Source organism: Aliiroseovarius marinus (assembly GCF_050881025.1).
In the GTDB taxonomy this organism is placed as follows: Bacteria; Pseudomonadota; Alphaproteobacteria; order Rhodobacterales; family Rhodobacteraceae; genus Aliiroseovarius; species Aliiroseovarius marinus_A.
On the sequence record NZ_JBNNXQ010000001.1, the window covers coordinates 960,313 to 1,017,383 of the forward strand.

The window sequence follows — 57,071 nt, forward strand, 5'->3', positions numbered from 1 at the left end:
AAAACACCTCTCGCATGTGCGCGAGGGGCATCAGACACTGAGCTAAAGTCGAACATGAGACACCTCATGATTGTTTCAACTTCACTCCACCACACCTTGTAGTTGTTAACACATTTTAAGGCGGACACAAAGGGTTTTCCCCTCCTGAACAGATGGAGGGGGGCACTTATTTCGGTGAACTAGGCCGGATCAATCGTGGCAACTGGCGACAAGTTCAAAAGGGGGAGGGTCAGACTTGGCTCCAAACCAATCACGGCGAGAAGTTTGTCTACACTGGTCGAGGGAAACGGCCCCTCAGAGTAGGGGGTCCAGATGGTCAGCTTCATCTGCGCGCGTCCGGCGGCAACCAGATCGGCATCCGGTGCATGCGCGGGGGCCACAAGAGGTTGCGAGGCCAGCGTTGGGAAATCTTCGCTGGCCAGCAACGATGCAAGCGCAAATCGGTTCCCATCCCCATCTTCCCACCGGCTGTCACGGAAGGTGTAAATATCTGCCTCTGAGTTTCCTACGCAAAGCGCCAGTTGATTGGCGTCTGCGATATGGGCTTCTGGGCAAGCGATGGTGATGCGAAGGCTCATGTCGAAACTCCCATTTTTGTGGCCATCCAGCTTTCCAGCTCTGCCAGCTCAAAGGCTGTCGGCTGCGTGCTGCCTGCACTCCAAACCTGTAGGCCAAAAAGCTTGAATGCGCCTGGGATCGAAGCGGTAACCGCGCCCAAACCCACGCGAAGCGGCTGGTTGGGCACGGATTGAGAAGTCAGATTCTGGGATGTGTTCAAGACAACATTCCCGTCCAGCCGTGCTTCGATATTCCCGCTGGTGGCCAGAACCGTGATGACATGAGGTGTGTGCCCGCCCCAGGTGGTTCCGGCCAAATTTGTGGCTGATACGCCCTCATCGGACAGGCGGCTATAGTATTGAAATCGATCAATGCCTGGGCGGATACCGGCTGAAATACCATTGGTCGGGCTTTTGCTGATTTCAGCCAGATTGACCCGCGAAGATCCTGTCGCGGTGATCATTTGGTAGCCGATGACCATTGTCACCGGGTTCGCAACATCCAAAACCGGCGCAGAGACAAGAGTGTCGTCTACCCCATCGGTTTCCAGCCAATGCAAAGTGCCGTCAGTGCGATAGGTTGGACGCGCAGCGCTGGTGGCCTGTGACAGGTCGATACCATTGTTGCTTTGGTCCTGAACCAGCCCGACGGGCTGCCCATCTGCGCTGACCGGGATGCCGCCACCGGCATCCTGATACAAAGATGACAGGTTGGATGGATCCAGAAAAACTGTTGGTGAAACGTCCAGCGGCGAAAACGGCGCCGGCCCGCTTGGCCCCGCCCGTCGCTGGGTCGCGACGGTGGGAATATCCAGCCCGAACCCCATCATCAGATCAACACGAAAGCGTGGATGCCGCTTGCCGTGGTTCCTGTCGCGGCCACCTGAGTGACCCCCACCGGAAGGATGGAGTTGTCGGCGACGGTGATGGTGCGGCTTTGCCCGGCCACGGTCGTGATCGCCAAAGCGCCGCCGGTTTCCACATAAAGCGCGACCGCCACATCAGGCAGGTCTACGGCGTCCGCAGGGGTGATCGGCGCAATATCGGTTGCGGGGCCGCGCAGGGATAGCGATCGGTTCTCGAAAGGGTTGCTCATTCTCAGCTCCTGACATGTAGCACTGTGCTTGCCGCCGGTTATTCGTACCGGTGGCGGGGACACAAAGCGTTCTAGGGTCAGGAGTTGAAAAAGAGTTAAGCCACGCGTGCGGGGGGTTAGAAATCGTTAACCATTTCTGCGGTGCCTTGTGAGGGCAAATCGCGACGTGGTCATTCGCTGAGTGCGCTGGATATGGTCTGCAGTCCATCCCACAATGTATCCAACGAGGGTTTGGAGTTTTTGGGGTTGCGATAGACGCGGATTTCCAGATCGGTACCAAGCCGACCGTCGACCACGCTCAACCGGCCATCGTCCAGTTCGTCCCGGATCAGGCTTTCTGGCAGCCACCCCATGCCAAACCCTTCAAGGATCATCGCCTTGACGCTGTTGGCCAGGGCGTTTTGGTTCACGACAAAGACTTTCTGAGGCTTGATCAACTGTTCGATCATACCGTCCTGAACGGACCGTAGTGCAGATACCGCGCCGTAGGACAAAAGCGGCACGGCCTCTTTTCCACCGGGTGAAAACCCAAATTCCGCGCTGCCCGTTTTGGTGCTGCGGGACACCGGCAGAAATCGATCATGCGCCAATGTCAGATGTTCAAAATTTGCCACTTCCAGAGGGCCAAGGAAATCCATTGATGGATGCCAATAGCTCAGGATGACATCGCAATAGCTTTGCTGAAGCGCACTGACGAACTGATCGGCCGCCCAGGATGTGGAGTTCAGATCCGTATCAATCCCGCCCTCGCTGGTCAAAGGCGTGATCAGGGTTCTGTAATGCGTCATGTAAAGCGACTGAGGGGCGGCGATGCGGATCACGTTCTCTCCTGCGGCATCCACAGTCTGACAACGTTCTATGGTTTCTTCATAGGTTCGCAGCATGATCCGGGCTTGCGACAAGAACACATCGCCTGCCGGGGTCAATGTCAGCGGCAGGGTTTCGCGGTTGATCAGGCGCACACCGATGTCGTTTTCAAGCGCGCGAATACGGCGCGAGAAAGCGGGTTGGCTCACATTTCGATCTTCTGCCGCCCGCGAGAAATTGCGACACGCCACCAAAGCCTCGAAGTCTTTCAGCCAGATTATATCCAACGGACCAGTTCGCCTTAAGGGCCGACTGCCTCGCTCTCCAACCGTCCTTCTTCAAGGGCGTGGCAGGCAACAATGCTGCCATCGGGCTGGTGAATGGCTTTCGGCTTTTCACTTTTGCATCTGCTGTTCGCGAAGACACAGCGGCTTTCGAACGGGCAGCCCTGAGGCAGATTGATCGGCGTCGGAATCTCGCCCTTCAGGCGGATATGATTGGGCCGATCGTCCTTCAGCTGCGGCACTGCGGACAGCAAGGCCCGAGTATAGGGATGTTTTGGCGACGAGAACAGAGTTGCCGTATCGGCAACCTCGCAGACCGTTCCCAGATAGAGCACCGCGACGCGGGTGCCGAAATGCTCAACCACGCTCAGATCGTGCGTGATGAAAAGATAGGTCAGCCCCCGGCTTTCCTTGGCTTCCAGCATCAGATTAAGCACCTGCGCCTGAATGGAAACGTCCAGTGCGCTGATTGGTTCATCCGCGATGATAAACTCTGGATCGACCGTCAGCGCGCGCGCAATGGCGATACGTTGGCGCTGGCCACCGGAAAACTCGTGTGCATAGCGTTTGGCCCAGCTTGGGTCGACACCGACAGACATCATAACCTCGGCCACCTTGTCGCGCACCTCGGCGGCCGAAAAGCCCGGATTGTGATGACGCACCGGTTCTTCCAAGGCCTGCAGAATGGTCATGCGCGGGTTCAATGACGCATAGGGGTTCTGAAAGATCATCTGGATCTTCTTGCGCAAGGGCAGCATCTGATTGCGCGTTCTGTTGTCGATCCGGGCGCCGTCATAAAAAATTTCGCCGGAACTGGGTGTCAGCAAGCCGGCTACCAACCGTGCGACGGTCGATTTTCCGCAGCCACTTTCGCCAACCACGCAAAGCGCTTCACCCCGTGCGACCTCTAGCGAGACATTGTTCACTGCATGCACCGATCTGGCCTCTCGCACAAACCGCCCACCTTTGAACTTGATGGTTTCCAGAAAGCCCTGATCCAGGTCGAAGCGTTTCTCTAGGTTTCTGATCTCAAGCAGCGGCGATTGCGCGTCGGTTGCGATATCCTTCATTTCAAAGCCTCCCGGCGGGCATTGCCTGATTGCAATCGTTGAACTTCATGGCAGGCGACCTCGACTTCACCGAAATGAGAAATTTCGGGGATACGTGACCGACACAGATCCGTGGCGTATTCGCAGCGCGGATTGAACGGGCACCCAACAGGGATGCTTGTCAGCGAAGGCATGTTGCCCGGAATTTGCTTCAGCCGGTGACCCGGCAGTGTTTGCTGTGGCAAAGCGTTGATCAGACCCTGAGTATAGGGGTGCTGCGGATCATTGATGATCTCGCGCGTGCGACCGGCTTCGATGATGCGGCCTGCATACATAACCAACGTGCGTTCGGTCATTTGGCTGACCACGCCAAGGTCATGCGTGATCAGGATCAAGCCAACCTGATTTGATTGGCACAATTCCAGCATCAGCTCCATGATGTCAGCCTGAATGGTGACATCCAGCGCAGTTGTGGGTTCATCTGCGATGATCAACTGCGGGTCCAGAAGCAGGGCGATCGCGATGATGATCCTTTGCCGCATGCCGCCTGACAGCTCGTGGGGGTACTGCTCCAACCGCTCTTCTGGTGACGGAATATAGACTTCGCGCAGTTTTACGATGGCGATCTGACGCGCCTCTTCTTTCGACAGTTTCCTGTGCGTACGAAGGGTTTCGATCATCTGTTGGCCGATGGTCAGGACCGGGTTCAGGGTCACCATTGGGTCCTGAAAAATCATGGCCATCCGGTTGCCGCGCAACTGCCGCAGCTGCGGGTCGGACATTTCGACAACATCATCGCCTTCGAACATGATGCTGCCGCTGTCGATATAACCGGGGCGGCTAAGCAGGTTCAAAAGCGCAAAACCGGTGATGGATTTGCCCGCACCACTTTCGCCGACAATGCCAAGGCGTTCGCCTTTTGCCAGGTCAAAAGAGATGCCATTCAGGGCGGTGACCGTCTGGTCGCGCATTGCGAATTTCACGGTCAGATCACGGACGGAAAGAAGGCTCATCACATCACCCCTTGTAAAGTTTCGGGTTCAGGACGTCGCGCATCCAGTCGCCCAGCAGGTTGATGACAAGCACCAGTACGACCAGAACAACGCCGGGAATGACAGTGATCCACCAGCTGCCCGAGAAGATGTAGTCGAAGCCTGACGAGATCAGCGAGCCTAGCGACGGCTGGCTTGGGGGCATGCCAAGACCAAGGAAGCTGAGAGAAGCCTCGGAAATGATGGCGTTGGCCACCTGAACGGTCGAGATGACAAAGATCGGCGATAGCGAGTTGGGCAGGATGTGGCGCACCATGATCCGCGCCGGGCCAAAGCCCAGAACGCGCGCACTGTCCACGTATTCCTTCTTCTTCTCTGCCAGCACAGTGGCGCGCACGGTACGCGCATATTGCGGCCATTCGGCCACGCCGATCACGGCAATCAGGAAGTAAACCGCATATTGGTTGAAAGTTTCGGACCCGAACATCGCCTGCGTGACAGCCAGAAAGATGATGGCAACCATCAGCGTCGAGAAGCTCAGTTGGATGTCGGCCAGTCGCATCAGAAGGCTGTCGACACGTCCGCCGACATAGCCCGCGATCAAACCAATCGAGATGCCCAAGAATGCCTGCAAAGCCACGGCGCAAACACCGATCAAAAGCGACAGGCGCGTGCCATAAAGGATCGTCGACCACAGGTCGCGCCCCTGATCGTCCGTCCCCAACGAGAAATCAGGCAGGGCGCCGGACACCCAGAACGGAGGATACTCGGAATTCATGATGTCGATGGATGCCGGATCATAGGGATCATAAGGCGCAATCAACGGTGCAAAGAAGGCTGCGACAGCAATGATCAGGAAGATCACCATGCTGACAATCGCGACGGGGTTTTTGCGAAAGCTGTACCCCATGTTGGAGTTCCACGCCTTCGACCAACGCGAGGGTTCGGCGGCTTGGGTGATGGTTTCCGTGTTCATGCGCCCATCCTCGCGATGTTTACAGTTGGGTTCACCAAGCCGTAAATCAGGTCAACAATCGTGTTGGTGACCACGAATATGAAGCCCACGACAATCAGATACGCAACGATCAGCGGAGTATCGACGCGGTTCACGGCCTCAAGGAACATGAACCCCATACCGGGCCACTGGAAAACGGTTTCGGTCAGGATCGTATAGGCGACCATGGTGCCAATTTGCACACCGCCCACGGTGATCACGGGCAGAAGCGTGTTCTTCAGCGCGTGCAGGAAGTAGATGCGCGAGGGTTTGATGCCCTTGGCTTTTGCAAATTTCACGTATTCAGACTGCAGCACTTCCATCATCTCGGACCGGATCAGGCGGATGAACAAGGGCAGCATGATCGACGCCAGCGCGAAAGAAGGCAGAATGATGTGCATCCAGCCATCTGCAGAGGCAAAGTTTGTCTCCCAATATCCCCACACATGAACCGTGTCACCGCGGCCATAGGATGGAAACCAGCCATATTCGACCGAGAAGACGAAAATCATCATGATTGCCGTCAGGAAAACGGGGATCGAGATGCCAATGATCGAGATTCCCATAATGATACGGCTGAGTATCGTGTTGGGCTTGATGGCGGTGTAAACGCCCAGCGGAACGGACAGGCCGACGATGATGAGTGTCGCGCCGATCACCAGCTCCAGCGTGGCGGGCAGTTTTTTCAGGATGACGTCCAGCGCAGGCTCTTTGAAGAAATAGGAGGTGCCCAGATCACCCTGCAACGCGTTGCCTGCAAAGCGCAGGTATTGCGTCATGAAGCTGTCATTCAGCCCCAGTTCGTCACGCAACTGTTGACGGGTTTCTTCAGATACGGACTGACCAACCAGTTCGCGCAAGGGGTCGCCCAGGTTGCCCTGAATGGCGAAGCCAATGACCGAGATGACGAACATCACTGCAATGGCCTGAAAAACTCGTTTTACGAGATAGGCAAACATCGTCCTGACCTTTGTAGGTTTGTTTGGTCACGCTTGCCGGGGCTTCTGGCGCTTGCACGGGATATCCCGGGGCTGGCGTGGAAATGATGTGTCCGGGCCGACACCAGCCGGCCCGGAAAATTATCTTCCTTACTGAACGACCAGGTCGCCGAAGTAGGGGAAGTTCAGGGCGTTGACGATGTCAGCCGAGTTCATGTTCGACTTCGAACCCCAAGCCAGGTTCTGCCAATGCAGCGGGATGAAGGCGGCTTCTTCGTACAGGATACCTTCCAGCTTCTGCAGCTGTGCAGCGCGTGCGGCCGGATCGGTTTCACTGTTCGACGCATTCATCAGGTCATCTGCCATCGTGTTGCAGTATGCGCCCGAGTTGTACTGACCGTTGCCGGTAGCTTCATCCGGGCATGCCGACAGGAACTGGTGGAAGTTCGCCGAATCTTCGGTATCTGCGTGCCAGCCGATCATCATCATGTCTGCAGCGCGCTCGTCGAACTTGGGCCAGTATTGGGCCTTTGGCATGGTCTGCAGGTCAACTTTGATGTTGATCTGCGACAGCATCGACGCAACAGCCTGTGCGATCTTGTCGTCGTTCACATAGCGGTTGTTCGGCGCCATCATGGTGATCGAGAAACCATCAGCATAACCAGCTTCAGCCATCAGAGCCTTGGCTTTTTCCAGATCGAAACGCGGTGTGATGGCCGGGTCGTGACCCAGGTAGCCAGCCGGCGATGCCTGTGCACCCACGGTGCCGAAACCACGCATGATGCGGTCTACGATACCAGCGTTGTTCACAGCATAGTCGATTGCCAGACGCACTTTCGGATCCTTGAAGGCCTCGACGCGGTTCTGGTTCATCTGGAAGGTGATGATACGTGTGCCAGCCATGGTGATCAGGTCAACACCGTCAGCATCGCCAACGCGTTTCAGATCGGTCGGCGGCACCGGTGCGATGAAGTCAACGTCACCCGACAGAAGCGCGGCCACACGGGTCGGGTCTTCTTTAATCGGCGTCAGGATGATTTTGTCGACGTTGCCAGCGGTTTCAGTGTCCCAGTAACCGTCAAAACGATCAAAGACCACTTTCACGCCCTGTTCACGTTCGGTCACGACAAACGGGCCAGTACCCGAGATGTTGCGCGAAGCGAAGCTGTCGCCGTGCTTGACGATTTCCGACTTGTCTTTGCCGTCATCAGTGGTGCCGGTATAATACGCGCTGTCCATCGGGAAGATGTAGGTCGCGGTGTGCAGTACCAGCGGATAGGGCTCGGCGGTCTTCAGGTCGAAGGTCATGTCATCGACAACTTCGACATCGGTGAAGGGCGCGAAGATACCCTTGAAGTCGTCGCTGGCTTTCAAGCGATCAAAAGTCCAGTCGACGTCTTTTGCGGTCAGCATGTTGCCAGAGTGGAACTTCACTCCGTTCTTCAGCTTGAAACGCATTGTGGTTGGGTCAATCTGCTCCCAGCTTTCAGCCAAACGGGCTTCGAACTGCAAATCTTTGGTCCAGCGTACCAGCGGGTCGAACACCATGTGCGACAGCTGAAGCGTGCCGCCCGAAAGCTGTTCATGCGGATCAAGCGAGACCGGGTCAGCGTCATAGGCCACGCGTACCGTGTTTTCAGCCAGTGCGGCCGACGACATGGTCGCCACGGCGGCAAATGCCGCGAGGCTACGGACAAACTTTGTCATTGAATTACTCCCCTGTGTTTGTGCCAAAGACGCTAGTCGCGGCTGGGGGTAAGGGGCAAATGCCGATAACGAATAGCGTATGCGCAGGGCGCATGATGCTGTTGCGGCATAATGAAATCAAAGTGTTAGGGTTATATTTGCCGGCCTTGCAACAGCCGGGGCAGGTCCCCGGTCAAGCCTGCAGCTTCGCGAATGAACCCGCGTCGCAACCCCGGAAGGGCGTTCACGATCCCCAACCCAATGTCACGCGTGGCGCGCAAAATCGGGTTGTCGTTTGAAAAGAGACGGTTTGTGGCTTCGGTTGCCGCGACCATCTGCGCCACGTCAAAGCGACGCCATTCCTGATACCGCTCCAACACGTCCAGACGTCCGATATCTTCACCGCGCCGGCGTGCCTGGGTCAGAACTTCTGCCAGCGCCGCCACATCTTTGAACCCCGCATTCAACCCCTGTCCGGCGATCGGGTGCATCCCATGTGCTGCATCTCCGACCAGTGCCAGCCGGTCAGCAATAAAGCTGTTCGCGATGGTCAGGTTCAAAGGATAGGTGAAGCGTTTCCCCGCAAGGCCGATGTCACCAAGGAAAGACCCAAAGCGCGGACGAAGCTCGTCCAGATAACCGGCATCATCCAACCCGTGAATGCGCGCCGCTTCTTCGTGGGTTTCTGTCCAGACGATCGAACACTGTCGGCCCGGCAGCGGCAGGATTGCCAGCGGCCCCGCCGGCATGAAGAACTGATGGGCCGCGCCATTGTGCGGCAGCGCGTGATCTATCGCACATACCAGCGAGGTTTGACCGTAGTCATGCCCATGCCGCCCGATACCCGCACGCTCTGCGGTGCCCGAGCGACGCCCGTCACATCCCACCACAAGACGCCCGGTCAGGCTTTTGCCCGATGCCAATGTCAGCGTCACACTGCCCGGCGCGACTTCCTGTGCGACGACGCTGTCCTGATCAATCAGCGTGACGTTCGGATGCGCTTCCACGGCAGACAGAAATGCCCGAGACAAAAAACGGTCCTCGACCATATAGCCCATCGGACCTTCATCAATCTCGGCGTGATCAAATTCCAGTATAAAGGGGCCGGGGCCTTCGCCAGGACGCCCGTCCGAGATGCGAATATCAAGAAGCGGTTGGGCATCTGCTGCGATCTGCGACCAGACGCCAAGTGCTGCCAGCAAACGTTGCGAGGCAAGCGCCAGCGCATATCCGCGCCCGTCGAAATCATCCCCGCCACGCGCACCTTTCGGCAAGGCATCGACCATTGTGACCTTAAAGCCTGTATCGCCCAAAGCCAGCGCAAGGGCCGGGCCGTTCAACCCGCCGCCTGCGATTAGAATATCAGCATCGAATTTCATGGCTCCTTTCTGAACTCTGCGGCGGGGATTGTCCATGCGCGCAGGTGTCGCTACCGTCCAAAGAAAAGAACCCGGGGGAGACGGCAATGCGCGACGAATGGTTGAAGATGAATATGGGCGATCTGGGGCGCGCCATTGGGGCGGGTGACATTGACCCACTTGATCTGACCCGGACCTATCTGGACGCGATCGAGGCGCATCCATTTGCAGACCGCATATATGCGCGTGTCACTGAAGGTCGCGCTCTGTCCGAAGCGCGCGCAGCCTCTGACCGTGCTCGCGCTGGCCAGCGTCTTGGCGTGCTTGATGGCGTACCGATCAGTTGGAAAGATCTGTTTGATACGGCGGGCGTCGCGACCGAGGCTGGATCGGCGCTATTAAAAGGGCGCGTGCCCGTTGAAGACGCAGAGGTTTTGCGCAACGCGACCGCTGCTGGTCTGGTTTGTCTTGGAAAAACGCATATGAGCGAATTGGCCTTCTCGGGATTGGGCCTCAATCCAGTCACGGCAACCAGCCCATGCGTGAACAATCACGCAGCGGTGTCCGGCGGCAGCTCTTCGGGGGCCGCGACCTCGGTCGCCTTTGGGCTTGCGGCCTGTGGCATCGGGTCGGATACCGGCGGGTCGGTGCGCATCCCGTCAGCGTGGAACGATCTCGTCGGGCTGAAAACCACTGCCGGGCGGGTGTCTTTGAAAGGTGTTGTGCCATTGGTGGCGCGGTTTGACACCGTGGGGCCGCTGTGCCGAACCGTGGAAGATGCCGCCCTGATGCTGGCGGCACTCGAAGGTGAGCAGGCCGTCGATCTTCGAGGAGCCCGGCTCAAAGGCGTGCGCCTATTGGTGCTGGAAAACGGGTTGCAGCATTGCCGCGACCAGCCGTTCGCCGGCTTTGACAGCGCCTTGGGGCGGCTGATGGATGGTGGCGCCGCGGTCACACACGCGCATTTGCCACATGTTGACGAGGCGCTGGCGCTTTCCGGTGTGCTCTTTACCACGGAAGCCTATGCCACATGGCGTGATGAAATCGATGCCCGGCCCGACCTGATGTATCCGGAAATACGCGATCGGTTCCGGGCGGGGGCACAGTTTTCCGGGGTGGAATTCGTTCAGGCGTGGCAGCGACTAAAGGCAATCCGAGAGGAATTTCACGCCCTGACCGCTGGGTATGACGCGGTTGTTCTGCCGTCTTCTCCGATCATGCCGCCCAATGTGGACCGGTTGCTCACTGACCATGATTACTATGTCGAAGAAAACCTCTGGGCGCTGCGCAACACCCGCATTGGCAACCTGATGGGGTCTTGCGGGTTGAGCTTGCCCACCGGCTTGCCGTCTGCCGGGATCATGCTTTTGGGCGCGCCAATGGGTGAAGAACGGCTGTTGCGTCTTGGTGCTGCGGCAGAGGCCGTGTTGTCCTAAAAGCCACAACTCCCCCCTCCAAGCGCTGATTTTTTCTGCGTTTTTCTGGACCCGCGCGATTTTGCGGGCTATCGTCAGGGGAAACGGGGCGCAATGATCCCGATATCTGAGGCAGTATAAAGACGTTACCATGACGTTTCCCGAGCGGTTTACCGGCTTGCCCGAATATGCATTTCCGCGTTTGCGGACCCTTCTCGACGCTCATGCGCCGGGCGGCGAGGTCATGCATATGACGATTGGCGAACCCAAGCATCCATTCCCTGAATGGGTGCCGCAGGTGCTTGCCGAAAACGCTGACGGCTTTGGGAAATACCCGCCAAATGATGGCGCTCCGGAGTTGCTTGATGCGATCTCCGGCTGGATCAAACGCCGCTACGATATTGAATTGCCCGCAGATCAGATCATGGCGCTGAACGGCACCCGCGAAGGTCTGTTCAATGCACTGATCGCGCTTTGCCCGGAACAGACGGCGCGCGGCGAAAAGCCCGTCGTTCTGATCCCAAACCCGTTTTATCAGGTCTATGCGGTCGCTGCAGTGACCGTGGGGGCCGAGCCTGTTTTCCTTCCCGCCACGGCCGAGACCAACTTCCTGCCCGACTATTCGCAGCTGTCGCCTGAGATTTTGAACCGGACAGAGGTCGCCTATATCTGCTCGCCCACCAACCCGCAGGGGGCCGTGGCGGATCGCGACTACTGGGCGAACCTGATTGCCTTGGCCGAGAAATACGATTTCAAGATTTTCGCGGATGAATGCTATTCCGAGATTTATCGCGATCTCCCCCCGCCCGGTGCTCTCGAGGTTGCGCGCGAAGGTGGCGCTGATCCTGACCGAGTAACGATTTTCCATTCGCTTTCGAAACGTTCGAACCTGCCGGGCTTGCGTTCTGGCTTTGTGGCGGGTGGACTTGCATCGATCCAGCGTACCCGTCAATTGCGGGCCTATGCCGGCGCCCCGCTGCCGCTGCCATTGCAACGCGTGGCTGAGCGGGCTTGGACGGACGAAGCGCATGTGGCCGAGAACCGAGCGCTCTATCAGGAAAAATACTCAATAGCGGACAAGGTTTTCGACGGCGTCGCAGGATACAGGCCCCCAGAGGCAGGCTTCTTTCTTTGGTTGCCCGTTGATGATGGCGAAGCGGCAGCCATGAAGCTTTGGACTAAGACCGGCGTGCGGGTTCTGCCCGGCGCTTATCTGTCGCGAGACGTGAATAACGAAAACCCCGGCAAGGGGTATATCCGGGTCGCCATGGTGGCCCCAAAACAAGAAATGCAGCGCGGGCTCATCCAGCTTCGCGACTGTCTCTATAAGTGAGGACGAGGTGGCATGGCGTATCAGGCAAAACAGCGAGACCCCATCTTTGACAGCAACACCCAAGCGGTGATCGAACGGCGCGGCAAAGAGCTTTTGGGCATCGGGCTGATCGTGTTGGGCATCATGGTTGCCTTGATGCTGGGCAGCTACTCTCCCGAAGATCCGGGCTGGATGTCTGCGACCGAAGCACCGGTGCAGAATGCGCTGGGGCGTGTGGGCGCCTATTTGGCATCTCCCTTGTCTGTCATCGCGGGCCTCGGGGCCTGGGCTTTGGCGCTGGTGCTGGTTGTCTGGGGTCTGCGTATGACCTTTCACATTGGGGAAGAACGTGCGCTGGGTCGGATCATTTTCGCCCCGATCGCGATTGCCATTTGTTCGGTCTATGCATCGACCTTGGTGCCCGGTGCTGGCTGGACCCACTCTTTCGGTCTTGGGGGTCTGTTTGGCGACACGGTTCTTGGCGCGCTTCTTGCGGGCTTGCCGTTCAGCGCAGGTGCCGGCTTGAAAATCATGTCGCTGATTTTTGCAGCTCTTAGCGTGGTTGTTCTTCTGTTCGCACTTGGTATGGACCGGTTCGAACTGCGCCGCATTGCGCAATTCCTCATGGTCGGTGTGATCATGTCCTATGCGGGGCTTATGACCCTGCTGGGTAAAAGCGCAAAAGGTGCTGCCATTGGCGCGGCCGCCACAGCGCGTCACGTTCAGGCCCGTCATGCCGCCCGCAAGGAAGACCGGCTGGCTGGCTATGAGGACGATGAAGACAATATTTTTGCCGAGGAGTTTTCGGCCCCGCCGCCCCTGCGCACCTCACGTGTCTTGCGTGCAGAACCGCCGGTCGAGGCCGCCGCTTCGCAGGCTCCACACGCGATGGCGCACCCTGATCCTCAACCCGCGCCGGCCCCGCAAAAACAAGGCCTTCTGGCCTCGCTTATCCGTCGCGCGCCCGAACCTGAACTGGTCGAGCAGCCGGTGTTTGAAGGGGAAGTCCCCGAAACGCTGGGCGGTGAAGACCGTATTCGCGCCAAGGTCGCTTCGGCCCTGAAAAACCGTGAACGCCAGGTCGCAATGGAGGCAGCGCCGCGCGAAGAGCCACCGTTGGAGCGCGCTGTCGCCCGTCACCGTCGCGGCCCGGACCCGATGATCCTGGAAACAGCACCCATGGCCGAACCGGAAATTGCGCCCTTTGGTCAAGAGCCAGCGCTTTCCGCCTCGCCTGTCGAAGCACCCATGGCATTTGCCGAGGATCAGGGTGATGATCTGGCTCATGATGACGACCTGATTGTCGAAGACCTGATGGCCCCCGAGGCGCAGCCCGAACCGCGCGTCTACACGCCACCGCAGGCCGGTTTTGTGAAACCCGCGAAGAAAGTCGTTCAGCACCCGCCCAAAAAGGCGATCCAGCCCTCGACCCGTGCCAAGGCCGAGGCCCAGCCGACATTGAAGTTTGATGAAAGCCATCCCGACTTTGAACTGCCTCCGTTGAGCCTTCTGACCAACCCGGTGGCGATCGAACGCCATCACCTGTCCGACGAGGCGCTGGAAGAAAATGCGCGCATGTTGGAAACCGTCTTGGATGACTACGGTGTGAAAGGCGAGATCGTGTCCGTGCGCCCCGGCCCCGTGGTCACCATGTATGAACTGGAACCGGCCCCCGGTTTGAAAGCCAGCCGCGTCATTGGTCTGGCCGACGACATCGCGCGCTCTATGTCGGCCCTGTCGGCCCGTGTGTCGACCGTGCCTGGTCGTTCGGTCATCGGCATCGAACTGCCCAATGAAAACCGCGAGAAAGTGGTCCTGCGCGAGATCCTTTCGGCCCGCGATTTCGGCGACGCCAACATGCGCCTGCCGCTGGCGCTGGGCAAGGATATCGGCGGTGACCCCATCGTGGCGAACCTCGCCAAGATGCCTCACCTCTTGATCGCAGGCACCACCGGTTCGGGTAAATCTGTGGCGATCAACACGATGATCCTGTCGCTGCTTTATCGCCTTACCCCGGAAGAATGCCGGATGATCATGATCGATCCGAAAATGCTGGAGCTTTCCGTTTACGACGGCATTCCGCACCTTCTGTCGCCTGTTGTGACCGACCCGAAAAAAGCCGTTGTGGCTTTGAAATGGGTGGTGGGCGAGATGGAAGACCGCTATCGCAAGATGTCCAAGATGGGCGTGCGCAACATTGAAGGCTATAACAGCCGTGTGGCCGACACGATTGCACGCGGCGAGATGTTCGAACGCACCGTGCAGACCGGTTTTGACGACGACACTGGTGAGCCGATCTTTGAAAGCGAGGAATTCGCGCCCGAGAAACTGCCCTATATCGTGGTGGTGGTCGACGAGATGGCCGACCTGATGATGGTAGCAGGCAAGGAAATCGAGGCCTGCATCCAGCGTCTGGCGCAGATGGCGCGTGCTTCGGGCATCCATATCATCATGGCCACGCAGCGCCCGTCGGTCGACGTGATCACCGGCACGATCAAGGCGAACTTCCCGACCCGGATTTCCTTCCAGGTTACCTCGAAAGTCGACAGCCGCACCATTCTGGGCGAGCAGGGCGCCGAGCAGCTTCTGGGCATGGGCGACATGCTTTACATGGCAGGCGGCGCGCGCATCACCCGTGTGCATGGCCCCTTCGTCTCGGATGAAGAGGTCGAAGAGATCGTGACCTATCTGAAAAGCTTCGGCCCACCCGACTATGTAGGCGGCGTGGTGGAAGGCCCCGCGGATGACAAGGCCGACAATATCGACGCCGTCCTTGGTTTGAATACTGGCGGCAATACCGGCGGAGAGGATGCGCTCTACGATCAGGCCGTGGCGATTGTCGCGAAGGATCGCAAGTGTTCGACCTCGTATATCCAGCGCAAACTAGGCATCGGCTACAACAAAGCCGCGCGTCTGGTTGAGCAGATGGAAGACGAGGGGCTTGTGTCTGCCTCGAACCATGTCGGCAAACGCGAAATTCTGCTTCCCGAGCAGCAATAGAGACTTCGGACAACGATCCGGGCAGCGCCGACCCCATGCGGGCCGGCGCCAATCTTCAACGATAAATCGAGGCAAACCAATGATCCAACGACGTCACACGACCGACCGCATGAGCCAGAGCGTCACCCATAAAGAGGTCGTCTATCTTGCTGGTCAGGTCGGTAATCCCGGCGACAGCGTGGCAGACCAGACCCGCGAATGTCTGGCCCGTGTTGAAAAACTTCTGGACGAGGCAGGCTCGTCCACCCAGCACATGTTGCAGGCCGTGATCTGGCTGTCCGACATGAAGGATTTCGCCGAGATGAACGAGGTTTGGGACGCTTGGGTTCCCAAAGGTCACGCCCCGGCGCGTGCAACAGGGTCCGCAGACCTTGCGACACCTGAATTAAAGGTCGAAGTGATCGTAACAGCCGCAGTTGCCAAGTAATACCCTGCGCGTGTTATCGCCTATCACCGGCTGTTCGGGCTTATCATCCCCATATCAAACGGGATAAGATAAGCCCGAGCAGTTAAGGTAGGACATATGACCCTTTTGCGTACGACCATCGCCGCGCTGGTGCTTGCGGCAACACCTTTGGCCGCCACGGCCGAGAAGCTTTCTCTGAACAAGATCTCGAATTATTTGAACCGGCTGACGACGGCGAAATCGCCTTTCACCCAGATCAATGATGACGGGACCATTTCAACCGGTACAATCTATTTGAAACGCCCCGGACGCGCGCGGTTCGAATACAATCCTCCAATGGATGCCCTGGTGGTTGCCGGTGGTTCGCAAGTGGCAATCTTTGATGGAAAGTCCAACACGGGCCCGCAGCAATACCCGCTGAAGCGCACGCCGCTGAACCTGATCCTTGCCAAGAACGTGAATCTTGGTCGGGCGAAAATGGTTGTGGGTCACAGCTATGACGGCACGGCGACCACTGTGAAAGCGCGGGACCCCGAAAACCCTGATATCGGTACGATCGAGCTGAAATTTACCGCCAATCCAACCGAGTTGCGGCAATGGGTGATCACCGACGGTGGCGGGTCGAAGACCACCGTAATCTTGGGTGAGCTTGCCAAAGGCGCCCCGCTTGGGGCGTCTCTGTTCTCGATTTCACACGCGATCAATCAGCGGAAGTGACGATGCCTTTGTGCTGATCAACGGCGGCAGCTGGCGAGTTGCCGCTGATACATTTGTGACCGGGCACCGACTTCTCCGGCAATCCGCATCAGCCATGTCTTCGACTTGTAGCTGCCGCGCAGATATCCAGTACGCCCTTCGTGATAGGCCAGATACTGGTTGCGTGCATCTGTAAGTGGAATGCCGGTCACATCCCGCGTTTCGTTCATGTACCAACCCATGAAATCTGTCGCATCTTTGATGTCTGTGCGCCGCGCGCCACGACCACCTTCGGCCCGCTGGTATTCTTTCCAGGTGGCGTCCAATGCCTGTGCATAGCCAAATGCAGAGCTTTGACGGCCCATGGGCAGCACGCCGAGCACGTATTTCACGGGCGTACGCGCGTCCTTGATGAACTTGGATTCCTGATAGATCGTTGCCATTTGCACGTGAACAGGGACATGCCACTTACGTTCCGTGCGCTTCATGGCCCGGTAGATTTTGGGCCTTTGCTTAATAATGCTGCAGGCGTTGTCCAGATTACGCGGCGCCTTGGAGTTTCCACCCCCACAGGACGCCACGAAAAGAAGGATCACGGCTGCGCGAAGAAGTCTGCTCATCTGCCTCTCGCGTATCTTTGTTATTTTGCCACGAACATAGCCTAAAAATCGGAGAGAGGAAATTGAAAGCGGTGCTGTGCAGCTAGATTGGCACGGCTTTGCCGCATGGATACAACAACCCACCGCGTCATCCGTCCACAGTTTGTTTCCTAAAAAACCAACGACCCCGCATGGACATTCCCCGCCCTAAAACGGTAGGACATTGTTAGGGGTTGTCTGAGTTATGTTGAAATCACGCGCGAAATATCATCTTGGACAGATTGTCCGCCACCGGAAACATCCGTTTCGCGGGGTGGTTTTTGATGTGGACGCCATGTTTTCAAATACTGAGGAATGGTATGATGCCATCCCAGAAGACAGCCGCCCGGATAAGGACCAGCCCTTCTATCACCTTCTGGCTGAGAATGATCAGAGCTACTATGTGGCCTATGTGTCCGAGCAGAATCTGATTGCGGATTATTCAGGTGTTCCTGTTGGTCATCCAGACTTACCGGACCTTTTTGGTGAGTTTGAAGACGGTCAGTATCCTCTGCAGGTTCAAATGAACTGAGCGGTATCGCCCTTGTTTTGATTGCCTCTGGGCCGATCAGAGAACTTTCCCAACATCTTCTCGTTCCCAATCCCAAACGGGTTTCAGCACAGCTTGTGCGGGCCGCCTAGAGGTTGAGAGACCTCAGGGGCAGGCTCGCGCAGATGTTTTGGGCTGCCCGCTCTGCCATGGAAGGGGCAGCCGATTTGTAGGGGTTGGAGCCAGCGGATGCTGCATTCCGACCCCTCTTACGCGATTTTCGTTTTCTCTAGGGCGATGCGAAAGCTCAGAATATTTCGTGTGCCATCTCGTAAATAGCTCAGCTGATGGGTCAGCTCTTTGATCATGAACCAGCCAAACCCCCCTTCCGGCAGATCCTGAAGCTGCACATCAAGATTGTGGGGTTTCCCCTCGGGTAGATCCCCACCTGGAAAAGGCACACCATCATCCACCACCTTGAAGATCAGATCTTCACCAGCGCGGTTAACCTTCAGCTCAATGACACCATTTTCATGGTCAGCATGTGCGTGTTCGACGATGTTGTTCAAAACCTCGGCCAGCACGATTTCAACCACACCACGTTCTTCAACCGTCAGCCCAAGATGTCTTAGTCCATTCAAAGAACTGCCAAGCGCTTGCCGAACGGCAACCGGGTTGCTTGGAAAAATCAGGTTCAGCTCTGGTTTCCGAATAGGCGGATCTGCCATATGATAGTCCTTTGCACTTCCCATGAAGCAAAGCGGTTCAGGATGCATTCGCAATGTCGATCCCGGTGGCGGCTTCGACCGACGCATGAATGGTAAAGACCGAATCCATACGTGTCAGGCGCATGACCTTCGCAACGGTGTTGGTCAGGCTCGCCAGCTCCAGGCTGGTGCCATCCGGAACTTGTTTGAGGCATGCGACAATCGCGCCAAGCCCGCTCGAATCAACAAAATCGACATGGCTCATGTCCACGATGACACGGGACGGTGCTTCGTCGGTCAAACTGCGCATCTTGTCTTTGAACGCAATGGCAATGGCAGCGTCAATTCGACTTTCTGCAACTGTGATGACGCGCAGCCCTGCGGCATCCGTATGAGTGAGTTTCATGGCATTTCTCCTTCAGGCGGTAAGTAGAACTACACTCTAGACGGCGATCCTTACCATTCGGTAAGCGGTTGGAGGAATTCAGAGATGTTGGAGGCGATGATGAAGAACGTGGTTATTGCAGGGGCGGCACGCACCCCGATGGGTGGCTTTCAGGGTGCGTTTTCGAACGTTCCAGCTGCTGATCTTGGTGGCGCAGCGATCAAGGCGGCTTTGGAAGATGCAGGGGCAGAGGCAAGTCAAATCGAAGAACTTTTGATGGGTTGTGTTCTGCCTGCCGGTCAAGGGCAGGCTCCTGCGCGCCAGGCTGGTTTCGCAGCTGGTCTGGGCAAAGAGGTGCCCGCGACCACGCTGAACAAGATGTGCGGATCGGGCATGAAAACCGCGATGATCGCTTATGATCAGGTCGCGCTGGGTGGCACTGACATCATGGTTGCTGGTGGCATGGAGAGCATGACCGAGGCCCCCTATATCCTACCCAAGATGCGCAGCGGAGCGCGGATTGGACATGGCGCGGTCGTGGACCACATGTTCCTGGACGGTTTGGAAGATGCCTATGATAAGGGTCGCCTGATGGGCACCTTTGCCGAGGATTGCGCCGAGAGCTTCCAGTTCACCCGCGAAGCTCAGGACGAATACGCGCTGAAGTCGCTGTCGAACGCGCTTGAGGCTCAGAAATCCGGCGCGTTTGAAGGCGAGATCGCCGCCGTCACCATCAAGACCCGCAAGGGCGATGTGGTCGTGGGCGAAGATGAACAGCCCGGCAACGCACGCCCCGACAAGATCCCGACCCTGAAGCCCGCCTTCCGCAAAGATGGCACGGTGACGCCCGCTAATAGCTCGTCGATTTCGGACGGTGCTGCGGCGCTGGTCGTGGCCTCGGAAGATGCGGCAAACGCTGCTGGTCTGAAAATCCGCGCGCGCATTCTGGGCCATGCCAGCCACGCGCAGGAACCTAACCTGTTCACCACGGCCCCCGTGCCTGCCGCGCAAAAACTGCTGGACCGTCTGGGCTGGACCAAAGATGACGTGGACCTGTGGGAAGTGAACGAGGCCTTCGCTGTCGTCCCTATGGCCTTCATGCATGAAATGGGCCTGTCGCGCGACATCGTGAACGTGAACGGCGGCGCCTGTGCGCTGGGCCACCCGATCGGAGCTTCGGGCACGCGCATCATGGTCACGCTTCTGAATGCGCTGGAAAAACGCGGCCTGAAACGCGGTGTTGCTGCGATTTGCATCGGCGGTGGTGAAGGTACTGCCATTGCGATCGAACGTGTGTAAGGTCACACGGACCTGCAAGATCAAGGGCGCGGGTTTCCGCGCCCTTTTCATTTGGAAGACATGATGAAGATCAACTACTCTGAGACCGCCCAGATCATCGCCTCCCTGACCGAGGGCGAGACAGACGAGATCGCGCTGATGGCCACCGTCACCTGCGAGCTACATCACGCGGATGATCGCTTCGACTGGACAGGGTTTTACCGTGTGACCGCGCCAGAGGTGCTGAAGATCGGACCCTATCAGGGTGGACATGGCTGTTTGCATATTCCGTTCGCGCGCGGGGTGTGCGGCGCAGCGGCACGCACGGGCGAGGTGCAGCTGGTCGACGATGTGGAAGCCTTTCCCGGCCATATCGCCTGCGCCTCTTCGACCCGATCTGAAATTGTTTTGCCAGTTTGGAACGCCGATGGCGCGCTGATAGCCGTGCTGGATATCGACAGCGATCAGCCTGCGGCCTTCACGCAGGAAGACGCTGATGCGCTTGCGAAAATCCTGTCGAATACGTTCGCCCGATAGGATTGTTCTCTGTCGGAAACCCAAAACTCGACCCGTATCACAGCCTGAACACGACACCTTTCCTGTCGCAATCAGGCTTGCCACGAATCACCTTTCTGCCTCAGCATGAAAAAAAGCGTGAAAATTTCACGACAACATTCATGCGGAGGTCACATGCTACACAGCGATCCACAGCACCTGCACCGGACCAGTCTGGGGGCTGACCTGCGGGCCTTGCGCAAATCGCGTGGCATGACGATCTCGGATTTGGCGGATGCCTTGGGGCGCTCCATTGGGTGGCTAAGCCAAGTCGAGCGTGACAAATCCGAACCCTCGATTTCCGACCTGCGCGCGATTGCCGAGGCGTTGGGCGTGCCCATGTCGCTGCTCTTCGCTCACAAGTCCTCGCCTGCCGGGGAACAGGGGCGGATCGTGCGGGCTGGCAATCGCCGTCCGATGGGCGCAAGCCATGAGGGGTTGCGGGAAGAGCTTCTTTCCCCCGACCTGACCGACGATTTCGAAATGGTGCACTCAACCTTTGAGCCAAATTCCAAGATGCAAACCCCTGCCAGCCGTCCTACGCAAGAGGTCGGTTACATGGTCTCAGGCAAGCTGGACCTGACCATTGGCGGGCGCAGTTTCACCGTTCAAACCGGCGACAGTTTCCGCATCAAGCACGAGACCTATGACTGGGCGAACCCCTATGACGAACCGGCCGTTGCGATCTGGGTGATCGCGCCGCCGGTCTACTAAGGAGGCGACGATGATCAAAGGAAGCTGCCTGTGCGGCGCCATAACGTTTTCGACCGACGCGACACCGGAAGGTGCCTCGATGTGTCATTGCAGCCAGTGCCGCAAGCAATCGGGTGGCATCTGGTCCTCTGCCTTTGTTTCAGAAGCGGATCTGACCATCAACGGGACCGTTTCCTGGTACGCGGCCAGCGATTCAGCCAAGCGCGGGTCCTGCCCGACGTGTGGGTCGTTCTTGTTCTGGAAAGCCCATGACGAAGACACGATCAGCTTTGCCTTGGGCGCAGTGGACGGACCCACAGGGCTGTCGTTGGAAAAGCATATCTTCACAGCAGACAAAGGTGACTACTATCAGATCGCTGATGGTCTGCCACAGAAGGGTTAGGCCATGTTAGAGACGTTTTTCCTGATGGATCCATGGACCATCTTCACCTTTGTCGGGGCATCGATCCTGCTGTATCTGACGCCCGGCGCAGACATGATGTTCATCATCGCAAGCGGGATTGCCGGAGGCCCAAAAGCAGGTCTCGCCGCAACGGCTGGCATCATTTTGGGCGTGGCTTGTCAGGTCGTCCTTGCGGCGGCTGGTCTTGCCCTTTTGATTGCGGCATCACCCTTCGCATTGGACGCAATCCGATATGGGGGCGCCGCCTATCTGGCATGGCTGGCGTGGCACAGTTGGCGCTCTGACGGGTCGCCAGATACGCGCAGGGGACGCGCGGACCTTTGGCGCGCGTTTCGCCGCGGCCTTGTGACCAATTTGCTGAACCCCAAAGTGATCCTGTTCATCATCGCCTTCCTGCCGCAATTCGTGGACCCGCGCGTCGGCCCGGAATGGCAGCAGATCCTGATCCTTGGGATCATCTTCGCAATTGGCGGTTTCATTGCCGACGGGCTGATCGGTATCTTTGCCGGTCTGGCCGCCGACAAGGTCCGCAAATCCACTCACATCATGAACAAACTGTCCGCCGTGATCTTCGGAGCACTTGCCGCTCGGCTGGCATGGAATTGACCAACAGGAGACCCAGAATGTCCGATTTCCCCACCAAAGCACGCGTCGTCATCATCGGCGGCGGTGTTGTCGGCGCCTCGACGCTGTATCACCTTGGCCTGAAGGGCTGGACCGATTGCGTGCTTCTGGAAAAGAACGAGCTGACGGCCGGGTCGACCTGGCATGCTGCGGGCAATGTGCCCACATTCTCGACCAGCTGGGCCATCATGAATATGCAGCGCTATTCGACCGAGCTCTATGCGCGGCTGGGTGAAGAGGTCGATTATCCGATGAACTATCACCAGACCGGCTCGATCCGGCTGGCCCATACCAAGGAACGCATGCAGGAGTTTGAACGCGCTTGCTCCATGGGCCGTTATCAGGGCATCGAGATGGAAATCTGGACGCCCGAGCAGGCGAAGGAAAAATACCCCTTTCTTGAAACCCACGATCTGGCTGGCGTACTTTGGGACCCCAGCGATGGCGACATCGACCCGGCTCAGGTCACCCAAGCGCTGGCCAAAGGCGCGCGCGACATGGGCCAGAAAATCCTGCGCTTCACGCCTGCGACCGGCGTCACCCAGAAAGAAGACAAGACATGGATCGTCCACACCGAAAAGGGCGATATCGAATGTGACTATGTGGTCAACGCTGCGGGTTACTACGCCCAGCGCGTGGGCGAAATGTTCAAGCCTTACGGCGGACGCACTGTGCCGATGATGGTGATGGAGCACCAGTATTTGCTGACCGAACAGATCCCCGAAATCGAGGCGTGGTCCAAGGAACATGGCGGCAAGCTGCCCCTGATCCGCGACGTGGATGTGTCGTACTATCTGCGTCAGGAAAAGCACGGCTATAACCTTGGCCCCTACGAGCCGAATTGTAAGGCCCACTGGTTGGGCGACGACAAAATGCCCGAGGATTTCAGCTTCCAGCTGTGGCAGGAAGATCTGGACCGGATCGAAGATATCGTGGTCGACGCCATGGCCCGCGTGCCGCTGATGGAGACCTCGGGCGTGTCCAGTGTGATCAACGGCCCGATCCCCTACGCCCCCGATGGCTTGCCACTGATGGGTCCGATGCCCGGCGTTGAAAACGCGTTCGAGGCTTGTGTGTTTACCTTCGGTATCGCCCAAGGCGGTGGTGCCGGCAAGGTCATGGCGGAATGGATCGTCGATGGCGCGACCGAGTGGGACATGTGGGCAGTCGATCCGCGCCGCTATACAGACTACACCGATCAGGACTATTGCGATCAGAAGGGCATGGAGGTCTATGGCAACGAATACGCCATGCATTTCCCCCATCATGAATGGCCTGCCGCCCGCGACAAGAAACTGTCGCCTGTACATGACCGCGTGATCGCTGCCGGTGGCGTCATGGGTGCCTATAACGGTTGGGAACGCGCCAACTGGTTCGCCCAAGACGGCGACGATACATCGTTGGAAGCAACGCACACTTGGGGCCGTTCGGGTCCGTGGGAGCAACGCATCAAGGAAGAATGTGAAGCCGTGCGGGATGGCGTGGGTGTTCTGGACCTGCCGGGCTTCTCGCGCTTTGTTGTCAAAGGCGACGGTGCGGCCGAAGCGTTGCGCGGTCTGGTAACCGGTGGCCTGCCCAAGATCGGACGCATCAATCTGGTCTATATCGCCGACAACCGTGGCCGCATCCTGACCGAGATGTCGTGCATGCGTCTGGGAGAAGACGACTTTGTCATGATCACCGCCGCGACGGCGCAGTGGCACGACCGCGACATCCTGATGCGCGCAATGCCTGCCACCGTCACAGTTGAGGACGTCACCACAACTCGCGACACGCTGATCGTAACCGGACCCAAATCGCGCGATCTGCTAGCAGGTCTGTCGGATGCGGACCTCAGCCTTGGCTGGCTGACCCATCAGGCGGCCACCGTGGCGGGCAAACCCGCGCACCTGGTGCGCGTGTCCTTCGCAGGCGAACTTGGCTGGGAGGTCCACGCGCTGAACGACGACATGCCCGCGATCTATGACGAGATCGTGGACGGCGGCGCCAAGCCGTTTGGCATGTACGCGCTGAACTCCTTGCGCTTGGAGAAAGGCTATCGCGCATGGAAGGGTGATCTGTCGACGGATTATTCGCTGCTGGAAGGTGGGCTTGGCCGTTTCGTCAAGCTGGACAAGCCGCAGGACTTCCCAGGCAAGGCCGCAATCCAGAACGAGATGCAGCAGGGCGTGAAGAAGTCCTTCGTCACCCTGACGGTCGAGGCTGGCGAAGCCGATGCACCCTATATGTCCTGCATCTGGTCGGGCGACGAAATCGTGGGCGAAACCACCTCGGGCGGGTGGGGTCATCGCGTGAACAAGTCGATCGCGTTGGGCATGGTTCGCTCTGAACTGGCAAAACCCGGCACCGAGCTTGAGATCGAAATCTACGGCGAAAAGTTCAAAGCCGTGGTGCAGGAGGACCAGCCTCTGTGGGATCCCGCGAACGAAAGACTGCGCGCCTGATCGCATGAAAAACTGCCCCGCGCGTGCCAAGTTGCGCGGGGCACACAAACAGGGAGGGAACAGACGATGAAGGACATAATCCAACATCCCATTCAGGTCGATATCCTGATGTCGGACGGTTTTGTCCTGACCGAGTTGTCTGCCATTCTTGAACTTCTGCGCATTGCCAACCGCGTCACCGCGCGCGAGGTGTTTCGTTGGAAAAACCTGTCACGCCATGGTGGGGCTGTCAGTTGCCGTGCCGGGATTGACGTGGCGACCCAGCCGTTCCGTCCCAAACCATCAGCCGACTATGTCTTTGTTCTGGGCAATTCAAACCCAGACGCGAAAGAACTGTCGCTGCAAAAAGAAATCAAAGCCTATCAATGGGCTGGCGCGCGCGTGATCTTGTTATCCGAAGCTGCCAGCCGGCACATTGCCGAGACCGGCGAACAAACGATGAGCCATACCACGCATTGGGAAAACCGCGCGGTGTTGAACGAACGCGGCACGCCGGGGGTGGGATCTTATGCGCTGGTCGCTGATGATGGGCGGATCATAACCTCGGCCGGGATGGGTTCGACCCATGATCTTGTGTTGGCGCTGTTAGGCAGCCACCTGTCCGCGGCCTCGGTTGCGACGGTGGCCGACATTATGCTGCACGAGAAAATTCGGACCTTTTCGACGCTTCAACCCTTTGGTGGAAAGCAGCTTTCTTTGACGGGGAACCGGGCGTTGGACCAATGTGTCGAGTTGATGCAGGCCAATTTGGAAGAGCCGCTGCGCATTTCCGAACTGGTCGCGCTTTTGGGCATCTCGGAACGGTCTCTGGAACGCCATTTCCGCGCGCATTTCCATACCACGCCGAACGCGTACTACCGGGAACTGCGCCTGAACCACGCCAACACATTGCTTCTGAAAACCGCGATGAGTGTGCGGGATGTGGGATTGGCCTGTGGCTTTCCGAACGGGTTTTCGTCGCTCTTTCGCCGCCATTTCGGCGTGACCCCCATGTCACTGCGCAAGAGTGGAATTATGCCAGCTTACAATAGCTGATTTCCGGCACTTTTGTCGGAAATACGATGTTTGGCCGTGGCGTCTCGTGCCACCTTTGATCCGAATCCAGCAAGGAGTGATGTCATGTCTCTGCCCACACAAGCCCGCGTTGTCATCATCGGTGGTGGCGTTATTGGCTGTTCTGTCGCCTATCATCTGACCAAGCTCGGCTGGAAAGATGTGGTGCTTCTGGAACGGAAACAGCTGACATCGGGCACCACGTGGCATGCCGCCGGGTTGATCGCCCAGCTGCGCGCGACCGCGAACATGACCAAGCTCGCCAAATACTCGCAAGAGCTTTACGGCGAGTTAGAGACTGAAACGGGTGTCGCCACGGGGTTCAAACGTGTGGGCTCGATCAGTGTCGCATTGACCGATGAACGTATGGAAGAACTGGCCCGTCAGGCCGCTATGGCCCGCGCCTTTGGTGTCGATGTTGAAGAGATCACCGCCAAAGAAGCCCTGTCGCGATATGAGCATCTGAACATCGACGGCGTTGTCGGCGGCGTGTGGCTGCCCAAAGACGGGCAGGGTGATCCCGCCAACATCGCGCTGGCCTTGGCCAAAGGTGCACGTCAGCGCGGCGCTTTGGTGAAAGAACGCACCAAGGTTACCGGCATCAAGCGCGATGGGCGCAAGGTGACGGGCGTGGACTGGGCCTCGGATGATGGCTCGGAGCAGGGTCACATTGCCTGCGATATGATCGTGAACTGCGCGGGCATGTGGGGGCATGAGGTTGGTCGCATGGCAGGCGTCAACGTCCCGCTTCATGCCTGCGAGCATTTCTACATCGTGACCGAGGCGATCCCCAATCTGACTCAAATGCCGGTGCTGCGCGTGCCGGATGAATGTGCGTACTATAAGGAGGACGCGGGCAAAATGCTGCTCGGCGCGTTTGAGCCGAACGCCAAGCCGTGGGGCATGAACGGCATCGCCGACACGTTCGAGTTCGACCAACTGCCCGAGGATTTCGACCATTTCGAACCCATCCTAGAAAACGCCTGCAATCGTATGCCGATGCTGGCCGAGGCTGGCATCCACACCTTCTTCAACGGCCCTGAAAGCTTCACGCCAGATGACGCCTATCATCTTGGTCTAGCGCCCGAGATGGACAATGTTTGGGTCGCGGCGGGCTTCAACTCGATCGGCATTCAGTCGGCAGGTGGCGCGGGCATGGCGCTGGCGCAGTGGATGGAGGACGGCGACAAGCCCTTCGATCTGGGCGACGTGGACATCAGCCGGATGCAGCCGTTCCAGGGCAACAAACACTATCTGTTCGAACGCTCCAAGGAAACGCTGGGCCTGCTCTATGCCGACCACTTTCCCTTCCGCCAAAAGGCCACCGCACGCGGCGTACGTCGCACGCCCTTCCATCACCATCTGAAGGAACAGGGCGCCGTGTTTGGCGAGCTTGCCGGTTGGGAACGCGCCAACTGGTTCGCGAATGACGGTCAGAAAGCCGAATACGAATACACATGGGGCCGCCCCAACTGGTTCGGTAACGCTGCCGCCGAACACAAGGCGATCCGCGAGAATGTCGGCATGTACGATATGTCCTCTTTCGGCAAGATTAGGGTCGAAGGGCCGGATTCCGAGGCATTCATGAACTATGTGGGCGGAGGCGATTATTCCGTGCCCAACGGTAAGATCGTCTACACCCAATTCCTGAACCGTCGCGGCGGGATCGAGGCTGACGTGACCGTCACCCGCCTATCCGAAACCGCCTATCTGGTCGTCACCCCCGCCGCCACTCGTCTGGCCGACCAGACGTGGATGCAGCGCCATGTGGGCGATTTCCGCGTGGTGATCACCGATGTGACCGCAGGCGAAGGCGTCTTGGCCGTGATGGGCCCCAACGCCCGTAAACTGCTCGAAAAAGTCAGCCCGAACGACTTCACCAATGTCTCCAACCCCTTCGGCACCGCGCAGGAAATCGAGATCGGCATGGGCCTGGCCCGCGCCCACCGCGTAACCTATGTGGGCGAATTGGGGTGGGAGATCTATGCATCAAGCGACATGGCCGGACACGTGTTCGAGACACTGTTTGACGCCGGGCAAGACATGGGCCTGAAGCTTTGCGGCATGCACATGATGGACAGCTGCCGGATCGAAAAGGGCTTTCGCCATTTCGGCCACGACATCACCTGCGAGGATCACGTGTTGGAAGCTGGACTGGGCTTTGCCGTCAAGACTGACAAGCCGGACTTCATTGGCCGCGACGCTGTTCTGGCCAAGAAGGAAAGCGGGCTGGAAAACCGCATGGTCCAGTTCAAGCTGACCGATCCCGAGCCGCTGCTTTACCACAACGAACCCGTCATTCGTGATGGCGAGATCGTGGGTTATCTGAGCTCCGGTTCTTACGGCCACCATCTAGGGGCTGCCATGGGCTTGGGCTATGTGCCGTGTAAGGGTGAGAGCGCCGCGGATGTCCTGTCCTCGAGCTATGAGATCGACGTGGCGGGTACGCGCGTGAAGGCGGAGGCCTCGCTAAAACCCATGTATGACCCGAAATCGGAACGAGTGAAGGTATGACGTTCAACGATCAGCCCGAGTTAGAAGGAAACACGCTGCGCCTGCGCGGGTTGCGGGAAGAAGACCGCGACGCGCTGTTCCTCGCAGCCAGTGACGCAGAGACTTGGGCTGGTCATCCCTCGAAAGATCGGTATCAGCGGGCCGTGTTCGATCCCTATTTCGACATGTTGCTGGCGGCGGGTGGCACGCTGATCGTGATCGACAAGCCGTCCGGTCAAGTGATTGGATGTTCGCGTTATTATGTCGGTCCGGACGCGCCAGACGACATCGGGATTGGCTTCACCTTCCTGAACCACCGCTATTGGGGCGGCGCGGTGAACCTGCGCATGAAACAGTTGATGCTGGATCATGCCTTTGCGCATTTCGACCGAGTCAGGTTTCACATTGCGCCTGATAATATTCGTTCACAAAAGGCGACAGCGAAGATCGGTGCGGTGTTCACCAGTGACGAAAAGCTGGACCTGTCAGGTAGTGTGTTGCCGTGGAAATGCTATCGCTTAGATCGCGCCGCTTGGCAGCAGGTCAAGGCAGATCGGCTGGGGCTTTGAAACATCACGCGCGATGATATTTCGCTTCAAGGAAATCACCCTATCCAATATCCGCCTGTGCCTGCATAAAGGCTGGGTGAGGAAAGCGCGATGACAGCACAGACAAAACCGGAAAACGTGGACACACCGCATGGCTTGGCCTTTGCGATCACGGCCTATGTGCTGTGGGGCTTTCTGCCGATTTACCTGAAAGCCTTGGTCCACATTCCCCCGACCGAGGTTCTGGCCCATCGTGTGATCTGGTCTGTCCCGGTTGCAGGTGCCGTTTTGATCGCCACTGGACGCACACGGGACCTGCGCGCGATCCTGACCCATCCGCGCAACCTGATGCTCGCGCTGCTCACCGCAACGCTGATTTCGATGAACTGGGGCATCTATATCTGGGCGATCTCAGCGGAACAGACGGTTGAGGCCGCGCTGGGATATTACATCAACCCGCTTTTCTCGATTGTGTTGGCGGCTGTTCTACTGGGCGAGAAACTGACCCGCGCGCAATGGGTTGCCGTGATGCTGGCAGGGATCGCGGTTGTTATTCTGACCGTCGATACCGGGCGTTTGCCGCTGGTTGCACTTAGCCTGATGCTGACGTGGGGCTTTTATGCCTTTTTCAAGAAATCCCTTCCCATCGGTCCTAATCAGGGGTTCCTGCTTGAGGTGCTGATCCTGACACCACCCGCTTTGGCTTACGTGATTTGGCTCGGGTCAACGGGCCAGGGGCATCTTTTTACTGGCGCTTGGGACACAGCGCTTTTGATGGGGTGTGGGTTGGTCACAGCGGTGCCATTGATGATCTATGCCAACGGCGCCAAGTTGCTGCGTCTGTCGACGATTGGTATCCTGCAATATATCGCCCCCACGATGATCTTCATGGTCGCCGTGTTCATTTTCCGTGAGCCCTTCGGAGGTGCCAAGTTGATCGCCTTTCCGCTGATCTGGCTGGCGCTGATTGTCTATACCTCTTCGATGCTGCGCCAGATGCGTCGCAAGCGGTGACTTGCAGCGCACGGGGCAAGCGGCTATCCCGCGCCTATGTCGTCTGAATATAATCCACCCAATGACCCGCTGGTGATCCTGCATCAGGACCACGAGCTGTTGCTGGTCGACAAGCCTTCGGGCTTGCTGTCGGTGCCCGGCAAGGGCGAGCATCTGGCTGATTGCTTGGTTGCCCGTATTCAGGCGGTGTTTCCCGACGCTCTTTTGGTTCACCGGTTGGACCGGGACACCTCGGGCGTGATGGTCTTTGCGATGACCCCCCACGCCCAACGCCACCTTGGCCTGCAGTTCGAGAAACGGCAGGTGAAGAAGACCTATGTCGCCCGGGTCTATGGGCAGGTTGAGGGCAAAGAGGGCACAGTGGACCTGCCTCTGATCGTCGACTGGCCAAACCGCCCGAAACAGCATGTGGATCATGAGAACGGCAAACCAGCGGTGACGGACTGGAAGGTTGTGAAACGCGAAGAGAACGCGACCCGTATGCGTCTATTCCCCCAGACCGGGCGCAGCCATCAGCTGCGCGTTCACATGTTGGAACTGGGCCATCCCATTCTGGGCGATCCCTTCTATGCAACGGGCGACGCATTGAATGCCCCGCGCCTGATGCTGCATGCCGAAAGTCTGCGCTTGCGCCACCCGGATGGCGGAAAAGGGCTGACCTTCAAGGCGAAATGCCCCTTCTGACAAGGGTGACCTAGGGTCAGCGCCCCTTGCCGCCTGAGCCGCTTCCTGCTTTTTTGTTAGAACTTGCGAGGAGCCGATCATGCACCAACCCGTCATTTCCGGAACCGGGGTTTTCACCCCAGACCAGATCATTTCAAACGCAGAGCTTGTAGAGGCGTTCAACGCCTATGCGGACAAAGAAAACGCTGCGAATGCAGAGGCCATCGCGGCAGGAAACGCCGACCCTATTGGCCATTCCTCGGAAGAATTCATTGTCTCGGCATCGGGCATCCATCAGCGTTACGTGATGGACAAAACGGGTGTGCTGAACCCGGATGTCATGCACCCGGCTTTGCGCGAACGTGCGGATGACGAGATGGGCATCATGACCGAGATGGGGGTGGATGCGTGTAAAAAGGCGTTGGCGCAAGCCGGGCGGGATGCCAGCGAAGTGGATCTGATCATCTGCGCCGCGTCGAACCACGAACGTGCTTACCCGGCGATTGCCATCGAGATCCAGCAGGCGCTGGGCGCCGGCGGGTTCGGGTTTGATATGAACGTCGCCTGCTCCTCGGCCACATTTGGTATTCAGGCAGCGGCGGACATGATCCGGTCGGGCTCGGTCCGGCGGGCCTTGGTGGTGAACCCGGAAATCTGCTCGGCGCATTTGGAATGGCGCGACCGGGATTGCCATTTCATCTTTGGCGACGTGGCCACGGCGACGCTTCTGGAACGAAAAGGCGATGCGAAAGGCAATCATTTCGATGTGCTCTCGACGAAATGCCTCACGCAGTTCTCCAACAACATCCGCAACAACAACGGTTTCCTGCGTCGCACCCGCGAGGAAGGATCAGACTTGCCCGACCGCCGTGACATGCAGTTCATGCAGAACGGGCGCAAAGTGTTCAAAGAGGTTCTGCCGATCGTCTCGAAACACATCCTTGGCCATATTGCCGAAATAGGTGTCGGGCCGGACGATCTGAAACGGCTCTGGTTGCATCAGGCCAACAAGACAATGAATGATTTCATCGGCAAGAAAGTCCTTGGGCGTGTGCCGGAAGACGGCGAGCAACCCAATATTCTGCAAGACTATGCCAATACATCGTCCGCCGGATCGATCATCGCGTTCTCGAAATACTCGGATGATCTGAAGCCGGGCGACACTGGCGTGATCTGTTCGTTCGGGGCGGGATACTCGGTGGGGTCTGTTGTGGTGCGTCGCGCCTGATCAGCCTTAGTTAAAATGAAAAGGCGCGCCGGTTTCGGCGCGCCTTTTGCTTTGTTCGTGGTTTGATCAGTCGTTCGACCAGCCGGATACGGCTTTGACTTCCAGAAAGTCCTCGATTCCCAGAATGCCACCTTCACGCCCGTTGCCGGACTGTTTGTAGCCGCCAAAGGGCGATCCGGCAGCGCGTGAGGTTCCGTTCATCTCAACCATGCCCGAGCGCATCTGACGGGCCACACGGTTGGCGCGCGCACCGTCCTGCGTCTGGATGTAGTTGGTCAGGCCATAAACCGTGTCATTGGCGACCTCGACGGCCTCTTCCTCGGTGTCAAACTTCATGATCGACAGGACCGGCCCGAAAATTTCTTCGCGTGCAATGGTCATATCGGGCGTGACATCGGCAAAGACGGTTGGCTTCACATAGTAACCTTTGTTCAGACCCTCGGGGCGACCTGTGCCGCCCGCCACAAGGCGAGCGCCTTCGTCAATGCCGGTCTGGATCAGGTCTTGGATCTTGGTCCACTGCAGCTCGTTCACGACGGGGCCGATATGGCGACCCTCTTCAGAGGCAGGACCGACCTGCACCTTGCCGGCCACTTCGGCGGCTTCTTCTACCACACGGTCATAGATCGAGCTTTGTACCAGCATGCGCGACGGTGCATTACAGCTCTGGCCGGTGTTCTGCATCATGTGCAGAACGCCACGCTTCACGGCTTTCTCGTCGGCGTCTTCAAAGAGGATATTGGCCCCCTTGCCACCCAGTTCCAGCGCCACGCGCTTGATCGTGTCGGCGGCGGCTTTCGAGATGGCGATGCCCGCGCGGGTCGAACCAGTGAAGCTGACCATGTCAACATCGGGATGCGAGGTAAGCTGGCTGCCCACGCCCACGCCATCCCCGTTCACCATGTTGTAAACGCCGGCAGGGGTGCCTGCCTCATGCATGATCTCGGTCCAGACGATCGAAGACAGCGGCGCGACCTCGGATGGCTTCAGGACCATCGTGCAGCCCGCGGCGGCGGCGGCCACAACTTTCAGCGTCACTTGGTTCATCGGCCAGTTCCAGGGCGTGATCAGTGCGGTCACACCAATGGGTTCATAAAGCAGGCGGTCATTGGGCGCGTGGTCTCCGAGTGTCTTGTCGAACTCGAAACCCTTGAAGGCGCGGATGAAGTTTTTGATATGCCAGCTGCCCGCACCCACTTGCGAGCTGCGCGACAGATCAATCGGCGCGCCCATTTCAAGGCTCATGGCTTGTGCCAGATCCTCAGCGCGTTTGTTGTAGGCATCAAAGATGCTCTCGATCAGCTCCAGCCGTTCGGCTTTCGACGTGAAGCCCCAGGTCTTGAACGCCTCTTTTGCGGCAGCAACCGCTGCATCCGTATCAGCCTGCCCGCCAAGCGAGATGACAGCGCAGATTTCTTCGGTCGACGGGTCGATCACGTCGCAGTCATTGGCGACAGCAGGGGCGACCCACTGGCCGTTGATGTAAAAGTCGCGTTTCTCGATCATATTCCTGACTCCTTGGACGGGTTTGTTGGCAATGTGGCACCAAGGCGCTGATAGCGCAACCCGTGGAATCATAATTTGATCAAATTATCAAGAGGGGGTCAATACCAAAGCACGTGCGGGCGGCGACAGTAGGGCGCAAAGTTGCTCTAATGCTGTGTTCGCCCGCTTGTGAATCTCGTCGTGCGAAGGGCATGGGAGCTGCCCAATTGCGCGGCGAATCTGCATATCGCCCACCAAAAGGTCCAAGTACAAACCCGCAGCGTGGTGTTCGTCTTCAAACGCCAGCTCTCCCAAGTCCCGCGCGCGCAAAAGCGTCTGAACGATCAGCGGCGCGATGGTGTCGCGACCTGCCTTTGCAATCGCCTTGCCCAACTGCCCTGTTCCGTCTGCCGCCGCGGCCCGATTTAGGGCGATGGCGCGTTCGCCAACAAGGACTGACAAGAGCATTGGTCCGACGTTCCCAAGGATTTCCAAGGGTGATTCTTTTGCTTCCAGTTCGCGCTCCAACTGCGTGCGAACCTCTTCGGCATTCGAAGCAACAAGCTCCGAGAAAAGCCCGATCTTGTCACCGTACCAACGATAAAGAGTCTCGTTCGAGGCCTTCGCAGCTTTCGCAATTGCAAGCATGGAAGCCCCCGAAAAACCTTTCTTTTCCAATACAGTATAGGCCGCTTGGGCGATCTGTCGCTTCCGTTCTTCTTTTGAGGCGTCTTTCATCTTGGCTCCTATAACAGTGTTGCAATTAACAATGTTGACAGCATCCGTACATATAATTACGGATATGTACAGACGTACACTAAATTACGGATTTGAGAGAAGAGGAGAACACCATGCCGTCACAACATGACAAACTGGCCGCTGCTGGCTTGGCGATGCTGATCATTCTGCAAGCTGTGATGCTTGCCTCACTTTTTGCAGGGGTCCAGCCGCATCCCCCGGTCAAGATCCCGCTTGGGGCGATCGCGCCTATTCTGGCCGCAGGGTTCGCGACGGCAACTGCAGGGATCATGTTGCGTCCGTCGTCGGCGATCGGGCAGGTATTTGCGATTTTGGCCGTGCTGATCGCGATGTTGTCATTTGGTCCCCAGAAATATCTGAACGATCAGTTTCACCTGATCTGGCCTGCCGTCACTCTGGGGCAGATATCAGCCGTGATGGTTTTGGGATCGCTGTTTGGCGCACGTACCCAAACGAAAGCAGCTTGAAACGAAACAGGCCCGGTCTGATGACCGGGCCTGTCCAAGGACTTTACCAAGATTATTTGGTTTTCTTGGCTGCCTCTATCGCATCACTCAGGACCTCGCGGTCTCCGATGTGATTGGCCAACACAAGGATCAGACGTGCATTCAACGCATCGCTGTCCTCTTTGCTTTGCCCTTCATGAGCGGCCAGAAGTTCGGCGTAGAAATCATCCGCACCTTCGATATTCGGGGTCAGGATCAGGTCGGTCATATCTCTTACTCCTTGCCGATGGCGCGGCGGATAGCAGCGCGGATCTGGTTGTCGTCGAAGCTGGGGCGGCGGGCTGCCACATGCTGATCCGGGCGGATCAAGTAGACAGCGCTATCCGCTTTCCCCAGATACCGTTCACGCAGCGCGCCGGTGGTGTCATCCTTGACCGAAAGCGCCAGCCGCTTGACTGTGATGCCCTCTTCAACGATCTCGTCCGGTGCATCAGCATCGATGGTCAGCAGGATAAATTCATCCCCGAGTTTTGATAGCAGGAAGTCGTCGCCCAAAGGTGCGTCCGGGCAGACCGAACCGGGGCGCGACCGGGCAGGACCGTCCAGCGCATCGGCTGAGTTCAGCGGTGAGCCGTCATAGGTGCAGGGCACCGACAGGCGGCCTGAATTTACCAGCGGGCGGGCAAACTCATGATGTTCCGACAGGTCAAGGACAGCATCGCGCAGAAGGCGGCTCATTTCGGATTTCGGGGTGATGAAATCGGTGGAGCGGGTCGAGTTCAGGATGTTTTCATCCGCCCCGTGGATGCGCTCGTCGTTATAGGTGTCCAAGAGGCTGTTAGGCGCTTCGCCGCGCATCACCATGCCCAATTTCCAACCCAGATTGTCCACATCCTGCATGCCCGAGTTGGCGCCACGTGCACCGAAAGGCGATACCTGATGCGCCGCGTCTCCTGCGAAGAAAATGCGGCCATGACGGAAGCTGTCCATGCGCTTGCATTGGAACGTATAGATCGAGGACCAGACCATGTCGTATTCCACGCCCTCACCCAGGAAAGCGTCCAGACGGCGGCGAATATTTTCCTCTTTCATCTCTTCCTTGCGGTCGACGTCCCAACCGATCTGGAAGTCCACACGCCAGACATCATCGGGCTGTTTGTGCAGAAGCGTCGATGCGCCCGAACCGTGGGTCGGCTCAAACCAGAACCAGCGCTCGGTCGGGAAATCGTCGTTCTTCATCTTGATGTCAGCGATCAGGAAGCTGTCCTGAAACACCTTCCCGGTGAAATCCAGATCCAACATCGTGCGCAGTGGCGACGAAGCGCCGTCACATCCGATCAACCATTCGGCCTCAAGCGTATAGGGGCCATCGGGGGTCATGATCTCGAGCGAGACATAGTCGTCATGCACCTCGACGCTGTCGATGCGGTTCTTGCCGCGAATTTCGATCGGCGCGCCTTCTTTCTGCAACTCGTCAAAACGGTCCAGCTGGAAGCTTTCATAGTAAGGCTGCTGCATGTTGATGAAGGCGGGGTATTCGTGACCTTCTTCGGGCAGAAGGTTGAACTCGAACACCTGATCGTCCTTGTGGAAGACCTTGCCCAGATTCCAGACAACACCTTTGTCCACCATCGGCTTGCCGCAGCCATAACGGCCAGCAACCTCAAGGCAGCGCTTTGCGAAACAAATCGCGCGCGACCCCATGCCGACGCCTTCGTGGTCGTCCAAAACAAGCGTCGGGATGCCTTGGCGGCCAAGGTCCAGCGCTGTGGCCACCCCGATGGGTCCTCCGCCCATCACAACGACCGGATGGCGCACGGGCGTGGCCGCATCCTGATCGGCAGATTTCTTATAGGGGTAACGCTTGTAGGCAAGCGTGTATCTATCGTCGAACATTCGTGGCTCCTCCGCTACGTTTCGAAGATGGCAATGATACCGGCACAGATTGCAAGCATCACGCCGAAGAAGGTCAAGTAACGTGCGGCTTTGTCAGCCACACGACCGGCCTTTGTGCTGCGTTCAGCCTTGTTGAACGCAGCATGACGTCTGTTGAGGTTCTCGATCCTTTTGGCGCCGTAGGGATTGATGAACTCCTCAATCTCCATTGGCGTTTCATCCAGCGCTTTGTCGGCCACCAAACTTGACGCAATGAGCATCACGAGAAAGGACACAATAACTCCCGCCGCAAAAAAGAATGTGAGAACCTCGATCATAATCACCCCTGCAGGGCCTCCCACATCTCCAGATCGCGCTGAGCGGTCCAGATGCGGGGGGTGTCGATGCCGCGGGCCTCGTCATAGGCGCGGGCGACGTTGAAGGGCAGGCAGTGCTCGTAGATGGCGTAATCTGCGAATTTCGGGTCACACTCTGCGCGGACAGCATCCCATGCTTCTTTCAGAGATCCGCCACGTGCGGCGACTTTCGCAGCCGGGGCGTAGGTGCTGTAGACGAAATCACGGGTGCTTTCGATGGCGCGTTCAACGGCGTCTTTGCCGATCAGCGCTCCGCCACGGCCCGGCGCGATCGCATCCACGTCGAAGGACGCGATGTTGTCCAACGTGTCGCCCCAATCTGCGAAGTGTCCGTCGCCGCAATAGCAAGCCGAGTGATCTTCCACGATGTCACCAGTGAACATGACGTTCTGATCCGGCACGTGGATCACGATATCGCCCGAGGTGTGGGCGCGACCCAGATGCATCAGGTCGATGCGGCGGTTGCCCAGATAGACGGTCATGTCATCCGAGAAGGTGGTGGTCGGATAGGTCAGGCCGGGGATCGACTCGTGACCTTCAAACAGACGCGGGAAGCGTTGGAATTCGCTGTCCCAGTCTTCCTGACCGCGCTCGACGACCATCGCACGGGCCTGATCGCCCATGATGATCTGATCGGCGCCGTAGGCCGAAGCCCCCAGCACGCGCACCGCGTGATAGTGGGTCAGAACCACATGGCTGATCGGCTTGTCGGTCACCGAACGCACGCATTCGATCACTTTATTCGCCAGACGCGGGGTGGCCTGAGCCTCAACGATCATGACGCTCTCGTCGCCGATGATCACGCCCGAGTTCGGGTCGCCCTCGGCGGTGAAGGCATAAAGCCCGTCACCAATCTGGTCGAAGGTGATTTTCTTTTCGGTCATGTCGCCTTGCGATGCGAATGCTTTTGCCATTGGGTGTGTCCTTGTTGCGCGTTCTTTGTGTGAAAAGGGCGCGACGGGCGCGCCCTGAATGTCTATTGCTTGGGCCAGCTGACGGCGGGCAGAATTTGCCCGACACAATCGCCAAAACCGATCTGGAAGCCGTCACCCTTGGCGGCTCCACGCAGGGTCAGGGTGTCGCCATCCTCGATGAAGGTGCGGGTCTCGCCGGTGTCCAGCGTGAAGGGCTCGCGGCCCGCCCAGCTCATTTCCATCAGCGAGCCGTATTCGGTCTTTGTCGGACCCGAGATCGTACCGGACCCCAGAAGATCGCCCACGTTCATCGCACAGCCGCCGATGGCGTGGTGGCACAGCTGTTCAGCGGCCGAGTAATACATGCGGGTGTAGTTGGTTTCGCCAACCACCGATGCTGTGTCAGCCCCTTCGGGCTGCATCAGCACCTGAAGCTCGATGTCATAGAGGCCGTCCTTGGAACCATCGAGGTACGGCAGCAATTCCTTTTCGCGTTTCGGCGTGGGTGCGCGGAACTCTTCCAGAGCCGCGGCGGTCACGATCCACGGGCTGATCGAGGTGCCAAAGGCTTTGCCCTGGAAGGGCCCGAGCGGTTGGTATTCCCAGCCCTGAATGTCACGCGCGGACCAGTCGTTCAAGAGCACATAGCCAAAGATCATATCGTCGGCTTCATCCACGGTGATCGGCTGGCCGAACTCGGACGGTTTGCCAACGATGGCCCCCATCTCAAGCTCGATATCCAGACGCATTGAGGGGCCAAAGCTGGGCATCTCGGCGTCGGGTGCTCTGCGTTGACCGTTCGGGCGATGGATCGGCGTGCCTGAGATCACAACCGACGATGCGCGGCCGTTATAGCCGATCGGGATGTGCAGCCAGTTGGCGGGCAGATCGGGCGAGCCACGCAGGATCGCGCCCATGTTCGCGGCGTGCTGACGTCCGGCATAGAAGTCGGTGTATTCGGACACAAGGAACGGCATGTGAAGCTCGGCATCGGCTTGGGCGACCAGCAGGGGCGCAACCGCGTCCTGTTCGGTCGAACCTTCGCCCAGCAGTTGCTCCAGACGGGCGCGCAGGGCGGCCCATGCGTCCGATCCCAGTTCCATCAGCTCGTTCCAGAAGGGAACGTCGAAGACAGGCTCGTCCCCGATCTCGATCAACCCGGCCTCTTCGGCGGCCTGCATATCAAGGACCATATCCCCGATGGCCACACCACAGCGCGGCTCGCTATCAGCGGTCGAGAACACGCCATAGGGCAGGTTGTTCAGGGGAAAGGGGGTCTCGGCAGAATTCGCGCTGTCCACCCATGACTTTTTCAATTGGCTCATGTGATCCTCACTCGGCGTCGGCCTGTGCCTCAGGCCTTGCATCAGCAAAGGCAGGCAGGGCCAGACAGGTTTCTTCGATTTTGGTCAGACGCGGATAGGCGGTCAGATCCACCCCCCAGCGCCGTGCATTGTAATACTGGGCCACAAGGCAGATATCCGCCAGTGACGGAGTGTCGCCAAAGGCAAATCTCGTGTCCTTGTCGACCATCTGTTCAAGGGCGGCAAAACCGGTGTCCATCCAGTGGATCATCCATTGGCGTTTGGCCTCGGCATCCGCACCGAACGTGTCGCCCAGATGCCCCGCCACGCGCAGGTTGTTCACCGGATGGATATCCATTGCGATCACATGGGCTGCGGCCAGAACCTTGGCGCGGGCAATCGGATCGGCAGGCAGCAGAGCAGGCTCTGGTTGAACGGCCTCAAGATAATCAATGATCGCCAGCGACTGGGTCAGGACGGTGCCATCCTCTAGTTCTAGCGACGGCACCAGATGGGTTGGGTTCTTGGCCACGTAGTCTTCCGCGTGTTGCTGCCCGCCATCTTTCACAAGATGGACGGACACGTGATCCGCGCTAAGCCCTTTCAGGTTCAACGCAATCCGCACGCGGTAGGCCGCCGTGGACCGCCAATATCCATAGAGTTTCATCATTTCTTACCCGGCGTCCCGTCGAATTTCTTCTCAAGGCTGTCCCAGCAGTCGATATACTCATCCTGCAACGGGGCCTCGTTCGCGGCGAAGGCTGTCAGATGCTGCGGGAAGCGGGTCTCGAACATGAAAGACATGGTGTTATCCAGCTTCTCGGGCCCAAGGTTCGAATTTGAGGCACCCTCGAACGCATCACGGTCCGGCCCATGCGGCAGCATCATGTTGTGCAGGCTCACGCCGCCGGGGACAAAGCCCTGAGGCTTGGCGTCATACTGGCCGTAAATATTGCCCATCAGCTCGGACATGATGTTCTTATGATACCACGGCGGACGGAAGGTGTTCTCGGCCACCATCCAGCGCTCGCGGAATAGAACGAAGTCGATATTCGCGGTGCCGGGCTGGCCAGAGGGCGCTGTCAGCACAGTGAAGATCGAGGGGTCCGGGTGATCAAACAGGATCGCACCAACCGGGCAGTATGTGGTCAGGTCGTATTTATAAGGCGCGTAGTTGCCGTGCCACGCGACCACATCCAGCGGTGACTGGCCGATCTCGGTCTTGTGGAACTGTCCGCACCATTTGATGGTGATGGTCGACGGCACTTCACGGTCTTCAAATGCCGCAACAGGGGCCTTGAAGTCACGCGGGTTCGCCATGCAGTTCGCGCCAATCGGACCACGGCCCGGCAGCTCGAATTTCTGGCCGTAGTTCTCGCAGACGAAACCACGAGCAGGGCCTTCCAGCAGCTCGACGCGGTACACCAGCCCACGCGGGATGATGCCGATTTCCTGCGGCGCAAGGTCAATGATGCCCAGTTCCGTATAGAAGCGCAGCTTGCCTTCCTGCGGCACGACCAACAACTCGCTGTCGGCCGAGAAGAAATAGTCATCCACCATGGATTCAGTGACCAGATAGATGTGGCTGGCCATGCCGACCTGCGTGTTCACATCCCCCGCCGTGGTCATGGTCCGCATGCCAGTGATCCAGTTCAGACCCTCGGTCGTCGGCACGGGGTCCCAGCGGTACTGCCCCAGAGAAATCACGTCCGGGTCCACGCATGGTGCCGATTTCCAGTAAGGAACATCAATCTTGGTGTAACGCGCCGAATGCTTCACAGAGGGGCGAATGCGATAGGTCCAGGTCCGCTCGGGCGGGTTGGCGGTGAAGGCGGTGCCGGACAGCTGCTCGCCATAAAGCCCGTATTCGCATTTCTGCGGGCTGTTCATGCCTTGCGGCAGCGCACCGGGCAGAGCCTCGGTTTCAAAGTCATTCGCCCAACCGGGCATGTAATGGGTCTCGGTGCCAACAGCTGACACCGCGCGTGTCATGTCACGCGACGGGCTGTGCTTGTTCATGAATCCATCCGTTTCAATGTCGGCAGGGGCCGATCCTGTTGCCGCACAATCGTATCGTTGCATGTGAAACGAAGTCAAGAAAAAGGGACACTTCACATGCGAAGTAATGAAATGCCAACAATTTGAAAGGTTAAGCCGGTGTAAACCCCGCTTTGTTATCACTGTCCCTGGGTGAAAAATATGAGGTGGTGGGATGAGTGCGGATGGACAAGCACCAATAATCATCAAAAAGATTAAGAAAGGTGGTGGCGATGGTCACCACGGTGGCGCATGGAAAGTGGCCTATGCCGACTTCGTGACCGCCATGATGGCTTTCTTCCTTTTGATGTGGCTGTTGAATGCGACAACCGAAAAACAACGCAAAGGGATTGCGGACTACTTTAGCCCGACGATCCCTGTAAACCGGGTCTCCGGTGGCGGCGATGGATCATTTGGTGGCGACAGTGTCTTCTCGGAAGAAACCTTGTCACAGTCTGGAACCGGTGGCCTGCCCGCGGTGCCAAACGTGAACAGCGCCAGCTCGGGTGGCTCCGGCAGCGATGGCGAGAAAGAAGCGGAAACAGAAGCTCTGGAAGCTGTGGAAGAGATGTTGTTGGGGCGGTCTGGTGAAAGCATGGTCAGCCCGGAAACTCAGCGCCACATCATGACGCGCGTGACTGACGAGGGGTTGATCATTGATATCTTTGACCTCGAGGGTGATCCGTTATTTGAGCCCGACAGTGATATTCCGACCAACGTGACCACGCAGATCATCGCCATGGTGGCTCGTGTGTTTTCGCTGGTCGCCAATGATGTCGCTGTCGAAGGGCATGTGGCCACGCAGCCGCTTGTGATTGCCGAGAACACGGCCTGGAACGTATCAGGTGCGCGTGCCACGCGCGTGCGTCGCATGCTTGAAGCGGCTCTTCTTGATCCTGAACGCATACATCGTGTGACAGGTCATGCTGATCGCGAGCCTCATGACCAGAATGTCATGTCGCCACGAAACAACCGGATCGAGTTGATTCTGCTGAGAAACCAGTAGCTGAGAACAAATATCGTTCAGATTGTCTCTGTTAGGCCTACGTTAATGCTGCGCCTGTAATGCTGTGTCGACCAGAGGTTGATGCAGCAGAAAGGCGCACCATGACGATTTCCTCTTCGCTTAGTGCCGGCGTGGCCGGTTTGAACGCGCATGCCACGAAATTGGCAACGATTTCGGACAATATCGCGAATTCCTCGACATTCGGATATAAACGGGCCACGGCCGATTTCCAAAGTATGGTGATCGGCGGACTGGCTGGTGCCGGCAGTTACTCTGCCGGTGGGGTAAGGACGACAACGCAGCGTCTTATCGATGAACACGGGCCCCTGATTTCCACATCAAACCCGATGGATATTGCGGTTGGTGGGCGCGGCATGCTGCCCGTCACGCAAGAAGTTTATGCCGATGATCCGGCTGGCGCGCGTCCGATGATGATGACAACAACGGGATCTTTCCGAACCGATTCTGACGGAGTTCTGAAAACCGAAACCGGCCTGGTTTTGCTGGGCTGGCCTGCGGATGCTGATGGCAATATCGGGGTGAACCCCCGTGATACCGGCGTTGGACTGGAACCCGTCGTGATCAACTCGAACCAGACTGCCGGTGATCCGACAACGCAGATGAAACTGGGTGTAAACCTTCCTGCTGTTGAAACAGAAGCCGGTGCGGATGGCACTTCGCTGCCACTGTCAGTCGAGTATTTCGGGAACCTTGGTACATCCGAAACTTTGGATTTTTCGTTCACTCCAACAGTCCCTGGGTCTGGTGCCTCCAATGAATGGACGATGCTGATCACCGACAGCGCTTCAGGCGGTGCGACCGTTGGTGAATATACTCTGACCTTTGACGACAGCCGGGCAGATGGTGGTACGCTTGCCTCTGTTGCCGTGGTTTCGGGTGGTGCATATGATGCCGCGGCCGGAACTTTGGACCTGACCGTCGCCGGCGGCCCTATGACATTGACCATCGGCAGCATTGGGGATCCCAATGGCCTGACGCAGCTTTCAGACAGCTTTGCGCCCGTTTCAATCACCAAAGATGGCTCGCCCGTGGGCAATCTGACGGCGGTCGAGATTGACGAACACGGCTATATCAAAGCCACCTATGACACCGGATTCATCCGCACAGTCTATCAAGTGCCGCTGGTTGATGTTCCGAATCCAAATGGCTTGATTTCATTGTCGAACCAAGCCTATCAGGTCTCGCCCCAAAGCGGCTCCTTCTTCATGTGGGATGCAGGTGACGGACCAACCGGTGAAGTTGTTGGTTTCGCGCGCGAAGGGTCGACCACTGATGTGGCGGGCGAGCTTACCAACCTGATCCAAACACAGCGTGCCTACAGCTCTAATGCCAAGGTCATTCAGACCGTGGATGAAATGCTGCAGGAAACCACAAATATTAAACGCTGAACCACCTGACGAAAGGCGGTATTGATCCATGAGCATCGCAGGCGCAATGTCGAACGCTTTGTCCGGGCTGGGTGCCAACGCCCGCGCGGCCGAAGTTGTGTCGTCAAATGTCGCGAACGCAATGACCGAAGGCTATGGCGCGCGTTCACTCGCTCTGTCGACCCGGTCTTTGGATGGATCGGGATCCGGCGTGCGCGTCGAAGGCGTAATGCGCCATGTTGACGAAGCCTTGATTGGTGACCGGCGCCTTGCAGACGCGTCGGTTGCCTATGGAGATAGCCTGTCTTCCTTCTTGACGGATTTGGAAAGTGCGCTGGGCACACCAGATAAGCCCGGGTCACTCAGCGCACGCGTCGCCCAGTTCGAAGCCAGCCTGATCGAAGCAGCGGCGTATCCTGATAGCGAAGCCGCGCTGTCTTCGACGCTTGCCGCAGCCAAAGGCATAGCGTCTCATCTGAACAGCACCTCAGACATGGTGCAAACCGCACGATTGGAAGCAGACCGCGAAATCGCGGTTCAGGTCGAGACGCTCAATCAGGGGCTCAAAGATGTACAGGTCCTGAACACCAAGATTCGCGAAGCCACCATGCGGGGCGTAGACCCTTCGGGAATGATGGATCTGCGCCAGCAAAAAATCGACGAGATTGCCTCGATCGTGCCGATGAAGCAAATCTCTAGGGACGGAAATCAGGTGGCCCTGATCTCGACTGGCGGTGCCATTCTTCTTGATGGCAAGGCGGCAGAACTCAGCTTTTCCACCGTGAACCTGATCGTTCCGGAAATGACCATCGCAAGCGGTGCCCTGTCAGGCCTGCAGATCAATGGCCGGTCAATTGAAACCAGTGGCGCCCGTAGCCCAATTGCAGGTGGTTCCCTCGCGGCTCAGTTTGAAATCCGCGATGAAGTTGCGATCCAATCACAAACACGATTGGATGCCGTGGCGCGCGATTTTGTAGAGCGGTTCCAAGACAGCTCGGTTGACCCGACAACTGCACCAGGTGCCGCAGGTCTGTTTACGGATGCAGGTGCCGTATTTGATGCGGCCGACGAGCTTGGCCTGTCATCACGCCTCGAGGTTAACACACTTGTCGATCCTGATCAGGGGGGGGCTTTGTGGCGTATTCGGGACGGGCTTGGAGCCGCCGTTCCTGGAAATGTCGGCGATTCCAGCCTGATCAATAGCCTGGCAGATGCTCTCAGTAACAAGCGTGTTCCGGCGTCAGGCGATTTTCTGGGTGCAGCCAGAAGTGCAGGCGGCTTGACGGCTGATTTGTTGACGCTGGTCGGTTCTGATCGCAAAGCCGCCCAATCCGAACTCAGCTTCGCTTCTGCACAACAGTCGAGCCTGAAACAGATGGAGCTTTCGCAAGGTGTCGACACGGATGCAGAAATGCAAAAACTGATGCTGATCGAACAAGCCTATGCAGCGAACGCGCAGGTCATCTCGGCTGCGGACGAGATGTTGCAAGCGATCCTTCAGCTATGATCGGGGTTTAATCAGATGTCTTTTTCGACCTTTGGAGATCTTGCCAGCACGTTCCAGTCACGCACCTATAGCGCACGGATAAAGCAGGACCTGACCCGGTTGGGACTTGAGCTGACGTCGGGTGTTAAGTCAGACGTTTCCACCGCAGTCACGGGTGATTTCGGCCCCATCGCAGGCATAGAGCACAGTCTGAAACTGATGGATGCCAGAGATCAGGCGGTGAACGCAGCAACGACCCGAATGACTGTGTCGCAGACGGCCCTCGAAAATGTACAGACGCAGGTGCAAGACCTCTCTTCTGGTGTTCTGAGCGCCGTGAGTTCGAGGAACGCGACGTTGATCGGAACCACCGCGGTTGATGCACGACAGAAGTTTGCTTCTGTTATTTCTTCAATGAATGCCCAAGTCGCTGGCCGATCGGTCTTTGCAGGCGCTGCCACAGATGGGCTGGCGCTGGCTGATGCTGAGACAATCATTGCCGATTTGATGACGGCAGTTTCGGCGGAAACAACAGCAGGTGGGGTATCCAACGCCATCAACGATTGGTTTGATCTGCCTGGTGGAGGGTTTGACACAATTGCCTATCTGGGTGCGGCTGTTGATCAAGGGCCCATCCGATTGGGCAATGGTGAAACCGTTGAGGCGCCTGTGCGTGCCGATGACACTGCGATTCGGGATACTCTAAAGGCGCTCGCGAAAACACTTGTGATCGCAGAGGGCGCTCTATCAAGCGATGTTTCTGAGCAAGCTGGCTTGATGGAGATGTCTGCGCAAAACCTGCTTGAGGCGGTCGATGGGCTTACGATGGCACGCGCAGCGGTCGGGGCAGTTGAGGCACGGATCGAAAATGCGGCTGCGCAAAACTCGGCAGAGAAATCGACGTTGGAGCTGTCTCGAAATGAGCTTCTGGCCGTCGACCCCTATGAAACCGCAACCGCACTTCAGGCGCTCTACGGGCAAATGGAAAGCCTCTACACCGTGACGGCGCGACTGTCACAGTTGAACTTCACGGATTACATGCGATGAAAACTCTGATTCTGGCCTTCATTTCTTTTGTATTCTTGGCCACTACGAGCCAAGCAAACACCATCAGGATCAAGGATTTGGTCGAATTTGATGGCGTGCGCGGGAACGATCTTGTCGGCTATGGCCTGGTCGTTGGGTTGAACGGAACAGGGGATGGCATCCGAAATGCACCCTTTACCGAAGACATCATGTCAAACATCCTCGAACGCCTTGGCGTGAACATCACCGGAGAGCAATTTCGCCCAAAGAATGTTGCTGCTGTTTTTGTGACTGCGACCTTGCCGCCATTTGCGCGTGCAGGGTCGAGTATTGATGTCACGGTCTCTGCGATCGGAGACGCGAAAAGTCTTCTTGGTGGGACTTTGATTATGACCCCATTGAACGCGGCGGATGGTGAGATTTATGCTGTCGGTCAGGGGACTGTTATCGCTGGGGGCGCAACGGCTGATGGCGATGGTGCGAATGTAACTCAAGGCGTTCCAACCAGCGGTGTTATCCCAAATGGCGCGCGTGTTGAGTTGGAGTTGGACTTTGATTTCTCGGCTCTCAAGTCCATTCGGCTTGCGCTAAGAACGCCTGATTTCACCACGGCCGGGCGTATCGAGCGGGCCATCAATGGCAAATATGGCCGTGTTGTTTCACGGATGCTGGATAGCGGCACGGTGGTGGTCGATATCGGGGCAACCCGTGCGATATCTCCTGCGCATGCTTTGGGAACAATCGAAAACATCGGTGTTCAGCCCGAGCGGAAAGCGAAAGTTGTGGTGGATCAGCGTTCAGGGACCATCGTGATGGGCGCAGATGTCAGGATCAGCCGCGTGGCGGTGTCGCAAGGGAACCTGACGCTTCGAATCCAAGAGCAACCTATCGTGGTACAACCTAATCCTTTTTCCAACGGACAACCCATCTTGGTGCCCAGAACGAATGCTGCCTTGGAAGAAGAGCCCGGAATTGGTCTCGCGGAAGTCGAAGGCGGAACCTCGCTTTCCGAAGTGATTGCAGGGCTAAATGCGCTTGGCGTGTCACCGCGGGATATGATTGACATTCTGAAAAGCATCAAAGCCGCTGGCGCTCTACATGCCGAGTTCATTGTGCGCTAGCGTCTCGGTTAAACGATTCCCCCGCACGGGTGCATGCACCGCTTGATGAATGAAGAATACCTTCGGCTGAGTTGGATCTCGGGGAAGGAAAGCGCGTGTGCAACAAACGAAATGTGTATGAGTTGGCAATGTATGGCGGGCCAATATCTGGTTTTGGCATCTCAAATTGGCTTTAAGGCGTGATTGGCCTCTCGTGACCAGAGTCTATTTCGCATCATGTTGGCGGTGAGTGTTGAATATTTTTGGTGAGTGGGAATATGATTTTCTCATGAAGCGCAGCACACCATCTTTTTTCCCACCAGCCAGAGATCGCGTGCACGAAGTGTGTGGCGCGGGTGTTTATGGATTTGCTTTTGCACTTCTGTCGCAGTGCGGCGGAAGGGCGATTTGGGTGCGTGAGGCTTGGAGAAACCAACAGATCAATCCGTCAGGATTTGCAGATTATTTTGACCCCTCAAGACTAACAATTTGCAACACATCCGATCAGACGGAAACGCTTGCTGTTGCTGAAGAGGCTTTGCGTTCGGGCGCTGTTTCGCTTGTTGTAATGGTTCTTGGAAAGCCGGTTGGGTTGACGGAAGGGCGGCGATTGCAACTTGCGGCCAAGCAGGGCAAAACAAGGGGACTTGCAGTTATTCCCGAGGGGATGGGAAGCAACGCTGCGGAAACCCGATGGCGGTGCACGCCTGTGTTTGAAACGAGTGATGCGGACAAACCTCGCCGCGACTCGACTCTTCAATGCTGGGAGCTTATTAAGAACAAATCAGGAACATTGGGTGTCTGGCATGTTCGATGGGATGCAGCGTCGCGTCGTTTCAATATGGTTTCCCCGGTTGGCGAGTGACCGGGTTCTACGTCAGTATCCGCTTGATGGGCCATTTGCTCTTACTCTGAAGCAACGAAACTCAAATCGTATTTATTGCCTGAATAAATCCGCAGAAAACCACGGGCTGCAGCAGGGTATGCCCTATGCGGATGCCCGTGCATTCTGTCCCGATCTGCAAAGTCGCATTGCCAGCCCGAAACAAGACCATCGCTTCCTGTGCGCCTTGCGCCGCTGGGCCACACGCTATTGTCCCTGGGTGGGGCTGGAGGGTGAAGATGGCTTGGTGTTGGACATCACTGGGTCTGCGCATCTGTTTGGAGGCGAGGACACGATGCTGGCCGACATGCGTATGCATCTCATACGTGCCGGAGTGTCGGTTCAGATTGGTCTGGCAGACACGCGGGGGGCCGCCTGGGCAATGGCGCGGTATGGCGAAGGGATTGCCCCGCGAGGTCAGGTGTTGGCGGCTGTGGAACCCTTGCCTGTCGCGGCCTTGCGGATTGAGGATCACATCTCAATTTCACTGCAACGGTTGGGACTGAGATCTATTGGAGACTTGGCGAAAGCGGCGCGGGCACCGCTGACCCGTCGCTTTGGGCCGGGCCTGTTATTGCGGTTAGATCAGGCGCTGGGCCTGCGTGCCGAAGAAATTTCGCCCCATATGGAGCCTCCCCATTTTGCTGTGCGCATGACTTTGCCCGAGCCAATCGGGTTGCTGTCTGATGTCATGACCGGGGCAGAGCGGCTTCTTAAACAACTTTGCGCAAAACTGAAATCACATGAGATGGGTGCGCGAAAGCTGCGCCTGACCTTGCGCCGTGTTGATCAAGATCACCAGCAGGTGGAATTGCGTCTTGCGCGTGCAGTGCATGATCAAAACCGAATCCTTCCGTTGTTTGAGCGGGGGCTAGATGAGATAGATTCTGGTTTTGGCATCGACCAACTCAGGCTTGAAGCCACACAGGTCGAACGTATGCCAGCGCAACAGGTCAGTTATGTTGCTGATAGCGGGCAAGAAAAATTGGATGACCTGATTAGCCGGCTTGGCACGCGAATCGGGTTGGAGAATATTCATTGCTTTTTGCCCGCGGATAGCCACATCCCGGAACGCAGTTTCATCGTTTCCCCCGCAGCCTATTGCGAGCCGGCGGGGGGCTGGAGCAGTCCAAATCCACGCCCTTTGGTTCTTTTTCCACCTGAATCCATTGCCGCCAGTGGGCCACGCCCTCCATCACGGTTTCGTTGGCGACGCATGTCGCTGACCACGGGCCGGGCTGTCGGGCCAGAACGCATTGCACCGGAATGGTGGCTAGAGGATGAAAACTGGCGCTCGGGCTTGCGCGATTATTGGCGGGTGGAAACGCGCGAGGGGCGCAGGCTCTGGCTATTTTACACACCACAAAACCCTGGTTGGTTCGTGCAAGGAGAGTTCGTATGACAGAGCGAAAACTCCTCCATTGCCCGGTTGAAAATGCCCGGCAAGAGATGCAGCGCAATCGAGAGCAGGCGCTGGATTACGCCGAGCTTTGTGTGACCACAAACTTCACATTCTTAACCGGGGCTTCCCACCCTGAAGAATTGGTGGTGCGCGCAGCTGAACTGGGGCTGTCTGCTATTGCCATTACAGATCGCAACTCTTTGGCGGGGGTTGTGCGGGCCTGGTCTACACTGAAAGAACTGAAGCGAGACGCACAAGATGTGGTGAAAATTCGTTCACAACAGCGGGTGGATCCGTCTTCCCGTCAGGAACTTGGCCCAAGTATTCCGGTCACAAACCCTAAAACCAACCAGTTGCCCAAACTGATTGTTGGATGCCGACTGGTTTTGCAGGGGGGCTCGACGGATTGGATTGCGCTACCACGCGACCGGGCGGCGTATGAACGGCTGACGCGGCTTCTGACACTTGGCAAACGGCGCGCCCGCAAAGGAGATTGCATTCTTTACACCAAGGATATGATCGCCACCTGTAAGGGGATGACCCTGATCGCTTTGCCGCAGGGCGATCTTAACGTGGCTATACCGGAAGTCAGAGAGCTTCAAAGGCATTTCCCAGGCTATGTTTTTCTGGGCGCTGCGCCGCGCTACGATGGCAGTGACCAAGCCTATCTGGCGGCATGCGCCCAAGTGGCACAACGGACCTCAGCCCCGATGGTGGCTGTGGGTGATGTTCTGATGCACCGTGCCAGCCGTCGGCAACTGGCTGATGTTCTGACCTGTATGCGGGAACACATCACCATAGATCAGATCGGCACCCGCGCGCTTGCAAATGGTGAGCGTCGCCTCAAGGCGGGCGGGGATATGGCGCGCGTGTTTCGAACTCATCCCGCTGCGCTGCGCCGGAGTGTGGAGATCGCGGACCAATGTAGCTTTGATCTGGGAGAGCTGTCTTATGAATATCCGCATGAAGAAACGGATGGGGAAACACCGCTGGCGCGATTGGAACGCCTTGCCAAAGAGGGCCTGAAACGTCGGTATCCGGGTGGTCCACCGGATAGGGCAATCCAGCTCATGGAGAAGGAGCTGGAGGTGGTGCAAGCGCTTGATTTTCCAGCCTACTTTCTGACCGTTCATGACATTGTACACTTCGCAAAGTCACAAGGGATTCTGTGCCAGGGGCGCGGTTCGGCGGCAAATTCGATTCTGTGTTACCTTTTGGGCATCACCGATGTCAGCCCCGATATGATCGCCATGGTGTTTGAGCGGTTCGTGTCAAAGCACAGGGGTGAGCCACCAGATATCGATGTGGATTTCGAACATGAACGCCGCGAAGAGGTGATCCAGTGGATCTATGAGAAATATGGCCGCCACCGTGCCGGCCTTTGCGCGACCGTCATTCATTTTCGAACGCGTGCGGCTATTCGCGAGGTCGGGAAAGTGATGGGCCTCAGCCAGGATGTGACGGCAGGGCTTTCCTCGCAGATCTGGGGCATGAGCGATGGTGGCGTGGATCTGGATCGTATTCGCGAACTGGGACTTGATCCCGGAGATCGCCGTCTGATGCAGACACTTCATCTGATCAAAGAACTCATCGGCTTTCCGCGCCATCTGTCACAACATGTCGGTGGTTTTGTCATCACGCGGGGGCGGCTGGATGAACTGGCCCCGATCGAAAATGCTGCGATGGAGGATCGCACAGTGATTTGTTGGGACAAGGATGACATCGATGCTTTGGGCATTCTGAAAGTGGATATTCTAGGTCTGGGAATGCTCAGTTGTATTCGTAAGGCCTTTGGGTTGATGGAGGCTCATGAGAACCTGCAGCACAGCATTGCCACGATCCCGCAAGATGACACCGCCACTTACGATATGCTGTGTCGTGCCGATGCGATTGGGGTTTTCCAAGTGGAAAGCCGGGCGCAGATGAATTTCCTGCCCCGGATGCGCCCCCGAGAATTTTACGATCTGGTGATCGAAGTGGCGATTGTGCGCCCCGGCCCCATCCAGGGCGGTATGGTGCAACCCTATATCCGGCGACGCACCGGGCAGGAACAGCCCGCCCCGTTTGGTCCTGCGTTAGAAGAGGTGACGCGGCGCACGCTTGGGGTACCGCTATTTCAGGAGCAAGCGCTGCAGATCGCTGTGGTGGGGGCGGGGTTTTCGGCGGAAGAAGCCGATCACCTGCGCCGCTCGCTGGCTTCGTTCCGGCGTATGGGCACCATTGGCACCTATCGTGAGAAGTTCATCAAGGGCATGCTGAAGAACGGCTATTCGCAAGAGATTGCCGAACGTTGCTTTGGTCAGATCGAAGGCTTTGCCGATTACGGGTTTCCAGAAAGCCACGCTGCGGCTTTTGCCATGCTGGCCTATGTCTCGGCCTGGCTTAAGTGCCACCACCCTGCAATCTTTGCCTGCGCGCTTTTGAACTCTCAACCCATGGGGTTCTACGCGCCCGCGCAAATTGTCCGTGATGTACGTGAACACGGTGTGGAAACGCGTCCCATTTGTGTGAACCATTCAGCGTGGGATAACACACTTGAACGCCGCCCAGATGGGGTCTTGGCGCTGAGGCTGGGGTTTCGCCAGATTAAGGGGTTTCGCCAGGAAGATGCGGATTGGATTGTGGCTGCGCGCGGGAATGGATACCCTGACCCTCAGTCACTGTGGCTGCGGGCGGGATTGCGCCCGGATGTCCTGACCCGGCTGGCCGAGGCGGATGCATTTTCTGACATGGGCCTCACGCGGCGCGATGCGCTTTGGCAGGTCAAGGCCATTCGCAGCCCCGACCCGTTGCCGCTGTTCAATGATCCTCTTGATGGCGAAAATATCAATGAGCCAGAGGTCAGGTTGCCCAACATGCAACTGGGTGAAGAGGTGGTCGAGGACTACGTGTCCACACGGCTGACGTTGCGCGCGCATCCGATGGAGCTGTTGCGCCCCACGATGCCGGGGCTTGTTACCCACGCCTCTTTGCCGAACATCCCGCTGGGCCGTCACAGCGTTTGCGGTCTGGTTATCACGCGCCAACGTCCCGGCACTGCATCTGGTGTGATCTTTCTGACGCTCGAGGATGAAACCGGCGTCAGTAATATTGTCGTCTGGCCCAAAATCTACGAGCAGTTTCGGCGCATTGTGATGGGGGGGCGGTTGTTGCGGGTCACGGGATATTTGCAACGTGAGGGGATCGTCGTTCACCTGATTGCGCAGGATGTGCAGGACATGTCTGACAGGTTGTCGGAACTGGGGCACCCGCAGCCTGAAGCCCTGACCACTGAAGGCCCGCGTGCGGATGATACGCCCAAAGCCGCCCGCTATCCTGCCCGTGCCATGCATCCCCGTGATCAAGCAAAGCGACTGTTTCCCAGTCGGGATTTCCATTGAGCGGGTGCCGCAGGACCAATGCGTGAACGATATTAAGCCTTGGCGAGGAAATCTCGCGCGGCGGTGACGGCTTTTTGGGTATAGTTGGCGACTTCAGGGCCGGTCGGGTCATAGCGCGGAACGGCCCAGCCCATCGACGCAAAGCGGCGCATCATCAGGAACATGGGCAGCAAATGCTCTGCCTCTTGGCTCAACGCGCGGTGGTCCTGATACCCCGCCAGCGCCGCCGTCTTGATCGCCTCATACGCGGGTTCGTCAACGTTCTGGGTCATCATCACCGCAAGGTCGTAAAGCCGGAACCCAAACCCCGCGTCGTCAAAGTCGATCAGCGTCAGCAATCCATTGTGAATAAACACGTTTTCGCGCAGCGCGTCCGCATGAATCAACCCGAAATCCGCCCCGTTTTCAAGAAAGACAGAGGCCAGATCATGCGCCACAGCCCGCGCCCGCAGCACCATGTTCCGCTCGTCTTCGCTCAGCGCCGGACACTCCCAGAACCGCCCCCAAAATGGGTCGTCCCCTAAAAGGCCCGGGATGTCCCAGCGGTGCCGGGTAAAGCCCTCGGGCAGGGTAATCTCGTCCGTCAGATTGTGCAGCTTTGCCAGCTCCGCCCCGACATTGCGGTACAGCGCGGCTTGCTCCTCTGCCGTGCCTTGCAGTGGCACGCCGCCTTCGCCAATCGGTGCGCCTTCAACCCAGCTGACCATTGTGGCAGATTGGTTTTCCCCCAGCACCAAAACCGTATCGCCTGAAGGCAACGCAATCGGGGCGGGCACGCGCATGCCTTTCTTCGCCAGCGCGCCCATCCAATCCAATTCCGACCGAATGGCCGCCTCGGATTGATAGCCCGGACGGTGAAGCCGAAGGGCGGCGGGTTTGCCCGCGATCCGCACCTCGTGCACCGCGTTTTCACGATCCTTGATCATGCGCACATGTTGCGCGCCCCAAGCCTTGAGCGCGTGTTTCAAAGGTTCGTTCATGCGGGCAGGGCCTTCAAAGCATCATCCAGCGTTTCGACAAGCAGGTCGGCCTGCGCCTGATCAAAGCACATGGGCGGGCGGATTTTGATCCCGTGATAGTAGCGACCCACCGAATGCAACAGCACGCCGCGATTTCGCATGGCCTCTACCAAGTCCTTGCAGAACCCGGCGGCAGCCTCTGTGCTGCCATCTTTGGCAAACTCAAGCCCCAGGAACATTCCGGCGCCACGCGCGTCGGCGATCATGGGATGTTTCAGTTGTTTGAGCAGGTTGAGGGTATAGTCGCCCGTGTCCCGCGCGTTCTCGACCAGGTTTTCTTCTTCAAGAACCTGCAAGACAGCCATGGCGGCGGCCGCGGAAACCGGGTTGCCGCCGAAGGTGTTGAAATACCCAAACCGCGTACGGAATTCGGCCATGATTTCGGGCCGCGTGACGACAGCCGCCACCGGATGCCCGTTGCCCATAGGTTTGCCCATCGTCACGATGTCGGGCGCCAGGCCAATCCGGTCATGCCCCCAGAAATTGCGCCCGGTGCGGCCAAAGCCCGGTTGAACCTCGTCCGCGATGATGATGCCACCTGCGCGGCGCACCGCTTCGACGGTTGGATCAAGGAACCCTTTCGGCAAATCGGGGAAACCTTCATTTGCAAAGAAGGGGCACAAGATCAGCGTGCCAAAACCGTGGCCAGCCGCTTCAAGCTCATCGATCGCGCGCTGGATGCCGTCTGCAAAGGCTTGCGCTTGTGCCTCGGGGCTGCCGCCCAACGGGGTCAAGCTGTCAGGTGACGGCACCTTCTTGATCCAGTCCACCGCCCCGCCGATCGGAGTTTTCTTGGCTGACAGGTGACTGACCAGATCGGTGTTGCCGTGATAGGTGTTGTCCGTGCAGATAATCCCGGTTTTTCCAGTCATCGCACGGCCCATGCGCAGGGCGATGTCATTGGCTTCGGACCCGGTGCACACCATGATCATTGTATCCAGATCATGCGCCATCGTGCCTGTCAGGCGTTCTGCATAATCCAGAATACCATCATGCAGATATCGCGTGTGTGTGTTCAGGGTAGCGGCCTGTTTCGTGATCGCATCGACCACCTTTGGGTGTGCGTGCCCCACATGTGGCACATTGTTATAACAATCCAGAAACCGGTTGCCATCTGCGTCCCAAAGCCAAGCCCCTTTGCCGCGCACGATGTGTACAGGGTCGCGATAAAACGTGGTCATGTTGGGGCCCAGCAAACGCGTGCGGCGTGCCAGAAGATCGGTGCTCATGTGGATTAGTCCTCGTTGATACGGCCCCTTAGGGCTTTGACCTGACCGCGGCGGGTCTTGGCATCCATTCGGCGTCGTTTGGAGCCGAGCGTGGGTTTTGTTGGAATGCGTCGCTTGGGTGCGACCAGCGCTTTGCGGATCATCTCCGCCAGGCGTTCGGCTGCAATTTCGCGATTGCGGGCCTGGCTGCGTGTGTCCTCGACACGGATGGTGATGGCCCCATCCTGCGCCCATTTGCGCCCGGCGATACGTTTCAGGCGCGTTTTCACAGCCTGTGTCAGCTGTGGTGACCGGGAAGCTTCGAAGCGCAATTCGACAGCGGTCGAGACCTTGTTCACATTTTGCCCACCCGGACCCGACGAGCGGCTGAAGCTTTCGCTAAGCTCCCAATCTTGCAGGGTGATATCGTCTGTCACGCGGATCATGGGTGCACCCTAAGCCACTTTGGATCCGAAATGGAAGGTGCTAGGGCGTTTCGAGATTAAGTTATGATCCAACTTAATCTCGAAACGCTTTCGTAGCTGAAATGAAAAGGGCCGCCCCAGTGGGACGACCCTTTCGAGAATGTAGGAGGTGGGGCCGGTTAGACTTGGGTCAATTCGGCCCGCATTTCCACCCGGGGGCTGCCCCGGAAGGTCGCGACCTAGACTGTCCCAGCACCTCGCTCCGTTGTATCTCTTGACATGGACACCTCCTTTCTCGCTGTTGCTATATCTAGGAGCGTGCCACAGATTTTGCGTTTGTCAAAACTTTTCACGCAGGATTTGGTGAAAGTTTCGTGACGAGAAGGCGAAATGGCACCAGTGCCAGCAGTGCCAGCGCCAGTTTGACCATCCAGTCAGCCATGGCCAACGACACCCAGAGCGGGGCAACGGGGCCAGTGCCAAGAAGCGGCAGCATCTCACCTGCCCAGCTGACGTCATTGGCGGGTTCCAGCGCTGTCAAAGCGCCCGAGAACGCGATGGTGAAGAAGATCGCTGTGTCGACGGAGCTGCCAATCAGGGTCGATACCACCGGAGCGCGCCACCAGCGCCCATCCCGCAGTCGGTCAAAGATGGCGACATCAAGAAGTTGGGCGGTCAGGAAGGCAAGGCCGGACCCCATCGCAATGCGCAATGTCACAAGCGGGCCAAACTCGCCCATGATCTGCGTGCCGATAAAGCTGCAAATCACGCCAGTGACAAAACCGGCAAACACAACTTTGCGCGCGGCTTTCACACCATAAACGCGGTTCATCACATCGGTGACGAGAAACGCAAGGGGATAGGTAAATGCGCCCCAAGTCAGCCATTGGCCGAACAGGAATTGCACCAAGATATTGGACGCCACCACAATGGCGGCCATGGCGATAACGCCAGGAAGAAGACGGGTCATATTGTTGGTCCGTTTTAGCAAGGTTGCGGAGACTTGGCCCCTTTGTTCAGGGACGGGCTGCTTTTAAGGGGCTTTCACGGTTGGATCAAGCCCTCGCCGCAGGTCACGCATTATTCTTCAGCCACCTTCGGCACTCTGTATTCCACCAATTCGGTGACTTGGAAAAACTTGAAGTTGTCGTCAGAGACCATCGTCAGGCGTATGTCGCCTTTGTCGTCTTGCCAGACAGCGAGCCCTTCCAGATTATCATGGGCACCAACGGGGGATTGAAGCAGTTCGACCTCGTTGTGAAAGCCCTTCGCGCCGATGTCGAACCGCCTGACCCGGCTGGTGAACCCCAAAATGCCGCTCAGGTGACGTTCAAGTAGGTAAAACTTTCCATCCGGCCCGATATCAGCGCCAACCGGCAAATAGGGTGGGCGGCGCGGTATTGAATACGGTTTTTCCCAATTTTCCCGACCGGCGCGTTTCACGTAGACGGGAAACCGTCCGGAGTTGCTGCCGGTACGTTCCGGGATCGCATAGAGCGTGCCATCAGCGCCAATCGCAAGGGTTTCAAGCGAAGAGTTGTTCTGCATCGACTTGAAATCCGGGTGGCTTTTCAGATTGGTCGCCGCGCCGAACGGGCCATCATAGCCCAACACGCGATGCTTGGCTTCGAAGCTGACAAAAAGCTTGCCATTTGCATCCATTGCCAGACCTTCGGCATCGTTCCAGAACCGTTTGAACGGTTTCCCTTTCCGCGATTTCAAAG

At 57.7% G+C, this 57,071-nt stretch carries 55 protein-coding genes (2 of these 55 only partly in view); 27 read left to right on the plus strand and 28 right to left on the minus strand.

The annotated features are described in order from the left end of the window. From ACRY08_RS04540 to ACRY08_RS04590, 11 genes are all read right to left on the minus strand, one after another. Positions 1-56: the beginning of a sugar transferase gene (locus tag ACRY08_RS04540; RefSeq protein WP_432448659.1), read on the minus strand. The gene continues 598 nt to the left of window position 1, outside the view; 56 of the gene's 654 nt are visible here — the first part of the coding sequence; the start codon lies at positions 54-56; its stop codon lies beyond the left edge, outside the window. Between the two features lie 123 nt (positions 57-179). After that, a complete protein-coding gene (locus tag ACRY08_RS04545) occupies positions 180-578 on the minus strand; it encodes a hypothetical protein (protein ID WP_432448660.1) in 399 nt (132 codons plus the stop codon). Then, positions 575-1,387 carry a hypothetical protein gene (locus ACRY08_RS04550; RefSeq protein ID WP_432448661.1) on the minus strand — a complete coding sequence of 271 codons (813 nt, stop codon included), beginning with the start codon at positions 1,385-1,387 and terminating at the stop codon, positions 575-577. The genes ACRY08_RS04545 and ACRY08_RS04550 overlap by 4 nt, the downstream gene beginning before the upstream one ends. Beyond that, the gene (locus tag ACRY08_RS04555) at positions 1,387-1,653 is read right to left on the minus strand and encodes a spike base protein, RCAP_Rcc01079 family (protein WP_432448662.1); all 267 of its coding nucleotides are present in this window, start codon (positions 1,651-1,653) and stop codon (positions 1,387-1,389) included. The genes ACRY08_RS04550 and ACRY08_RS04555 overlap by 1 nt, the downstream gene beginning before the upstream one ends. A 170-nt stretch (positions 1,654-1,823) precedes the next feature. Then, positions 1,824-2,747 (minus strand): LysR family transcriptional regulator, encoded by a 924-nt coding sequence (locus ACRY08_RS04560; protein ID WP_432448663.1) that lies wholly within the window; start codon positions 2,745-2,747, stop codon positions 1,824-1,826. 14 nt (positions 2,748-2,761) lie between these two features. Then, positions 2,762-3,814 (minus strand): ABC transporter ATP-binding protein, encoded by a 1,053-nt coding sequence (locus tag ACRY08_RS04565; protein ID WP_432448664.1) that lies wholly within the window; start codon positions 3,812-3,814, stop codon positions 2,762-2,764. Continuing rightward, on the minus strand, positions 3,811-4,806 hold the full coding sequence (locus tag ACRY08_RS04570) for an ABC transporter ATP-binding protein (protein WP_432448665.1): 996 nt from the start codon (positions 4,804-4,806) through the stop codon (positions 3,811-3,813). The genes ACRY08_RS04565 and ACRY08_RS04570 overlap by 4 nt, the downstream gene beginning before the upstream one ends. A gap of 4 nt (positions 4,807-4,810) precedes the next feature. Further along, on the minus strand, positions 4,811-5,761 hold the full coding sequence (locus ACRY08_RS04575; protein WP_432448666.1) for an ABC transporter permease: 951 nt from the start codon (positions 5,759-5,761) through the stop codon (positions 4,811-4,813). Beyond that, positions 5,758-6,738 (minus strand): ABC transporter permease, encoded by a 981-nt coding sequence (locus ACRY08_RS04580; protein WP_432448667.1) that lies wholly within the window; start codon positions 6,736-6,738, stop codon positions 5,758-5,760. The genes ACRY08_RS04575 and ACRY08_RS04580 overlap by 4 nt, the downstream gene beginning before the upstream one ends. 129 nt (positions 6,739-6,867) lie before the next feature. Then, positions 6,868-8,424 (minus strand): ABC transporter substrate-binding protein, encoded by a 1,557-nt coding sequence (locus ACRY08_RS04585; RefSeq protein ID WP_432448668.1) that lies wholly within the window; start codon positions 8,422-8,424, stop codon positions 6,868-6,870. Between the two features lie 131 nt (positions 8,425-8,555). Continuing rightward, a complete protein-coding gene (locus ACRY08_RS04590) occupies positions 8,556-9,782 on the minus strand; it encodes an FAD-dependent monooxygenase (RefSeq protein ID WP_432448669.1) in 1,227 nt (408 codons plus the stop codon). A gap of 86 nt (positions 9,783-9,868) precedes the next feature. Between ACRY08_RS04590 and ACRY08_RS04595 the strand changes: the two genes are divergently transcribed. The 5 genes from ACRY08_RS04595 to ACRY08_RS04615 all read left to right on the plus strand — a co-directional run bounded on the left by ACRY08_RS04595 (position 9,869) and on the right by ACRY08_RS04615 (position 16,611). Next, positions 9,869-11,197: an amidase gene (locus tag ACRY08_RS04595; protein ID WP_432448670.1), complete on the plus strand. Its 1,329-nt coding sequence runs from the start codon at positions 9,869-9,871 to the stop codon at positions 11,195-11,197. 130 nt (positions 11,198-11,327) lie between these two features. After that, entirely contained in the window at positions 11,328-12,509 is a 1,182-nt protein-coding gene (locus tag ACRY08_RS04600; protein WP_432448671.1) for an aminotransferase class I/II-fold pyridoxal phosphate-dependent enzyme, read from the plus strand. A gap of 12 nt (positions 12,510-12,521) precedes the next feature. Then, complete coding sequence (locus ACRY08_RS04605; RefSeq protein ID WP_432448672.1) at positions 12,522-15,488, plus strand: DNA translocase FtsK; 2,967 nt, start codon at positions 12,522-12,524, stop codon at positions 15,486-15,488. Between the two features lie 79 nt (positions 15,489-15,567). Beyond that, on the plus strand, positions 15,568-15,915 hold the full coding sequence (locus ACRY08_RS04610) for a RidA family protein (RefSeq protein WP_432448673.1): 348 nt from the start codon (positions 15,568-15,570) through the stop codon (positions 15,913-15,915). Positions 15,916-16,011: 96 nt separating this feature from the next. Next, complete coding sequence (locus tag ACRY08_RS04615) at positions 16,012-16,611, plus strand: LolA family protein (RefSeq protein ID WP_432448674.1); 600 nt, start codon at positions 16,012-16,014, stop codon at positions 16,609-16,611. Between the two features lie 17 nt (positions 16,612-16,628). Here ACRY08_RS04615 and ACRY08_RS04620 read toward each other — a convergent pair whose 3' ends face one another. Then, on the minus strand, positions 16,629-17,210 hold the full coding sequence (locus ACRY08_RS04620) for a lytic transglycosylase (RefSeq protein WP_432448675.1): 582 nt from the start codon (positions 17,208-17,210) through the stop codon (positions 16,629-16,631). A 223-nt stretch (positions 17,211-17,433) separates the two neighbouring features. Between ACRY08_RS04620 and hspQ the strand changes: the two genes are divergently transcribed. Continuing rightward, a complete protein-coding gene (gene hspQ, locus ACRY08_RS04625) occupies positions 17,434-17,760 on the plus strand; it encodes a heat shock protein HspQ (RefSeq protein WP_432448676.1) in 327 nt (108 codons plus the stop codon). A 227-nt stretch (positions 17,761-17,987) separates the two neighbouring features. Here hspQ and ACRY08_RS04630 read toward each other — a convergent pair whose 3' ends face one another. After that, positions 17,988-18,446, minus strand: a complete 459-nt coding sequence (locus ACRY08_RS04630) for an ATP-binding protein (RefSeq protein ID WP_432448677.1) — start codon at positions 18,444-18,446, stop codon at positions 17,988-17,990. A 37-nt stretch (positions 18,447-18,483) separates the two neighbouring features. Further along, positions 18,484-18,831, minus strand: coding sequence for an STAS domain-containing protein (locus tag ACRY08_RS04635; protein WP_432448678.1), 348 nt, complete (start codon positions 18,829-18,831; stop codon positions 18,484-18,486). Between the two features lie 99 nt (positions 18,832-18,930). Here ACRY08_RS04635 and ACRY08_RS04640 point away from each other — a divergent pair, with 99 nt between their 5' ends. From ACRY08_RS04640 to ACRY08_RS04695, 12 genes are all read left to right on the plus strand, one after another. Continuing rightward, positions 18,931-20,109, plus strand: a complete 1,179-nt coding sequence (locus ACRY08_RS04640) for a thiolase family protein (RefSeq protein WP_432448851.1) — start codon at positions 18,931-18,933, stop codon at positions 20,107-20,109. A gap of 63 nt (positions 20,110-20,172) precedes the next feature. Next, positions 20,173-20,625: a GAF domain-containing protein gene (locus ACRY08_RS04645; protein WP_432448852.1), complete on the plus strand. Its 453-nt coding sequence runs from the start codon at positions 20,173-20,175 to the stop codon at positions 20,623-20,625. A 153-nt stretch (positions 20,626-20,778) separates the two neighbouring features. Further along, positions 20,779-21,357 carry a helix-turn-helix domain-containing protein gene (locus ACRY08_RS04650; RefSeq protein WP_432448679.1) on the plus strand — a complete coding sequence of 193 codons (579 nt, stop codon included), beginning with the start codon at positions 20,779-20,781 and terminating at the stop codon, positions 21,355-21,357. A gap of 10 nt (positions 21,358-21,367) precedes the next feature. Continuing rightward, entirely contained in the window at positions 21,368-21,739 is a 372-nt protein-coding gene (locus ACRY08_RS04655) for a GFA family protein (protein WP_432448680.1), read from the plus strand. Positions 21,740-21,742: 3 nt separating this feature from the next. After that, positions 21,743-22,366 carry a LysE family translocator gene (locus ACRY08_RS04660; RefSeq protein ID WP_432448681.1) on the plus strand — a complete coding sequence of 208 codons (624 nt, stop codon included), beginning with the start codon at positions 21,743-21,745 and terminating at the stop codon, positions 22,364-22,366. Between the two features lie 17 nt (positions 22,367-22,383). Beyond that, on the plus strand, positions 22,384-24,828 hold the full coding sequence (locus ACRY08_RS04665; protein ID WP_432448682.1) for a GcvT family protein: 2,445 nt from the start codon (positions 22,384-22,386) through the stop codon (positions 24,826-24,828). Between the two features lie 66 nt (positions 24,829-24,894). After that, on the plus strand, positions 24,895-25,863 hold the full coding sequence (locus ACRY08_RS04670) for a GlxA family transcriptional regulator (RefSeq protein WP_432448683.1): 969 nt from the start codon (positions 24,895-24,897) through the stop codon (positions 25,861-25,863). Between the two features lie 84 nt (positions 25,864-25,947). Continuing rightward, complete coding sequence (locus ACRY08_RS04675) at positions 25,948-28,395, plus strand: GcvT family protein (RefSeq protein ID WP_432448684.1); 2,448 nt, start codon at positions 25,948-25,950, stop codon at positions 28,393-28,395. Then, positions 28,392-28,943: a GNAT family N-acetyltransferase gene (locus ACRY08_RS04680; protein ID WP_432448685.1), complete on the plus strand. Its 552-nt coding sequence runs from the start codon at positions 28,392-28,394 to the stop codon at positions 28,941-28,943. The genes ACRY08_RS04675 and ACRY08_RS04680 overlap by 4 nt, the downstream gene beginning before the upstream one ends. A 90-nt stretch (positions 28,944-29,033) precedes the next feature. Beyond that, positions 29,034-29,936: an EamA family transporter RarD gene (gene rarD, locus ACRY08_RS04685; RefSeq protein WP_432448686.1), complete on the plus strand. Its 903-nt coding sequence runs from the start codon at positions 29,034-29,036 to the stop codon at positions 29,934-29,936. A 36-nt stretch (positions 29,937-29,972) separates the two neighbouring features. Beyond that, on the plus strand, positions 29,973-30,620 hold the full coding sequence (locus ACRY08_RS04690) for an RluA family pseudouridine synthase (RefSeq protein WP_432448687.1): 648 nt from the start codon (positions 29,973-29,975) through the stop codon (positions 30,618-30,620). A 79-nt stretch (positions 30,621-30,699) separates the two neighbouring features. Then, positions 30,700-31,827, plus strand: a complete 1,128-nt coding sequence (locus ACRY08_RS04695) for a beta-ketoacyl-ACP synthase III (RefSeq protein WP_432448688.1) — start codon at positions 30,700-30,702, stop codon at positions 31,825-31,827. A gap of 66 nt (positions 31,828-31,893) precedes the next feature. Here the strand turns inward: ACRY08_RS04695 and ACRY08_RS04700 are convergent, their stop codons facing one another. Further along, positions 31,894-33,333 carry an aldehyde dehydrogenase family protein gene (locus tag ACRY08_RS04700; RefSeq protein ID WP_432448689.1) on the minus strand — a complete coding sequence of 480 codons (1,440 nt, stop codon included), beginning with the start codon at positions 33,331-33,333 and terminating at the stop codon, positions 31,894-31,896. An 87-nt stretch (positions 33,334-33,420) separates the two neighbouring features. Continuing rightward, positions 33,421-34,050, minus strand: a complete 630-nt coding sequence (locus ACRY08_RS04705) for a TetR/AcrR family transcriptional regulator (protein ID WP_432448690.1) — start codon at positions 34,048-34,050, stop codon at positions 33,421-33,423. 113 nt (positions 34,051-34,163) lie between these two features. Here ACRY08_RS04705 and ACRY08_RS04710 point away from each other — a divergent pair, with 113 nt between their 5' ends. Further along, a complete protein-coding gene (locus tag ACRY08_RS04710; protein WP_432448691.1) occupies positions 34,164-34,538 on the plus strand; it encodes a hypothetical protein in 375 nt (124 codons plus the stop codon). 52 nt (positions 34,539-34,590) lie between these two features. On the opposite strand, the gene ACRY08_RS04715 is transcribed toward ACRY08_RS04710, so the two are convergent. The 7 genes from ACRY08_RS04715 to hmgA form a co-directional block, all read right to left on the minus strand. Continuing rightward, positions 34,591-34,785 (minus strand): DUF2783 domain-containing protein, encoded by a 195-nt coding sequence (locus ACRY08_RS04715; RefSeq protein WP_432448692.1) that lies wholly within the window; start codon positions 34,783-34,785, stop codon positions 34,591-34,593. 5 nt (positions 34,786-34,790) lie between these two features. Beyond that, positions 34,791-36,413 (minus strand): FAD-dependent oxidoreductase, encoded by a 1,623-nt coding sequence (locus ACRY08_RS04720; RefSeq protein WP_432448693.1) that lies wholly within the window; start codon positions 36,411-36,413, stop codon positions 34,791-34,793. A gap of 14 nt (positions 36,414-36,427) precedes the next feature. Continuing rightward, positions 36,428-36,730: a hypothetical protein gene (locus tag ACRY08_RS04725; protein ID WP_432448694.1), complete on the minus strand. Its 303-nt coding sequence runs from the start codon at positions 36,728-36,730 to the stop codon at positions 36,428-36,430. 2 nt (positions 36,731-36,732) lie between these two features. Next, positions 36,733-37,683, minus strand: coding sequence for an MBL fold metallo-hydrolase (locus tag ACRY08_RS04730; RefSeq protein WP_432448695.1), 951 nt, complete (start codon positions 37,681-37,683; stop codon positions 36,733-36,735). A gap of 62 nt (positions 37,684-37,745) precedes the next feature. Further along, on the minus strand, positions 37,746-39,008 hold the full coding sequence (gene fahA, locus ACRY08_RS04735) for a fumarylacetoacetase (RefSeq protein WP_432448696.1): 1,263 nt from the start codon (positions 39,006-39,008) through the stop codon (positions 37,746-37,748). A gap of 7 nt (positions 39,009-39,015) precedes the next feature. Then, a complete protein-coding gene (gene maiA, locus ACRY08_RS04740) occupies positions 39,016-39,657 on the minus strand; it encodes a maleylacetoacetate isomerase (RefSeq protein ID WP_432448697.1) in 642 nt (213 codons plus the stop codon). Next, on the minus strand, positions 39,654-40,979 hold the full coding sequence (gene hmgA / locus ACRY08_RS04745) for a homogentisate 1,2-dioxygenase (protein ID WP_432448853.1): 1,326 nt from the start codon (positions 40,977-40,979) through the stop codon (positions 39,654-39,656). Before hmgA ends, maiA begins: the two co-directional genes overlap by 4 nt. Positions 40,980-41,199: 220 nt before the next feature. On the opposite strand from hmgA, the gene ACRY08_RS04750 reads away from it, so the two are divergent. From ACRY08_RS04750 to ACRY08_RS04785, 8 genes are all read left to right on the plus strand, one after another. Next, on the plus strand, positions 41,200-42,030 hold the full coding sequence (locus ACRY08_RS04750; RefSeq protein ID WP_432448698.1) for an OmpA/MotB family protein: 831 nt from the start codon (positions 41,200-41,202) through the stop codon (positions 42,028-42,030). Between the two features lie 101 nt (positions 42,031-42,131). Next, on the plus strand, positions 42,132-43,439 hold the full coding sequence (locus tag ACRY08_RS04755) for a flagellar hook protein FlgE (RefSeq protein ID WP_432448700.1): 1,308 nt from the start codon (positions 42,132-42,134) through the stop codon (positions 43,437-43,439). Positions 43,440-43,467: 28 nt separating this feature from the next. Beyond that, complete coding sequence (gene flgK / locus ACRY08_RS04760; protein WP_432448701.1) at positions 43,468-44,925, plus strand: flagellar hook-associated protein FlgK; 1,458 nt, start codon at positions 43,468-43,470, stop codon at positions 44,923-44,925. A 15-nt stretch (positions 44,926-44,940) separates the two neighbouring features. Beyond that, entirely contained in the window at positions 44,941-45,951 is a 1,011-nt protein-coding gene (locus ACRY08_RS04765; RefSeq protein ID WP_432448702.1) for a flagellin, read from the plus strand. Further along, complete coding sequence (locus ACRY08_RS04770) at positions 45,948-47,051, plus strand: flagellar basal body P-ring protein FlgI (RefSeq protein ID WP_432448703.1); 1,104 nt, start codon at positions 45,948-45,950, stop codon at positions 47,049-47,051. The genes ACRY08_RS04765 and ACRY08_RS04770 overlap by 4 nt, the downstream gene beginning before the upstream one ends. A gap of 268 nt (positions 47,052-47,319) precedes the next feature. Beyond that, entirely contained in the window at positions 47,320-47,895 is a 576-nt protein-coding gene (locus tag ACRY08_RS04775; RefSeq protein WP_432448854.1) for an ImuA family protein, read from the plus strand. Continuing rightward, positions 47,837-49,315, plus strand: a complete 1,479-nt coding sequence (locus tag ACRY08_RS04780) for a Y-family DNA polymerase (protein WP_432448855.1) — start codon at positions 47,837-47,839, stop codon at positions 49,313-49,315. Before ACRY08_RS04775 ends, ACRY08_RS04780 begins: the two co-directional genes overlap by 59 nt. A gap of 47 nt (positions 49,316-49,362) precedes the next feature. Continuing rightward, positions 49,363-52,695 (plus strand): error-prone DNA polymerase, encoded by a 3,333-nt coding sequence (locus ACRY08_RS04785; protein ID WP_432448856.1) that lies wholly within the window; start codon positions 49,363-49,365, stop codon positions 52,693-52,695. A 32-nt stretch (positions 52,696-52,727) separates the two neighbouring features. Here the strand turns inward: ACRY08_RS04785 and ACRY08_RS04790 are convergent, their stop codons facing one another. The 5 genes from ACRY08_RS04790 to ACRY08_RS04810 form a co-directional block, all read right to left on the minus strand. Then, the gene (locus ACRY08_RS04790) at positions 52,728-53,675 is read right to left on the minus strand and encodes a phosphotransferase enzyme family protein (RefSeq protein WP_432448704.1); all 948 of its coding nucleotides are present in this window, start codon (positions 53,673-53,675) and stop codon (positions 52,728-52,730) included. Then, complete coding sequence (locus ACRY08_RS04795; protein ID WP_432448705.1) at positions 53,672-54,943, minus strand: aspartate aminotransferase family protein; 1,272 nt, start codon at positions 54,941-54,943, stop codon at positions 53,672-53,674. The genes ACRY08_RS04790 and ACRY08_RS04795 overlap by 4 nt, the downstream gene beginning before the upstream one ends. A gap of 5 nt (positions 54,944-54,948) precedes the next feature. Beyond that, a complete protein-coding gene (gene arfB, locus ACRY08_RS04800; RefSeq protein ID WP_432448706.1) occupies positions 54,949-55,368 on the minus strand; it encodes an alternative ribosome rescue aminoacyl-tRNA hydrolase ArfB in 420 nt (139 codons plus the stop codon). A 328-nt stretch (positions 55,369-55,696) separates the two neighbouring features. Further along, positions 55,697-56,317, minus strand: coding sequence for a queuosine precursor transporter (locus ACRY08_RS04805; RefSeq protein ID WP_432448707.1), 621 nt, complete (start codon positions 56,315-56,317; stop codon positions 55,697-55,699). 110 nt (positions 56,318-56,427) lie between these two features. Beyond that, positions 56,428-57,071: the 3' portion of an esterase-like activity of phytase family protein gene (locus tag ACRY08_RS04810; RefSeq protein ID WP_432448708.1), read on the minus strand. 265 nt of this gene lie beyond the right edge of the window; the window shows 644 of its 909 coding nt (coding positions 266-909); its start codon lies off the right edge, out of view; its stop codon occupies positions 56,428-56,430.

Coding starts and splice junctions, on each gene's coding strand:
- ACRY08_RS04580 (WP_432448667.1), bottom strand. CDS start 6,738: ATGTTTGCCTATCTCGTAAAACGAGTTTTTCAGGCCATTGCAGTGATG.
- ACRY08_RS04565 (WP_432448664.1), bottom strand. CDS start 3,814: ATGAAGGATATCGCAACCGACGCGCAATCGCCGCTGCTTGAGATCAGA.
- ACRY08_RS04750 (WP_432448698.1), top strand. CDS start 41,200: ATGAGTGCGGATGGACAAGCACCAATAATCATCAAAAAGATTAAGAAA.
- ACRY08_RS04790 (WP_432448704.1), bottom strand. CDS start 53,675: ATGAACGAACCTTTGAAACACGCGCTCAAGGCTTGGGGCGCGCAACAT.
- ACRY08_RS04725 (WP_432448694.1), bottom strand. CDS start 36,730: ATGATCGAGGTTCTCACATTCTTTTTTGCGGCGGGAGTTATTGTGTCC.
- ACRY08_RS04785 (WP_432448856.1), top strand. CDS start 49,363: ATGCAGCGCAATCGAGAGCAGGCGCTGGATTACGCCGAGCTTTGTGTG.
- ACRY08_RS04640 (WP_432448851.1), top strand. CDS start 18,931: ATGAAGAACGTGGTTATTGCAGGGGCGGCACGCACCCCGATGGGTGGC.
- ACRY08_RS04655 (WP_432448680.1), top strand. CDS start 21,368: ATGATCAAAGGAAGCTGCCTGTGCGGCGCCATAACGTTTTCGACCGAC.
- ACRY08_RS04615 (WP_432448674.1), top strand. CDS start 16,012: ATGACCCTTTTGCGTACGACCATCGCCGCGCTGGTGCTTGCGGCAACA.
- ACRY08_RS04645 (WP_432448852.1), top strand. CDS start 20,173: ATGAAGATCAACTACTCTGAGACCGCCCAGATCATCGCCTCCCTGACC.
- ACRY08_RS04730 (WP_432448695.1), bottom strand. CDS start 37,683: ATGGCAAAAGCATTCGCATCGCAAGGCGACATGACCGAAAAGAAAATC.
- ACRY08_RS04585 (WP_432448668.1), bottom strand. CDS start 8,424: ATGACAAAGTTTGTCCGTAGCCTCGCGGCATTTGCCGCCGTGGCGACC.
- hmgA (WP_432448853.1), bottom strand. CDS start 40,979: ATGACACGCGCGGTGTCAGCTGTTGGCACCGAGACCCATTACATGCCC.
- ACRY08_RS04715 (WP_432448692.1), bottom strand. CDS start 34,785: ATGACCGACCTGATCCTGACCCCGAATATCGAAGGTGCGGATGATTTC.
- ACRY08_RS04650 (WP_432448679.1), top strand. CDS start 20,779: ATGCTACACAGCGATCCACAGCACCTGCACCGGACCAGTCTGGGGGCT.
- ACRY08_RS04690 (WP_432448687.1), top strand. CDS start 29,973: ATGTCGTCTGAATATAATCCACCCAATGACCCGCTGGTGATCCTGCAT.
- ACRY08_RS04780 (WP_432448855.1), top strand. CDS start 47,837: ATGTTCGATGGGATGCAGCGTCGCGTCGTTTCAATATGGTTTCCCCGG.
- ACRY08_RS04795 (WP_432448705.1), bottom strand. CDS start 54,943: ATGAGCACCGATCTTCTGGCACGCCGCACGCGTTTGCTGGGCCCCAAC.
- ACRY08_RS04665 (WP_432448682.1), top strand. CDS start 22,384: ATGTCCGATTTCCCCACCAAAGCACGCGTCGTCATCATCGGCGGCGGT.
- ACRY08_RS04680 (WP_432448685.1), top strand. CDS start 28,392: ATGACGTTCAACGATCAGCCCGAGTTAGAAGGAAACACGCTGCGCCTG.
- rarD (WP_432448686.1), top strand. CDS start 29,034: ATGACAGCACAGACAAAACCGGAAAACGTGGACACACCGCATGGCTTG.
- ACRY08_RS04595 (WP_432448670.1), top strand. CDS start 9,869: ATGCGCGACGAATGGTTGAAGATGAATATGGGCGATCTGGGGCGCGCC.
- ACRY08_RS04550 (WP_432448661.1), bottom strand. CDS start 1,387: ATGATGGGGTTCGGGCTGGATATTCCCACCGTCGCGACCCAGCGACGG.
- ACRY08_RS04600 (WP_432448671.1), top strand. CDS start 11,328: ATGACGTTTCCCGAGCGGTTTACCGGCTTGCCCGAATATGCATTTCCG.
- flgK (WP_432448701.1), top strand. CDS start 43,468: ATGAGCATCGCAGGCGCAATGTCGAACGCTTTGTCCGGGCTGGGTGCC.
- ACRY08_RS04675 (WP_432448684.1), top strand. CDS start 25,948: ATGTCTCTGCCCACACAAGCCCGCGTTGTCATCATCGGTGGTGGCGTT.
- ACRY08_RS04670 (WP_432448683.1), top strand. CDS start 24,895: ATGAAGGACATAATCCAACATCCCATTCAGGTCGATATCCTGATGTCG.
- ACRY08_RS04570 (WP_432448665.1), bottom strand. CDS start 4,806: ATGAGCCTTCTTTCCGTCCGTGATCTGACCGTGAAATTCGCAATGCGC.
- ACRY08_RS04545 (WP_432448660.1), bottom strand. CDS start 578: ATGAGCCTTCGCATCACCATCGCTTGCCCAGAAGCCCATATCGCAGAC.
- ACRY08_RS04605 (WP_432448672.1), top strand. CDS start 12,522: ATGGCGTATCAGGCAAAACAGCGAGACCCCATCTTTGACAGCAACACC.
- ACRY08_RS04635 (WP_432448678.1), bottom strand. CDS start 18,831: ATGAAACTCACTCATACGGATGCCGCAGGGCTGCGCGTCATCACAGTT.
- ACRY08_RS04770 (WP_432448703.1), top strand. CDS start 45,948: ATGAAAACTCTGATTCTGGCCTTCATTTCTTTTGTATTCTTGGCCACT.
- ACRY08_RS04765 (WP_432448702.1), top strand. CDS start 44,941: ATGTCTTTTTCGACCTTTGGAGATCTTGCCAGCACGTTCCAGTCACGC.
- ACRY08_RS04660 (WP_432448681.1), top strand. CDS start 21,743: ATGTTAGAGACGTTTTTCCTGATGGATCCATGGACCATCTTCACCTTT.
- ACRY08_RS04705 (WP_432448690.1), bottom strand. CDS start 34,050: ATGAAAGACGCCTCAAAAGAAGAACGGAAGCGACAGATCGCCCAAGCG.
- maiA (WP_432448697.1), bottom strand. CDS start 39,657: ATGATGAAACTCTATGGATATTGGCGGTCCACGGCGGCCTACCGCGTG.
- ACRY08_RS04575 (WP_432448666.1), bottom strand. CDS start 5,761: ATGAACACGGAAACCATCACCCAAGCCGCCGAACCCTCGCGTTGGTCG.
- ACRY08_RS04710 (WP_432448691.1), top strand. CDS start 34,164: ATGCCGTCACAACATGACAAACTGGCCGCTGCTGGCTTGGCGATGCTG.
- ACRY08_RS04805 (WP_432448707.1), bottom strand. CDS start 56,317: ATGACCCGTCTTCTTCCTGGCGTTATCGCCATGGCCGCCATTGTGGTG.
- arfB (WP_432448706.1), bottom strand. CDS start 55,368: ATGATCCGCGTGACAGACGATATCACCCTGCAAGATTGGGAGCTTAGC.
- ACRY08_RS04555 (WP_432448662.1), bottom strand. CDS start 1,653: ATGAGCAACCCTTTCGAGAACCGATCGCTATCCCTGCGCGGCCCCGCA.
- ACRY08_RS04590 (WP_432448669.1), bottom strand. CDS start 9,782: ATGAAATTCGATGCTGATATTCTAATCGCAGGCGGCGGGTTGAACGGC.
- fahA (WP_432448696.1), bottom strand. CDS start 39,008: ATGAGCCAATTGAAAAAGTCATGGGTGGACAGCGCGAATTCTGCCGAG.
- ACRY08_RS04620 (WP_432448675.1), bottom strand. CDS start 17,210: ATGAGCAGACTTCTTCGCGCAGCCGTGATCCTTCTTTTCGTGGCGTCC.
- ACRY08_RS04700 (WP_432448689.1), bottom strand. CDS start 33,333: ATGATCGAGAAACGCGACTTTTACATCAACGGCCAGTGGGTCGCCCCT.
- ACRY08_RS04630 (WP_432448677.1), bottom strand. CDS start 18,446: ATGGCAGATCCGCCTATTCGGAAACCAGAGCTGAACCTGATTTTTCCA.
- ACRY08_RS04720 (WP_432448693.1), bottom strand. CDS start 36,413: ATGTTCGACGATAGATACACGCTTGCCTACAAGCGTTACCCCTATAAG.
- ACRY08_RS04775 (WP_432448854.1), top strand. CDS start 47,320: ATGAAGCGCAGCACACCATCTTTTTTCCCACCAGCCAGAGATCGCGTG.
- ACRY08_RS04610 (WP_432448673.1), top strand. CDS start 15,568: ATGATCCAACGACGTCACACGACCGACCGCATGAGCCAGAGCGTCACC.
- ACRY08_RS04755 (WP_432448700.1), top strand. CDS start 42,132: ATGACGATTTCCTCTTCGCTTAGTGCCGGCGTGGCCGGTTTGAACGCG.
- ACRY08_RS04695 (WP_432448688.1), top strand. CDS start 30,700: ATGCACCAACCCGTCATTTCCGGAACCGGGGTTTTCACCCCAGACCAG.
- hspQ (WP_432448676.1), top strand. CDS start 17,434: ATGTTGAAATCACGCGCGAAATATCATCTTGGACAGATTGTCCGCCAC.